We start from the raw sequence: 57250 nt of genomic DNA on the forward strand, positions 1-57250 counted from the left end.
GAGGGCGTGTCCACCCGCAAGGTCGACGACCTGGTCGCCGCCCTGGGCGTGGAATCGGGCATCAGCAAGAGCGAGGTCTCCCGCATCTGCGGCCAGCTCGACGCCGAGGTGACCGCCTGGCGGGACCGATCCCTGGGCGAGCAGGCGTTCCCCTACGTCTTCCTCGACGCCACCTACTGCAAGGCCCGGGTCAACCGGCGGGTGGTCTCCCGGGCGGTGGTGATCGCCACCGGTGTCTCCGCCGATGGCCGCCGCGAGGTGCTCGGGGTTGATGTCGGCGACAGCGAGAGCGAGGTGTTCTGGACCGGCTTCCTGCGCGGCCTGCGCGACCGCGGCTTGGGCGGGGTGCAGCTGGTCATCTCCGACTCCCACCGCGGCCTGACCGCCGCGATCGACACCGTGCTGACCGGCGCGGCCTGGCAGAGGTGTCGGGTGCACTTCATGCGCAACGTGCTCGCCCGGGTCAGCAAGGGGCAGGCGGAGATGATCGCCGCCGCGATCCGCACCATCTTCGCCCAGCCCACCGCCGACACCGTCCGCGAGGCGGTGGACAACGTGGCGACCACCCTGCAGCGGCAGTTCCCCGCCGTGGCTCTCCTGCTGCGCGACGCCCGCGAGGAGATCACCGCCTTCGCCGACTTTCCCCAGGCCCACTGGCGCAAGATCTGGAGCACGAACCCGCTGGAACGACTGAACAAGGAGGTCAAGCGGCGCACCGACGTGGTCGGCATCTTCCCCGACGACGCCTCCCTGCTCCGGCTCGCCGGCTGCGTGCTGATCGAGGCCCACGACGAGTGGCAGGTCGCCGACCGCCGCTACCTCTCCGAGGCCTCCATGGCCCTGCTCACCCCGCCCGAGCCGACCGCCCTGGAGCCCCGACGCACCGAGCAGAACGAGGTGATCGACCAGCCCGCCTGCACACGGCATAGTCAGCCCCCCGCAGGGCAGCACGCGGACGAGCTACACCACCCCTCGGGACGTGACCCTCCCAGGCCGCCTGGCCGACGATCTGACCGTTGTGGCTGCGCAGGCCCGCGATGCGCGGGTTGGCCAGCACCTGGCGCAGGCTGTGGGTCTGCCAGGGCACGTCCTTCACGCTGCGGATGCCGCGATCATCCAGGTCGGTGCACAGCGAGCGCAGCGACTCTCCGGCGACGAAGCGCTCCGCGAGGTCTCGGATGATCGCCGCCTCAGCGGGGCGGTGAGTCGTCGCGTCGTCCTCGAAGCCGAACGGGCGGCGGGAGCGACCGTGCGGCAGCCCGAGTTCGGCGTTCTGCAGCATCTTGCGCTTCACGCGGCGGCTCTTCGCGGCACTTTCTTGGGCGGCCACCGCACCCATGATGCGCGCGACGAGCAGCCCGTCACCGCTGCCCAGGTCGGCGTCCCCGGCGACGAACTTGACGTGCCGGACCCTGGCTGCGTCCAGGACCTCGAGGAAGTCCTCGAGTTCGCGGGGGCGGCGGGTCAGTCGGTCCAGGTGGTAGACCAGCACGCCGTCTCGGGTGCCGGAGGTGAGGTCGGCCAGCATGCGCAGGTACTCCGGGCGGGGCTTGCCGGAGTAGGCGGACAGGTCGTTGTCGACGTACTCCTCGCGGACCTCCCACCGCAGGTCGGCCGCGAGCCTGCGGCAGTCCTCCACCTGGCGGCGGACGCCGAGTCCTTCTCCGGCCTGGTCGCTGCTGATGCGGGCGTAGATCGCGGCGGACCGGGGTGTCGACATAGGGAGTCATACTAAGGACACGACAGCAACCTGTGCTGCCTGTGCCGCAGCCACCACCGGCTCAAGACCCACGCGCGCGGCTGGCGGTTCGTCCTGGACGACGACGGCACCCTGCACGTGACCACCCCCTCGGGCATCACCCGCACCACCCGCCCACCCGGCCTGAGATCCCCCGCACCACCCCGCCCACCCGGAACACCACCCGCGACCGGGACACACCCGCCGACCGGGACACCGCACCAGGACGACGGTCCGCCGCCCTTCTGACCACCAGGGATTCCGCACGCCCGCTCCCCCGGGATGAGGGACAGCGGCGTCACGCTGTCGTGAGCCGCTGTCGCACGCTGCGAAGACCACCGGCGTCCGGTCGCGGGCGGCCCGGCACGTGCCCGGCGATCGGCCCGCGGGTCAGGTCGGGCAGCACCGACGAGGTGTCGCGCGCCTCCCCCCGATCGCGTCGACCGACTCGTCGGGGTCGGCATGCTCGATCGCGACGCCGCTCGTCCCGGCCCGGCAGCGGGTGCCCAGCCGGCACCCAGGGAACGGCAAGCTGCGGGTGGGACAACGGGGGCGTGCCCGCCGGAGCAAGCCTCGTGTCCCACACCGCCTGGAGCCCAGGCGTCCACCGGGACGACCCGACCGTGCTCGGCGACCGTGCGGCGAACGCGGCGCGGCGGCTCGCGCAGTGGGCCGGCGGGAACGGCGGCGTCGCGCAGTTGGCCCGCTTCCTCACCGCCGGCGGCGTGGCCAACCTGGCCTACGCCCTCCTCTTCCTCGCCCTGGCCCCGCTGGGCACGCAGCCGGCCAACCTCGCCGGAGCCCTCGCCTCGTCGGCGCTGGCCAACGAGCTGCACCGCCGGCTGACGTTCCGCGCCGCGGACCGCGTCGACTGGTGGAGCGCGCAGTGGGCCGGCGGTGGCCTCGCGCTCACCGGTTGGGCCGCCTCGAGCCTCGGGCTGGCTGCCCTCGCGGCGTCCGGGGCGACGACCGGCGCGACGACCGAGGTCGTGCTCGTCCTCGCGGTGACCGCATCGATCGGCCTCGCGCGGTTCGTCGCGCTGCGCTGGGTGTTCCGGCCGCGCGCCGTCCGCACCGCCTGACTGGGTCACCGCCGGACCCGGGCGGGCGCCGGTCGGGGACCGGCGCGGTACGCCGAGCCGGCCGAGCGTGTGCGCCGACGCCCCGTTCCGGGCCGTGGAACAGGGCGCGAGCGCACGCACCCGGCCCGGCGAGCGGGTCACCCGGGCACCGCGCCCCGGCCCGACCCGCGGGTCTCCCGGGCACCGCGACCCGGCCCGCCCGGCGAGCGGGTCACCCGGGCACCGCGACCCGGCCCGACCGGTCGCCGGTCGTGCCGGACGGTGCGCCGTCGGGCCCGCGCGTCAGCAGCGGGCGGCCGTCGACCCACACCGCGGCGACGTCGGCGGTCGAGCCGAGGGCGAAGACCTTGGCCAGCGCCTGCTCGTCGTCGGCCGCGTGCCGCAGGGCGACGTCCAGGGTCGAGCCGGTGGCCGGGCGCACCAGGACCGCGTCGAAGCGCCGTCCGGTGCCCAGGTCGCCCACCTCGTCGCCGAGCCCGAGGACCTCGGCGCCGGCGGACGTCGCCAGGTGCAGCAGGTGCGCCGCGGACAGCGGCACCCCCTCGTCACCGAGCAGCTGCTGCACGAAGTAGGCCTGCAGCCCCTCCTTGAACAGCGAGAAGCCGGTGCCCGCGCCGACGTCGGAGCCGAGGGCGACCCGCACCCCGCAGGCCAGGTGGCGCCGCAGCGGGAACAGGCCGCTGCCCAGCGCCGCGTTGCTCGTCGGGCAGTGCGCCACGCCGGCACCCCGCTCGGCCAGGCAGCGCAGCTCGGCGTCGGTCGGGTGCACGTTGTGCGCCAGCACGCTGCGCCGGCCGACGAGGCCGTGCCGGTCGTAGGTGTCGACGTAGCCGCAGCCGTCGAACAGCCGGGCGACGGTGGCGATCTCCTGGGCGTTCTCGTTGACGTGCGAGGTGAACCACGCCCCGTCGACGTCGGCCTGCAGCGACCGGCAGGCGTCGAGCAGGCCGTCACCGCAGGACAGCGAGAACCGGGGGGTCACCGCGTACCGGGTCCGCCCGACCCGGTGCCACCGCCGGGCCAGCGCGAGCCCCTCGTCGTAGGCCCGCTGCGGGGTGGTGAGCAGCTCCTCGCGCAGCAGCCGGTCGCTGACGACCAGGCCGGCGGTGATCCGCAGCCCGGCGCCGGCGGCCTCGGCGAACAGCACGTCCACGGCGGGCGCGAAGTGCGACCCGAAGACCAGCGCCGAGGTCGTGCCGGCCTGGACCAGGCCGCTGACGAACTCCTCCGCGACGGCCTCGGCGTAGGTCCGGTCGGCCAGCCGGGCCTCCTCGGGCAGCGCGCACCGCTCGAGCCACTGCAGCAGCGGCATGCCGAGCCCGCCGATCGCCCGGACCTGCGGGAAGTGCACGTGCGTGTCGACGAAACCGGGCAGCAGGACGCCGTCCCGGAGGTCGACGACCTCGTCGGCGGGGTACCGCGCGGCCATCGCCGCGAAGCCGCCGCGGTCGACGACCAGCCCGTCGCGGACCAGCAGTCCGGCGTCGGCGTCCGCCCGGAGCGAACCCCCCGCGAACGGGTCGTCGGGGGTGTCGAGCACGGTCGCGCGGAACAGCGTCATGGCCGCGCCCCCGTGCCCTCCGACGCGCCCGCCGGCACGGACCGGGCGGCCGGGTCACCGGCGGACGGGGCACCGGCGTCCGGATCAGCGGCGGACGCGTCACCGGCGGCCGGATCGGCGCCGGACGCGCCACCGGCGGCCGGCCCGGCCGCTCGCGCGGCCGCCTCCCGCTCCAGCATCGCCACCAGGGCGGCGGCCACGCCGATCGCGATGGTCGACGGGTCCTTGCCGGTGAGCCCGGGCAGGCCGATCGGCGTGGTGATCCGGTCGATCACCTCGTCCGGGTGCCCCTCGTCGGCGAGCTTGCGCCGGAAGCGGGCCCACTTCGCCGCCGAGCCGATCAGCCCGATCGACCCCAGGCCCGGGGTGCGCAGCGCCGCGTCGCAGAGGGCGGCGTCCTCGGCGTGGTCGTGCGTCATGATCAGCACGTGCGCCCCGGGCGGCAGCTCGGCCAGCACCAGCTCCGGCAGCACCGGCACGTGGTGCACGTGCACGGCGGCCACCGCGTCGGCCAGCACGGCCAGCCGCTCGTCGGTGAGCTGCTCGGGCCGCGAGTCGACCAGGTGCAGGTCGAGGTCGCGCCGGGCGAGGATCCGCGCCAGCTCCAGCCCGACGTGCCCGACCCCGAAGACGGCCACCGCGGGCGCCACCGGCAGCGGCTCGAGCAGCAGCGTCACCTCGCCTCCGCAGCACTGGACGCCGTGCTGGTACGGGGCCTTGTCCGACAGCGCGACGGTCACCAGCTCCGGGCGCGACCCCCCGGTGTCCAGCAGCTGCCGCGCCCGGGTCACCGCCACGGCCTCGAGGTTGCCGCCGCCGACCGTGCACCAGGTGCGGTCCGCGGCGACCACCATCTTCGCGCCGGCCTCGCGGGGGGCGTGCCCGCGGACCGCCGCCACCGTGACCAGCACCCCGCGCCCTCGCGCGGCGCGCAGCTCCTCGATCGCCCTTGTCCACTCCACGACCGCTCCCTCAGGTGCGCGTCATCATCCGCTGGACCCGCTCCGAGAACGGCACCATCGGTGGTGCGTCCGCGGCCGGCTGGTCCGGCAGCACGCCGGGGGCGCCCTCGTCGACGTGCCCGTGCTCGGTGCTGCGCCGGGCCTGCTCGATGGCCCAGTACACGGCCTCCGGTGTCGCGGGCGAGGCGAGGTCGACGCTGAGGCCGGGCGGCCCGAACGCGGCCGCGGCCTGGCGGATCGCCTCGCGGACCGAGAAGGCGAGCATCAGCGGCGGCTCACCCACGGCCTTGGAGCCGTACACCGCGCCCTCCTCGGTCGCGTTCGGCAGCAGCGTCACGTTGAAGACCTCGGGCATCTCCGAGAAGCTCGGCAGCTTGTAGGTGCTGGCCGCCTGCGTGGCCAGCCGCCCGTGGTGCGGGCCCTCGCGCTCCTCCCAGCGCAGGTCCTCCAGCGTGAGCCAGCCGGCGCCCTGCACGAAGCCGCCCTCGATCTGGCCGAGGTCGACCAGCGGTGAGAGCGAGTCGCCGACGTCGTGCACGATGTCGACCCGGCGGGTGCGGTACGCGCCGGTGAACCCGTCGACCTCGACCTCCGCGGCCGCGGCACCGTACGCGAAGTACTTGAACGGCTCGCCGCGCATCCGCGACGAGTCCCAGTGCAGGCCCTCCGTCCGGTAGAAGCCGGCGGCCCACAACTGGACGCGCTGGAAGTAGGCCGCCTTGACGACCTCCTCCCACGCCAGCCGGTCGCTGGCGAACGCGATGCCGTGCACCGCGCCGTCGGCGAAGCGCACGTCGGCCGGGCTGATCCCGAGCCGCTCCGCGGCGACCTGCGCCAGGCGCCCGCGGATCTGCTCGCAGGCGTTCTTGACCGCCGCCCCGTTGAGGTCGGCGCCGGAGCTGGCCGCCGTGGCTGACGTGTTGGGGACCTTGTCGGTGCGCGTCGGCGCCAGCCGCACCCGGTGCAGCGGGACGCCGAGCGTCGTCGCCGCCACCTGCAGCATCTTGGTGTGCAGGCCCTGGCCCATCTCGGTGCCGCCGTGGTTGATCAGCACCGACCCGTCCTTGTAGACGTGCACCAGGGCGCCGCCCTGGTTGAACGCCGTCAGGTTGAAGGAGATGCCGAACTTGACCGGCGTGACGGCCAGGCCGCGCTTGGTGTGCGGATGCGTGGCGTTGTACGCCTCGATCTCGCTCGTGCGGGCGGCGAAGTCGCTGGCGTCCAGCACCTTCTGCCAGATCGTCGCCAGCCGCTCGGGGTGGCGCACCGGCTGCCCGTAGGGCGTGGTCCCCCCGGCCGTGTAGAAGTTGCGGCGGCGCAGCTCGGCGGCGTCGACGCCGAGCAGCGGCGCGCAGCGGCCCAGGATGTCCTCGATCACCAGCATCCCCTGCGGGCCGCCGAATCCCCGGAACGCCGTCTGCGAGGTCTTGTTGGTCTTCGCGATCCGGCCGTTCACCCGCACGTTCGGGATCCAGTAGGCGTTGTCGACGTGGCACAGCGCCCGGGCCAGCACCGGCTCGGACAGGTCGAGGCTCCAGCCGCCGTCCGAGGTGAGGGTGGCGTCCAGCGCCTGCAGGCAGCCGGACTCGTCGAAGCCCACCCGCCACCGGGCGTGGAACCCGTGCCGCTTGCCCGACATGGTCATGTCCTGCGACCGGTTGAGCCGCAGCCGGACCGGCCGGCCGGTGAGCGTGGCGCCCAGCGCCGCGATCGCGGCGAAGCCGTGCGGCTGCATCTCCTTGCCGCCGAAGCCGCCGCCCATCCGCAGGCACTGCACCGTGACCTCGGAGTTGGTCAGCCCGAGCACGTGGGCCACGATCTCCTGGGTCTCCGACGGGTGCTGCGTGCTGCTCTGCACGAACACCTGCCCGTTCTCGTCGACGTGCGCCAGCGAGCAGTGCGTCTCCAGGTAGAAGTGCTCCTGACCGGCGAACTCCAGCTCGCCGCTGAACACGTGGGCCGCGCCGGCGAGGCCGGCCTCCACGTCGCCGCGCTCCAGGTGCGGCTGCCCGCCCTGGAAGCTGCCGGCGGCGATCGCCTCCCGCACGGTCACCAGCGCCGGCAGCGGCTCGACCTCGACCTCGATCGCCTCCGCGCCGAGCCGGGCGGCCTCGAGCGTCTCGCCGAGCACCCAGCAGACGGCGTGGCCGTAGAACATCACCTCGTCGGGGAACAGCGGCTCGTCGTGCTTGACGCCGGCGTCGTTGACCCCGGGGACGTCGGCGGCGGTGAGCACCCGGACGACGCCGGGCACGGCGTAGGCGGGCTCCGTGCGCAGCGCGGTCACGCGGGCGTGCGCGTGCATGACCTGCCGGGGCCAGGCGTGCAGCACGTCCTTGGTGCGGCCGACCAGGTCGTCGGTGTACAGGGCCTGGCCCGTGACGTGCAGCGCGGCGCTCTCGTGCGGGACGGCCCGCCCCACGACCGGCTCGGCCGGCCGCTCGGACAGCGCGCTCATGCTCCCACCTCCTGGGGGGTCGGGTTCTCGGCGAACAGCCGGTGCAGGGCCTGGCCCAACATCGCCGACCGGTAGGCGGCGCTGGACCGGTGGTCGTCGAGCGGGGTGCCCTCGGTGGCCAGCACCGCCGCCGCCCGGTCCACCGTGTCGGCGTCCCACCGCTGGTCGGTGAGCGCGTCCTCGGTGGCCCGGGCCCGCACCGGCGTGGCGGCGACCCCGCCGAGGCCGATGCGCGCCCGGCGCACGACGCCGTCGCGCACGTCGAGGGCGAAGGCCACGGCGACGCTGGAGATGTCGTCGAAGCGCCGCTTGGCCACCTTGTGGAAGGCGGCCAGCCCGGCCGCGGGCAGCGGGATCCGGACGGCGCGGATGAGTTCGTCGGCCCGCCGCACGCTGCGGCGGTATCCGGTGAAGTAGTCGGCCAGCGGCACCTCGCGCTCGCCGTCGACCGAGGCGAGGACGACGGTGGCCTCGAGCGCCAGCAGCGCCGGCGTGGTGTCGCCGATGGGCGAGCCGGTGCCGAGGTTGCCGCCGATCGTCGCGCCGTTGCGGATCAGCCGGGACGCGAACTGGGGGAACACCTGGTCGAGCAGCGGGAGCCGGCCGGCGAGCCGCTCCTCGATCTCCGACAGGCTCAGCGACGCACCGATCTCGACTGCGGACGCCGTGACGTCGAACCCGCGCAGCTCGGGCAGCTGGTCGATGGCCACCACCAGCGGCGCGCGCTGGCCCCGCAGGTTGACCTCGACGCCCCAGTCGGTGCACCCGGCGGCGAGCAGCGCCTCCGGGCGGTCGGCCAGCAGGGTCAGCGCGTCGGCCAGCCCGGCGGGCCGGACGAACTCCGCGCCGTCGGCGGCCACCCGGGTCGCGGGCGCCGGCGGTGGCGGTTGGCTGCGCCGGGCGGCCAGCCGGTCGTCGTCGTCCGGAGCGCCGAGGGCGAACGCGGCGTCGCGGATGGGCCGGTAGCCGGTGCAGCGGCACAGGTTGCCGCTGAGGGCGTGCAGGTCGAACCCGTTGGGGCCGTGCAGGTGGTCGGGCCCGCCCCCGGGGTGGCCGTCGGAGGCCGCCGCCGGGGCGCGGTCGGCGCGGTAGTACTCCGCCGCCATGCTGCAGACGAAGCCGGGCGTGCAGTAGCCGCACTGCGACCCGCCCCGCTCGGCCATCTCGCGCTGCACGGGGTGCAGCGCGTCCGGGGTGCCCAGGCCCTCCGCGGTGACCAGCTCCTGCCCGGCGAAGGCCGCGATGGGGACCAGGCAGGCGTTCAGCGCGGTCCACTGCGTGGGCGTCGTCCTGCCGGGCCGCGCGACGAGGACCGAGCACGCTCCGCACTCCCCCTCCGCGCAGCCCTCCTTGCACCCCACCAGGCCCTGCGCCCGCAGCCAGTCGAGCGCGGTGGTGGAGGGGGCGGTGCCGTCGAGCGGCAGCGACCGCCCGTTCACGGTGACGGCTGGCGACTGCATCTCCTGCTGCTCCTGTCTGTCTCGGACCGGCCGGGCGGCGGTCGGCCGCCCGGCCGGTCGGCGGAGGCCCGCCTGCAGCCTCCCGCCCGGGTGTTACAGCGCGGTCGCGCCGTAGCGCTGGGTCCGCGCCGTGTGGATCGGGTTGGCGTCGGCGACCAGGTCGTCGAACCGGTGCCCGGCGATCTTCGCGATCTCGATCAGCGCGGCCGCGTGCTCCTGCGTGGGCGAGTTCTGCAGGCGCATCCGGCCCTGCTCAAGGATCCGCTCCCGGCTGGGGTTGTCACGCACGCAGACGATCAGCGGGAAGCCGAACTTCTCCCGGTACGCGGTGGTCACCTCGCGGAAGGCGGCGTGGTCCTCGTCGGTCAGCCGGGTGAGGCCCGCGGTCGCCTGGTCGAGGGTGGACTGCTCGCCCGCCGCGCCCTCGGCGACGGTGTCGCTGCCCAGCGCCGGGTAGGCGTCCATGAGCTGCTGCTGCTGCTCCGGGGTGGCCGCGAACAGGGCCTCCTGGAAGGCCAGCCGCAGCGAGGACGTGTCCCTGAACGGCCGCTGGGTGTAGGCGTTCTCGACCACCCAGGTCGGGCCCTGGAACAGCCGGCCGAAGGTGGCCACGAACTCGTCGCGGCTCATCGCGTTGACGTCCTGGAGCCGGACCTGCCCGTGCCCCGGGATGCCCGCCACGGCGGCGCCGTGCGGACGCCCGATGTGGTGGAACACCGCGTTGAGGCCGATCGCGGTGATGCTGCCCAGCGTGATGCCGCTGCCCAGGATGATCTGGGCCCAGGACGGCACCGCCTGGGCGATGCCCGGCTGGACGGTGACCAGCAGCGCCAGGCCCAGGCTGGTGGCGACGATGACGACGTTGCGGTGGTCGTTGAAGTCGACCTTCGCCAGCGTCTGGATGCCGACGACGGCCACGGTGGCGAACATGGCCAGCGCCGCGCCGCCGAGCACCGGGTGCGGGATGCCGGCGACGACCGCCCCGGCCTTGGGCACCAGGCCGACCAGGATCATGAACCCGCCGGCCGCGGCGACCACCCAGCGGCTCTTCACCTGCGTGAGGCGGACCAGGCCCACGTTCTCGGCGAAGCAGGTGTAGGGGAAGGAGTTGAAGACGCCGCCGATCGTGGTGGCCAGCCCGTCGGCGCGCAGCGCCGCGGCGATGTCCTTGCGGCCGACCCGCTTGTCGACGATCTCGCCGGTCGCGAAGACGTCGCCGGTGGTCTCCACCGCGGTGATCAGCATGACCACGATCATCGACACGATCGCGGCCAGGCTGAACTTCGGCCAGCCGAAGTGGAACGGCGTGGTCACGCCGACCCACGAGGAGTCGGCGACCGCGCCGAAGGTGGCGTCGCCGAGCGCCCACGCGGTCACCGTGCCGACGACCAGCCCGACCAGGACGGCGACGGTGGCCAGGAAGCCGCGGAAGAAGCGCTGCATCAGCACGATCAGGGCCAGGGTGCCCAGCGCGTACGCCAGGTTCCGAGCGTTGCCCGGGTCGGGGTCGGCGCCGCCGCCGACGGCGTCGAGCGCGGCGACCGGCAGCAGCGCGATGCCGATGATCGTGATGACCGAGCCGGTGACCACCGGGGGGAAGAAGCGGATCAGCCGGCTGAAGTACGGGGCGATGAGGAAGGTGAACAGGCCGGCGACGATGACCGCGCCGTAGATGACCAGCAGGCCGTCCGTTCCTCCGCCCGCGGCCAGCCCGATGGCGATCATGGGCGACACGGCGGTGAAGGTGACGCCCTGCAGCAGGGGCAGCCGGACGCCGACCTTCCAGAAGCCGACGGACTGGATGATCGAGGCGATGCCGCAGGTGAACAGGTCGGCGTTGATCAGGTGGATCAGCTCGCGGTCGGAGAGACCGATGGCGCCGGCGAGCAGGATCGGGACGATCACCGCGCCCGCGTAGAAGGCGAGCAGGTGCTGCAGGCCGTAGACGGCCAGCTTGCCGGGAGGCGGGACCTCGTCGACGGGGTGCTTGCGGCGCTTGCGCGGCGGTGACGGTGGGGCGGTGGTGGACATGGCGTTCCTCGCTGGAGCGGGTGCGGGACGACGGGACGAGCGGGACGACGGGACGAGCGGGACGTGCGGGACGTGCGGGACGTGCTCGGGGGTGGAGATCAGCGCGCGCCGCGGCGGCCGGGGAGCGGCCAGCCGAGGAGCTCCTTGGGCCGCGGGGCGGCGTAGCCGCCGGCCTTGCTGGTGCGCAGGCCCTGCCGGACGAGGCCCTCGGCGAGCGGGACGGCTGCGGCGACGCCGTCCACGACCGGGACGCCGGTGGCCGCCTCGACCGCGTCGCCGAGGCCGGCCATGCCCGCGCACCCGAGGCACACGACGTCGGCGCCGTCCTCCTCGACCAGCCGCTTGGCCTGGGCGGCCATCGCCTCGACCGCGGCGCCGGCGTCCTCCTCGAGCTCGAGGACGGCGAGCCCGCTGGCCCGCACACCGGCGCAGCGGTCGTCGAGCCCGGCCAGGCGCAGGCGGTCCTCGATGAGCGGGACGGCGCGCTGGAGCGTGGTGACCACGCCGAAGCGGCGGCCGAGCAGGCAGGCGGTGAGGGCGGCGGCCTCGGTGATGTCGACGACCGGCACCTCGACCAGCTCCTGCAGGCCCTCGCGGCCGTGCTCGCCGAACCCCGCCTGGACGACGGCGTCGTAGGGACCGTCGTACGAGGCGACGGCGTCCATCACGGCGACGGCGGCGAGGTAGCTCTCGAAGTGGCCCTCGACCGAGGCGGCGCCGAAGCGCGGGGTGAGGCCGATGACCTCCGTCGTCGGGGCGGCGACCCGGCGGGCCGCGGCCACGACGGTGTCGGTCATGGCCGCCGTCGTGTTGACGTTGACGACGAGGATGCGCATCGGTGCGCCCTGATCCATCCCAGCCATGGCGCCTCCTCGAGCCGCGGTCGGGTCGTTCGCCCGGCCGCTCCCCGCATCGCGGGTGTGAGCCGGACCACACGGAGACCATAGGGCCGGCCGAGTCCTGGGTCAAGAGTCTGGTATACCAACTCTTCCGTCATCCCCGCCGTACACCGGTCCGCTCCGCACCGGGTCGACGCCAGGGATCAGCTCGGTATACCGAAAGCGGGGTCCGTCGGAGGTGGCCGGCTCAGTCGGGCATGCCGTCGAGCACCATGTGCCGGCTCGCGCGCACGTGCGCCAGCGCCACGGCGGCGGCCAGCTCCGCGTCACGCGACGCGAGCGCCGCGTAGAGCTGCTCGTGCTCGGTCTGCACCCGTTCGTGGTCGGTCGTCTGGCGGAACAACCAGCGCAGCCGGCCGGTCACCGGCTCGAGCACGGAGCGCAGCGAGTCGTTGCCGGTCAGCTGGAGCAGGGTCTCGTGGAAGGCGGTGTTGGCCGTCCCGCACCGCGTGTGGTCGCCGGCCTCGACCGCGCGCCGCCCGTCCTCGACGACGGTGCGCAGCCGGGCCAGCCCCTCCTCGTCGACGCGCTCGGCGACGAGCCGGGCCACGAGCGCCTCGAGCACCTGGCGGATGTCGAACAGGTCGGCGACGACCGACCGCGTCAGGTCGCGCACCACGGCGCCGCGTCGCGGCAGCAGCTCGACGAACCCCTCGCTCTCCAGCGCGCGCAGCGCCTCGCGGACGGGCACCCGGGAGACGCCGAACTCCTCGGCCAGGTCGCGCTCGACGAGCCGGGTGCCCGGGACCCACGCGCCCTCGGCGATGCGCGTCCGCATCTTCTCCCGGACGACGTCGCGCAGCGGGAGCCCGCCGACGGTCGCCAGCGCCTCCACCGGCTCCGTCGCCTCCACCGCCTCCGCCGGCTCCATCGCCTCCACCGCCTCCACCGCCTCCCTGGCCCCCGGCTCCGTCGCGTCCACCGGCTCCGTCGCGTCCACCGCCGCCGCAGTCGTGCTCACAGCGACATCGTCCTCCGTCGCCACGCCGGGCGTCCCGTGCGGCACGCAGAGCACCGCCCGGAGGGGGCAGGGCACCGCCCGGAGGGGGCAGGGCACCGCCCGGAGGGGGCAGAGCACCGCCCGGAGGGGGCAGGGCACCGCCTCCAGGAGGGGGTCCCGGCCGCGCGCGTCGCCGGTACCGTCCCGGTTGCCCGCGCCGGACCGGGTACGGACGGGACCGGGCCGACCTGCCGGGTCGGCAGGACGGAGGAGGACGTCGTGGTCCACGAACCCGCGCGGAGAGGACCGGAGGTCGTCGGGGACCGCCGGGCGGTGGTCCCGGCCGACCAGGGCGGTGAGCAGCCCTGTGCCGCTCCGCTGGTCTGCCCGGAGTGCGGCGCCATCCCCGACCGGTCGACGGTCATCCGGTGCCCGACGTGCGCGGCGCGGGGCCGCCTCGGACCGGACCACCCCGGACCGGACCACCCCGGACCGGACCGCCCCGGACCGGGCCGGCCCGCACCGGGCCGGCCCGCACCAGGCCGGCCCGGATGACGATCCGGGCGGTGCACGTCCGCGACGTCCGGCCCGGTGACCGGGGACGCCGGTACCTCGTCGACCGGCTCTGGCCACGCGGTGTGGCCAAGGACAGCCTGCCGCTCAGCGGTTGGCTCCGGGACGTGGCCCCCAGCGGCGAGCTGCGACGGTGGTTCGGGCACGACGTCGCCCGCTGGGAGGAGTTCCGGCGCCGATACGCGGCCGAGCTGGACGAGCACCCCGAGGCCTGGCTGCCGCTGCGCGATGCCGCCCGCAGCGGCGCGGTCCTGCTGCTCTTCGCCGCCGCCGACCGGGAGCACAACAACGCCGTCGTCCTGGCGGAGTACCTCCTCCGCCGGTCGGCGGACGAGAGCGGCGGCTGATGCCCGCCGCGGTGCGCGGAACGCGGTGGCGGGGGCCCCGACGGGGTGCCGACGGTCCATCGGGAGTCCGCGGCCTCACCGTCAGACGAGCTGCCGGCTCAGCGGCATGTGCCGGTTGACGTCCTTGTAGAGCAGGTAGCGGAAGCGACCGGGTCCACCGGCGTAGCAGGCCTGCGGGCAGAAGGCCCGCAGCCACATGAAGTCACCGGCCTCGACCTCGACCCAATCCTGGTTGAGCAGGTACACCGCCTTGCCCTCGAGCACGTACAGGCCGTGCTCCATCACGTGCGTCTCCGGGAACGGGATCACGCCGCCGGGCTCGAAGTTGACGATGTTGACGTGCATGTCGTGCCGGACGTCGGTCTGGTCGACGAAGCGGGTCGTCGTCCAGGCGCCGCGGGTGTCGGGCATCGGGATCGGTTCGACGTCGCCCTCGTTCGTCACGAACGCCTCGGGCACGTCGACGCCGTCGACCCGCTGGTAGGCCTTGCGGATCCAGTGGAACCGGGCCGGCTCGGCGCTCTCGTTGCGCAGCGTCCAGGTCGCCGCGGGCGGGAGGAAGGCGTATCCCCCCGGCTCGAGGGTGTGCGCGGCGTCGCCGATGGTCAGGCGCAGCGTGCCCTCGACGACGAACAGCACCGCCTCCGCGGCCGGATCGGTCTCCGGGCGGTCGCTGCCACCGCCCGGCGACACCTCCACGATGTACTGGGAGAAGGTCTCGGCGAAGCCCGACAGCGGCCGGGCGATCACCCACAGCCGCGTCCCCTGCCAGAACGGCAGGTTGCTGGTGACGATGTCGGTCATCGTCCCCTTGGGCAGGACGGCGTAGGCCTCGGTGAACCGGGCCCGGTCGGTGGTGAGCTCGGTCTGCCCCGGCAAGCCGCCGCGGGGGGCGTAGTACGGGCTCCTGGTCGCGGTCACGCTGGTCGTCCTTCCGGCGGGAGCCGTTCGAGCGGCTCGGAGCGGGTGCGGGCCCGGTTGCTCACGCGGCACCCCGCACGAGGAACCGGCCGTGCGGATCGGCGGCGTCGACGGGGCGGCCGCGCAGCCAGGTGCTGCGGACGACGCCGTCGAGCCGGCGCCCGGCGTAGGGCGTCACGGGGTTGCGGTGGTGCAGCCGCGCGGGGTCGACGACGAAGGCCTCGTCCGGCGCGAAGACGCAGAAGTCGGCGTCGCAGCCGACCGCGAGCCGGCCCTTGGTCCGCAGGCCGGCCAGCCGGGCGGGGCCCTCGGCCATCCACCGGACGACGTCGGCCAGGGTCCGGCCGCGGGCCCGCGCGCCGGACCACATCGCCGGAAGGCCGATCTGCAGCGAGCTGACCCCGCCCCACGCGCGCTCGAAGTCGCCGACGTCCAGCAGCTTGAGCTCAGCGGTCGACGGCGAGTGGTCCGACACCACGCAGTCGATGTCGCCGGCCACGAGCGCGTCCCATAGGAGCTCGCGGTTGGCCGCCTCGCGGATCGGCGGGCAGCACTTGAACTGGGTGGCGCCCTCGCCGATCGTCTCGGCGTCGAAGGACAGGTAGTGCGGGCAGGTCTCGACGGTGACCGGCAGGCCCTCGGCCCGCGCCGCGCGCAGCGCCGGCAGCGCGTCGGCGCTGGACAGGTGGAGCACGTGGGTGCGCGCCCCGGTCCGGCGGGCGGCCTGCAGCACGGTCTCGACGGCGCGGGACTCGGCGCTGGGCGGCCGCGACCGCAAGAAGTCGCCGTAGCGACCGCCGCCGCGGTGCGGCGCCCGCTCGATCTCGCCGGCGTCCTCGGCGTGCACGATCATCAGGCCGCCGAAGGAGGCCACCTCGGCGAGGTAGTGCTCGAGCTCGGCCGGCGACAGCGGGGGGAACTCCTCGACGCCGGAGTCGAGCAGGAAGCACTTGAACCCGAAGACGCCGGCCTCGTGCAGCCCGCGCAGCTCCCCGATGTTGCCCGGCACCGCGCCGCCCCAGAAGCCGACGTCCACGGCGCACTTGCCGTCGGCGGCCTTCCGCTTGGTCTCGAGGGCGGCGACGTCCACGGTCGGCGGGATGCTGTTGAGCGGCATGTCGACGATCGTCGTGACGCCGCCGGCGGCGGCCGCCCGGGTCGCCGTCTCGAAGCCCTCCCACTCGGTGCGGCCGGGCTCGTTGACGTGCACGTGGGTGTCGACGAGCCCGGGCAGCAGCACCTCGTCGGGGGCGAGGTCGACCACCCGCGCGCCCGTCAGCTCCGCGTCGCGCGGCGCGACCGCCGCGATGCGCCCGTCGCGCACGCCGACGCAGAGGCCCTCCTCGCCGTCGCCCGTGACCGCTCGCGCGGCGCGGACGACGAGGTCGAACTCGGTCACGGCACCCTCCTCGACGACAGCTTCCCAGTCCCCCGTCCCGGGCGCGGCGCCCGGACGGCGGTCACGCCGGGCCTCCTCGCGCCGCCGCTCCCGAGAGGGTCGGTCGGTCCGGCGCGCCGAGTCCCCGGTCGCGGGCGATGCGCGCCCCGAGCCGCTCGAGCAGCGGGCCGGCGTGCTGCATGCACCGGCCGACGTCGCTCTCCAGGTCGGTCAGCGCGTAGGCGGCGTCGATGCCCGCCGCGCGCAGCGCGGCCGCGTCGAGCAGGCACCGCCCGGCGACGGCGACGACCGGCACACCGGCCGCCCGGGCCGCCGCGGCCACACCGGCCGGCGCCTTGCCGTGCAGCGTCTGCGCGTCGAGCGATCCCTCCCCCGTGACGACCAGCACCGCGCCGGGCAACAGGTCGGCGAAGGTGGTCAGGTCGAGGACGACCTCGATGCCCGGACGGCGCACCGCCCCGAGCACGGCCAGGCAGGCGTGCCCGAGCCCGCCCGCCGCGCCGGCGCCCGGCCGCTCGGCCGCCTCCGCCGCCACCGGACCGAGGACGGCGCCCAGGGCGTCGACCCAGCGGCGCAGCCCGGCCTCCAGGACGGCGACGTCCGCGGCCGTGGCCCCCTTCTGCGGCCCGTAGACGGCGGCCGCACCGCGCTCGCCGAGCAGCGGGTTGTCCACGTCGGTGGCCAGGACGACGCGCGTGCCGCGCAGGCGGGCGTCCAGTCCGTCGAGCTCGACCCGCGCGAGCCGGGCGAGCGCGCCGCCGCCGGGGGGCAACGGGACACCGTCGGCGTCGAGCAGCCGCGCGCCGAGGCCGACCAGCAGGCCGGCGCCGCCGTCGGTGCACGCGCTGCCGCCGATGCCGAGCACGACCTCGGTGCAGCCGCGGTCGAGCGCGGCCCGCACGAGCTCGCCGGTGCCGAGGCTGGAGGCCTCGAGCGGCGCCCGTCGTCCGCCGGGGAGCACGGCCAGGCCGGAGGCGGCCGCCATCTCGACGACCGCCGTCCGGTCCCGGACCGCCAGGGCGCTGTCCAGCGGCCGGCCGGTGGGCCCGGTCACCCGGACCGGCACCCGGCGGAAGCCGGCGGCCTCGGCGGCGGCCAGCGTGCCCTCGCCGCCGTCGGCCACGGGGATCTGCCGGACGTCGGTGCCCGGGGCGACCGAGCGCAGGCCGGCGGCCACCCGGGCGGCCACGTCGGCCGCCCCGAGGCTGCCCTTGAACTTGTCCGGCGCGACGACGACCCGCATGTGTGCTCCTCGTCTGGTCGAGGCTGGTGAGCCGCTGGAGCGACCCTCTCGCAGGGTCCCGTCGCGAGCCTGCGAGCTATGGGGGGCGAGGGCGGCCCCGTCCCGGGTCCCGCCCCGAGCCTGCGAGGGGTGGGGAGGACGGGGCCCCCTCGCAGGGTCCCGCCCCGAGCCTGCGAGGGGTGGGGGGCGAGGGGGTCCTTCTAGTCCAGGTACTGCATGTGGTCGAGGTCGAGCACGCTGACCGCGGTCGGCGCCAGCTCGCGGCGGTCGGCGAGCTCCTCGAACTCCACGATGCCGTCGAGCTCGGTGCCCATCGAGATGTTGGTGACCCGCTCGAGGATGATCTCCACGACCACAGGCACCCGGTGCTGGGCCATCAGCTTCTTGGCCTCGTCGAAGGCCGGCTGGATCTCCTCCGGCTCGGTGACCCGGAGCGCCTTGCAGCCCAGGCCCTCGGCCACCTTGACGTGGTCGACCCCGTACCCCTGCAGCTCCGGCGAGTTCTGGTTCTCGAAGCCCAGCTGCACGCAGTAGTCCATGTCGAAGGCCCGCTGCGCCTGCCGGATCAGCCCCAGGTAGCTGTTGTTCACCAGCACGTGCACGTAGGGCAGCTGGAACTGGGCGCCGACGGCCAGCTCCTCGATCATGAACTGGAAGTCGTAGTCGCCCGACAACGCCACGACGTTGGCCTCGGGGTCGGCGACGCAGACGCCCAGCGCGGCGGGGATGGTCCAGCCGAGCGGGCCGGCCTGGCCGCAGTTGATCCAGTGCCGGGGACGGTAGACGTGCAGGAACTGCCCGCCGGCGATCTGGGACAGGCCGATCGTGCTGACGTAGCGGGTGTCCTTGCCGAAGGCCCGGTTCATCTCCTCGTACACCCGCTGCGGCTTGATCGGCGTCTCCTCGAAGTGCGTCCGGCGCAGCATGTCGTGCTTGCGCTGCTGGCACGACCGCACCCAGGCGGCACGGTCGGGCAGCTGCCCGGCCGCCCGGCGCTCGCGGGCCACCGCCACGAACTGCTCGAGGGCCGCCCTCGCGTCGGACACGATGCCGAGGTCGGGGGCGAAGACCCGCCCGATCTGCGTCGGCTCGACGTCGACGTGCACGAAGGTGCGGCCGCGCCGGTAGGTGTCCAGGCCGCCGGTGTGCCGGTTGGCCCACCGGTTGCCGATGCCGAGCACGAAGTCCGACTCCAGCAGGGTGGCGTTGCCGTACCGGTGCGCGGTCTGCAGGCCGACCATGCCGGCCATCAGCGGGTGGTCGTCGGGGATCGCGCCCCAGCCCATCAGCGTCGGGATCACCGGGACGCCGGTGAGCTCGGCGAACTCCACGAGGAGGTCGGCGGCGTCGGCGTTGATGATGCCGCCGCCGGCGACGATCAGCGGCCGCTCGGCCGCGGCGAGCAGGTCGAGGGCCTTCTCCGCCTGGGCGCGGGTCGCGCGCGGCTTGTAGACCGGCAGCGGCTCGTAGGCGTCGACGTCGAACTCGATCTCGGCCATCTGGACGTCGAAGGGCAGGTCGAGGAGCACCGGCCCCGGTCGGCCCGACCGCATCAGGTGGAAGGCCTGCTGGAACGCGCCGGGCACCTGCGCCGGCTCGAGCACCGTCATCGCCATCTTGGTGACCGGCCGGGCGATCGCGGCGATGTCGACGGCCTGGAAGTCCTCCTTGTGCAGCCGGGCCACGGGCGCCTGGCCGGTGATGCACAGGATCGGGATGGAGTCGGCCGACGCCGAGTACAGCCCGGTGATCATGTCGGTGCCCGCCGGCCCGGAGGTGCCGACGCAGACGCCGATGTTGCCGGCCTTCGCCCGGGTGTAGCCCTCGGCCATGTGCGAGGCGCCCTCGACGTGCCGGGCCAGGACGTGCTGGATGGCGCCGTTCGTGCGCAGCGCGCCGTAGAAGGGGTTGATGGCCGCGCCCGGCAGGCCGAAGGCGTGCGTGACGCCCTCGCGGACCAGGATCTGGACGGCGGCTTCGATCGCCCGCATCCGGGGCATGGGGTTCTCCGTTCGGGTGCCGCCCGGCTCGGGCGGGTGCTGGGTGGGAGGTCCGGGGAGGACGCCGGCGGTCGGCGTCCCGTGGATCAGCCGCCGCGGCGGCCGGACAGCTGCTCGACGAGCAGCAGCAGCGCGGAGTGGTCGAGCGACCCGTGGCCCTGGGCCCGCAGCGACCCCATGAGCTGGGCGACGAGGGCGCCGACCGGGATGGCCACGCCGGCCTCGCGCGCGGCGCTGGTCACGATCCCGAGGTCCTTGTGGTGCAGGTCGACGCGGAACCCCGGGGTGAACTCGCGGGCGGTCATGCCGGCCGCCTTGCGGTCGAGGATGCGGTTGCCCGCCAGCCCGCCCGCGAGGACCTTGATGGCGGCCTCGGTGTCGACGCCGTGCGCCTCGAGGAAGACCAGGGCCTCGGCGACGAGCTCGATGGTGCCGGCGACGATGAGCTGGTTGGCGGCCTTGACGGTCTGCCCGGACCCGGCCGGGCCGACGTGGACGACGGTGGAGCCGACGGCCTCGAGCACCGGGCGGGCGGCCTCGACGTCGGCCGGCTCGCCGCCGACCATGATCGACAGGGTGCCCTCGACGGCGCCCGCCTCCCCGCCCGACACCGGTGCGTCGACGGCGCGCATCCCGCGGGCGCGCGCGGCCTCGGCCAGCCGCACCGACACGTCGGGCCGGATGGTGCTCGCGTCGACCAGCAGCGTGCCGGCCTTGGCCGAGTCCAGGACGCCGCCCTCGCCGAGCACCACGCCCTCGACGTCCGGCGAGTCGGGCAGCATTGTGAGCACGATGTCGGCGTCGCGCACGGCGTCGGCGACGTCGTCGGCTCCGCGGCCGCCGCGCTCGACGAGCTGGTCGACCTTCTCGCGGGTGCGGTTGTAGCCGACGACGTCGAGGCCCGCGGTGAGCAGGTTGGCGGCCATCGGCCCGCCCATGATCCCCAGCCCGATGACGGCGACGGTGGTCATGGCAGCTCCTCCAGTGGTGGTGTGGTCGTGCGGTCAGGGCCGGTCAGGGAGTGGCCGAGCGCCGGTCGCGGGGCAGCCAGCCCAGCCCCTCGACGGTGCCGGCCTGCGGCTTGTACTCCAGGGCCACCCAGCCGTCGTAGCCGGCGGCCCGCAGCTTGCCGAGGTAGCCGTCGAGGTCCAGCTCGCCGGTGCCCGGCTCGTGGCGCCCGGGCGCGTCCGCGATCTGCACGTGCGCGACCCGGTCGGCGTGCCGGGCGATCACCGCGTCGAGGTCGTCGCCGTTGACGGCCAGGTGGTACAGGTCGCAGAGGAACCCGAGGCTCTGGACGCCGGTCTCCAGGCGGACGCGGTCGATGACGCCGACCACGTCCGCGGCGGTCAGCAGCGGGTAGCGCGGGGCCCCGCTGACCGGCTCGACCAGCACGGTGCCGCCGATACGAGCGGCCGCGCGCCCGGCGATCGCCAGGTTCTCGACGGCGAGCTCGTCCTGCGCCTCGGGCGTCGCCCCGTCGACCCGGTTGCCGTACAGCGCGTTGAACGCGCGGCAGCCGAGCCGCTCGCCGATGCCGACGGTGACGTCGACGTTGTCCCGGAACTCCGCAGACCGCGCCGGCCAGGAGACCAGCCCCCGGTCCCCGCCGGGCATGTCACCGGCGGCGAAGTTCAGCCCGATCAGCGCGACGCCGGCGTCCTCGACCGACCGGACGAACGCGTCGACGTCGCCGTCCGACGGGACGGCCTCGCCGAACGGCCACCAGAACTCGACGGCCTCGAAGCCCGCCTCGCGGGCGGCGGCGGGCCGCTCGGGCAGCGGGAGCTCGGTGAAGAGGATCGACAGGTTGACGGCGTAGCGAGGGGACGACATCAGCGGCGGCTCTCCTGCGGCGGTTGGATTTGGTATACGAAGCCTAGCGGTTTGGTATACCAAAATGCAAGCCCTCCCGGGGCGGAACACGGCCCCCCGGGGGGACCGGTCAGGCCGGCGGGCGCCGGCGGGCCAGCACCTCGAGGCGGTGCCGCTCCACGCCGGTCGCGGCGGCCGCCTCCGCCTCGCCGACCGCGCCGCAGTCGATCCCGCGCAGCACCGCGCCGGCGAGGGCCTGGGCGGTGGCCGGCTCGTCCATCACCTCGCCCTCGGCGCGCTCCAGGTAGGCGCGGATGCGGGCACCGGCCGCCGGGAGCGCGCCGCGGAAGAAGGCGTAGGTGGCCAGGTACCGGGTCGGCAGGTGCCCGGGGTGCATGTCCCACCCCTGGTAGAAGCCGCGCTCCAGCGACCGCGTGACCAACCGGGCGTGCAGCCGCCAGGCGCCGTGCACCGCGGCTCGCCCGCCCACCGGCACGACGTTGGTCGAGCCGTCGGAGACGCGCACACCCGTGCCGGCGGCGGCCACCTGCAGGACGGCCTTGGCGTGGTCGGCCGCGGGGTGCTCCAGGCTCTGGTGCGCCGCCGCGATGCCCAGCGCCGCGCTGTAGTCGAAGGTGCCGTAGTGCAGGCCGGTGCACCGGCCCGCCGACGCGGCGATCATGCGGGCCACCGTGGCGGTGCCGTCCGCGGCCAGCACCGCCTGCGGCGTCTCCACCTGCACCTCGAAGCGCAGCCGGCCGACCGGCAGGCCGTACGCCTGCTCCATCCGGGCGCACACCTCGACCATGGCCGCCACCTGGTCCACCGACGTGACCTTGGGCAGGGTCAGCAGGAAGCCCTCCGGGAGGCCGCCCGCAGCGACCAGCCCGCCGACGACGAGGTCCAGCGTGCGCAGGCCGCGCCGGCGGGTCGGCGCCTCGAAGCTCTTGAACCGGATGCCCAGGTACGGCGGTCGACCCTCGACCCGCGCCATCCCCGCCAGGGCGACCGCGACGTCGGCGGCCGCAGCGTCCTCCTCCTCGTCCGGGCGGTGCCCGTAGCCGTCCTCGAAGTCCACGCGCAGGTCCTCGACCGGCTCCCGGCGCAGCTTCTCCCGCACGCGGTCGTGCACGTCCCGCACCGCGTCCGCCGGAAGGCCGACGGCGCCGGCCAGCGCGGCCGCGTCGGGCGCGTGCTCGTCCAGCAGGTCCAGGGCCGCACGGCCCCAGTCCCGCGTGACGGCGGCCGAGCACCGGTCGGCGGGCACGTAGACCGTGTGCACCGGCTGGCGGCTGCCGTCGTCCCCCGGGTAGTGCCGGCGGAGCTGCTCGTCGGCGGCGGCCAGCCGCTCGTCGAGCAGGTCGGCGAGGCTGCCGGCAGGGCTGTCGGCAGGGCTGCCGGTCGGGCTGCCGGCAGGGCTGCCGGCAGGGCTGCCGGCGAGGTGCTCGGTCACACGGGTCATGGTCGCGCTGCTCTCTTCCGTGCGGAGGGGACGGGGGACGTCGTGCCCGGTGTCGAGGCCGGTGCCGCTCATCCCGGCTGCTGCCGGGCCACCGCGCTGACCGCGGTGGCGACCGCGGGTGCCACCGCGGCGTCGAAGACGCTGGGGACGACGTAGTCGACGTTGAGCTGGTCGGGACCGACCGCGTCGGCGATCGCGATCGCCGCGGCGATGAGCATGGCGTCGTCGATGTGCCGGGTCCCGGCGTCGAGCAGGCCGCGGAAGAAGCCGGGGAAGGCGAGCACGTTGTTGATCTGGTTGGGGAAGTCGCTGCGCCCCGTCGCCACCACGGCGGCGTGCTCGGCGGCCGCCTCGTAGGGCACCTCGGGCACCGGGTTGGCAAGGGCGAACACCACCGCGCGGGGCGCCATCGTGGCGACGTCCGCGCCGGTCAGCAGGTCGGGCGCGGAGACGCCGATGAAGACGTCGGCGCCGCGGAGGACCTCGACCAGCGGTCCCCGGACCCCCTCGGGGTTGGTGTGCTCGAGGATCCACTGCCGCATCGTGTCGCCCTCGGGCGCCCGCTCCAGCGCGCCGCGGCGGTCGCAGGCGACGATGTGCCGCGCGCCCTGCGCGAGCAGCAGCCGGACGATGGCGCTGCCGGCGGCGCCCACCCCGGACACCACGATCCGGACGTCGGCGATGTCCTTGCCCACGACCTTGAGCGCGTTGGTCAGCGCGGCGAGGACGACGATCGCCGTCCCGTGCTGGTCGTCGTGGAACACCGGGATGTCGAGCACCTCGCGCAGCCGCCGCTCGATCTCGAAGCAGCGGGGCGCGGCGATGTCCTCGAGGTTCACCCCGCCGTAGACCGGCGCCAGGCAGCGGACGATCTCGACGATCTGGTCGGTGTCCTGCGTGTCGAGGCACACCGGCCAGGCGTCGACGTCGGCGAAGCGCTTGAACAGCGCGGCCTTGCCCTCCATCACCGGCAGCGCCGCCGCCGGCCCGATGTCGCCGAGCCCGAGCACCGCGGACCCGTCGGTCACGATCGCGACGGTGTTCCGCTTGATGGTCAGCCGGCGGGCGTCCTCGGGGTTCTCCGCGATCGCCTCGCAGATCCGGGCCACCCCGGGCGTGTACGCGCGGGAGAGGTCGTCCCGGTGCCGCAGCGGGACCTTGGACGTCACCTCGATCTTGCCGCCGAGGTGCATGAGGAACGTCCGGTCCGACACCTTCCGCACCACAAAGCCCGGCAGACGGCGGATGGCCTCCGTGATCGCCTCGGCGTGGGCCACGTCGCTCGCGTCGCAGGAGAGGTCGACGACCAGCCGGTCGTGCGAGGACTCGGCGACGTCGAGGGCGGTCAGCGACCCACCGGCGTCGGCGACCACCCGGGAGAGATGGGCGGTCGCGTCGCTGGCCGGCTTCGTCTCGACGCGCAGGGTGATCGAGTACCCGGGACCCGGGACGGCCATGGCTCCTCCTCGCGGCATCCGTTCACCGCACGGGCGCCGTCCGCACTCGCGTGCGGCCGACGCTGGCGTGCGTAGTGACAGGTCTGGTATACCAAACCGCGTCAAGGTCTTGACGTGTGGCCGACCGCACATCTAGCTTTCACTCTACGAAAAGCACCTCCCGCGATGCGGAACTGAGGATCTGCCCATGCGCTCACTCGAGACCGAGGACGCGGCGCTCGACCGCTTCCACACCTGGGACGACGACACCGCCGGCGCCGCCCTGCACGCCTGCTGCGCCAGCCCTGCCTGGGTCACCCGCGTGCAGTCCGGCCGGCCGTACCGGACCCGCGCCGAACTGCTCGACGCCGCGGAGGACGCGTGCCGCGCGTTGGACGACCGCGAGCTGGACGCGGCTCTGGACGGCCACCCTCGGATCGGGGACCGCGCGGGCGGGGAGAGCACCGAGGCCCGCTGGTCCCGCCAGGAGCAGGCGTCGGTGTCCGACGCCGACGCGGCCACCCGGGACGCGCTCGTCGAGGGCAACCTCGCCTACGAGCAGCGCTTCGGGCACGTCTTCCTGATCCGCGCGGCCGGCCGGTCCCCCGCCGAGATGCTGGCCGAGCTCCGCCGCCGCCTCGGCAACGACCCGGCGGACGAACGACGCGAGGTCGTCGACCAGCTCGCCCAGATCACGCGGCTGCGCGTGGAGAGGCTGCTGGAGTCGTGAGCACCCTGTCCACGCACGTCCTCGACGCCGTGACCGGCACCCCCGCCGAGGGCATGCCCGTGCTGCTCGAGCAGCGCACCGGCGCCGACGGCTGGACGTCTCTCGCGGGGGGCACGACCGACGGCGACGGCCGCATCCGCGACCTGGCCCCCGCGGCGCTGGAGCCGGCGGTGTACCGGCTCACCTTCGACACCGACGCCTGGGCGGCGGGCGCACCCGGCTTCTACCCCGAGGTGTCGATCGTCTTCCGGGTCACCGAGGACCGCCACTACCACGTCCCCCTCCTGCTCAGCCCGTTCGCCTACTCCACCTACCGAGGGAGCTGAATCCGATGGCCCACGTCTTGGGGCACAACCAGTACGGCAAGGCCGAGACCCGCGTCGTCCGCATCTACCGGGACACCGACCCGCACGAGATCGTCGACTACAACGTCAGCGCCGCGCTGTCCGGCGACCTCACGGACACCCACCTGACCGGCGACAACGCCAAGGTGCTCACCACCGACGCGGTCAAGAACACCGTCAACGCGTTCGCCAAGGAGCACGGCGAGGCCGCGCGCCAGCCGGAGTCGTACGGCCTGGCGCTGGCCCGCCACTTCGTCGAGGACGTCCCCCAGGTCTCCCGGGCCCGGGTCAAGCTCGAGGCCTACCCGTGGCAGCGGCTGGACGCGGGCGGCGCTCCGCACCCGCACGCCTTCGTCCGCGCCGGTCAGTACACCCGCACCGCGACGGTCACCTACGCCGACGGGCGGGCCTGGATCGTCTCCGGGCTGCGCGACCTCACCGTGCTCAAGAGCACCGACTCGGAGTTCTGGGGCTTCTACCAGGACAAGTACACGACGCTCAAGCCGACGACCGACCGGGTGATGGCCACGTCGGTGTCCGCCCAGTGGTGGCACACCGCGGACGACGTCGACTGGTCGAAGTCGTTCGACAGCGCCCGGGCGGCGATGTGCGAGGCCTTCGCCCAGTCGCACAGCCTCGCGCTGCAGCAGACCCTGTTCGAGATGGGCGGCGCGGTGCTCGACGCCGTGCCCAGCGTGGCCGAGGTCCGCTTCTCCCTGCCGAACAAGCACCACTTCGTGATCGACCTCGGCCCGTTCGGGCTGGACAACCCCAACGAGGTCTTCCACGCCGACGACCGTCCCTACGGGCTCATCGAGGGCACCGTCCGGCGGGAGGACGCCGCGGACCCCGGCCCCGCCTTCGACCCCGGCCAGGGCTGGTGAGCCGCCCGGACCCCGACTGATACCCGAGAGAGGTCTCCCCGTGTTCCGTCGCAAATCCGCCGGGTCCGACGCGGCCCACCCGGTCGACGAGGTCCTGCCGCTCCCCCGCATGACCCTGTTCGGCCTGCAGCACGTGCTGAGCATGTACGCCGGCGTCATCGCCGTCCCGCTCATCCTCGGCACGGCGCTGGAACTGCCCGTCGCCGACGTCACCTTCCTGATCTCCGCGGGCCTGCTGATCTCCGGCGTGGCCACGCTGCTGCAGTCGATCGGCGTCTGGAAGATCGGCGCCCGGCTGCCGATCGTGCAGGGCACCAGTTTCGCCGCCGTCGCGACCATGCTCGCCATCGGCACGACCGAGGGCGGTGAGACGGGGCTGCGCACGGTCTTCGGCGCGGTCATCGTCGCCGGGGCGGCGGCCTTCCTGCTCGCGCCGGTGTTCACCAAGCTGCTGCGCTTCTTCCCGCCGGTCGTGACCGGGACCGTCATCACCGTCATCGGGGTGTCGCTGCTGCCCGTCGCCGTCCGCTGGGCCAGCGGCGGGGCCGGGGCCGAGGACTTCGGGGAGCCGGGCAACATCGGCCTGGCCGGCCTGACGCTGCTGATCATCGTGCTGATCTACCGCTTCCTGCCGGGCTTCTTCAGCCGGGTCGCGATCCTGCTCGGCCTGGTGCTCGGCACGCTGGTCGCGATCCCGCTGGGCAAGACCGACCTGGGCCGCATCACCGAGGCGCAGGGCTTCCAGCTCACCGAGCCCTTCCACTTCGGCCTGCCGATCTTCGCGGTCGGCGCGATCGTCTCGATGTTCGTCGTGATGCTGGTGATCATGACCGAGACGACGGCCGACATCCTGGCGATCGGCGAGATCGTGGGCCGGCCGGCCGACCGGGCCACCGTGACCGGCGGTCTGCGCGCGGACATGCTGTCGACGTCCGTGGCCGGCGTCTTCAACGGCCTGCCGGTGAGCGCCTTCGCCCAGAACGTCGGGCTGGTCGCCATCACCGGCATCCGCAGCCGCTTCGTCGTCGCCGTCGGCGGCGTCATCCTGATCGTGCTGGGTCTGTTCCCGGTGCTCGGCGCCTTCGCGGCCGTCGTCCCCCTGCCGGTCCTCGGCGGTGCCGGGCTGGCGCTGTTCGGCACCGTGGCGGCCAGCGGCGTCCGCACGCTCGGCAAGGTGGACTACGACGGCAACGCCAACATCGTCATCGTCGCCATCGCGCTGGGCCTGGGTGTGGTGCCGATCGCGGTGCCGGAGTTCTACGAGGGGTTCCCGACCTGGTTCCAGGTCGTCTTCGAGTCCGGGATCAGCGCCGCCGCGATCGCCGCGGTCCTGCTCAACGCCCTGTTCAACATCGTCGGGCGCAAGGAGACCACCGAGGGCCCCGTGTTCGCCGAGGCGCCGGCACCCGGCACGACCTACGACACCAGGGACAACGAGCCGCCCGCCGTCGGCCGGTCGCGGACCTCCACCGAGGGCTCCCCCGCCGCGGAGGCGCCGTCCGGCCCGCCCACCCCGGATCGCGCGGCGCCACCGCGCCGCCCGACGACGCACTGACACACCGGCTGCACTGACCGCACCGCCCTCCGCTGCGGGGGTCCCGCCGGCCGGCGGGACCCCCGCAGCCGCTCCGAACACCGAGAGGACCCCGGCTCATGACCCGCCTCGCCCCGGGCGACCCCGCTCCCCCGTTCGTCCTGCCCACCGCCGACGGGACGTCGGTCTCCAGCGCGGAGCTGCGGCACCGCAGGGCGGTGGTCTACTTCTACCCGGCGGCCGGGACGCCCGGCTGCACGGCCCAGGCCTGCGACTTCCGCGACAACCTGGGCTCGCTGTCGGCCGCGGGCTATGCGGTGGTCGGCATCTCCCCCGACGCTCCGGAGGACCTGGCACGCTTCCGCGACGAGCAGTCGCTGCCCTTCCCCCTGCTGGCCGACCGCGACCACGCGGTGCACGAGGCCTACGGCACCTGGGGCGAGAAGACCGTCGACGACCGGCGCGTCATCGGGACCATCCGGTCGACGTTCGTCCTCGACGAGGACGGGCGGGTCGCACACGCCCTGTACGACGTGCCCGCCCGCGGGCACGTCGCCGAGCTGCGCCGGCTGCTCGGCGCGGAGGAGCCGGCGCAGCGCTGACCGCCGGCCGTACGAGGCGGGCGCCGGCGCACACGCTCCGGCCGGGCGGCGCGCCGGCGCTCGCTCAGGTGAGGGCGACCTCGGCGAGCAGGTCGACCTGCTCGGGGTCGGAGACGGTCGCATCCAGCACGAGCTCGTCGACGCCGATGTCGGCGAAGGCGGCGATCGCTCCCCGGATCGCCTCCGGCGTGCGCAGCGCGCTGCCGGCGATCGTCCCGGCCATGTCGCCCATGGGCTGGTAGTAGTCGAGCAGGTACTCGCGCGAGCGCTGCTCGGTGTCGCCCAGGGAGAAGTACGCCAGCGCCGCGAACCGCGGCGTCCCCTCCCGGCCGGCGTCCCGCCAGGCCGCCCGCACCCGCTCGAGCATGGGGGCGGTGACCTCCGGCGGCGTGCCGCCCGCGGTGTAGCCGGCGCCGTGCTCGACGACGCGGCGGACCGCCGCGTCGCCCGACCCACCGATCAACAGCGGCACGCCGGCCGTGGGCGGGGCGGCCGGGCGGGCGCCCTCGACCAGCGCCTCCCCTGCCCATGCCCGGCGCAGCCCGGCCAGTTGCTCGTCGAACAGCCGACCGCGCGCGGTGAAGTCCCGGCCGGTGAGCGCGTAGTCGCTCTCCCGCCAGCCGACGCCCAGGCCCATCGTGAGCCGCCCGCCGCTGATCTCCTGCACCGTGGCCGCCTGCTTGGCCAGCTCGGCCGTGCTCCGCGCCGGTGCGATCAGCACGTTGGGGAAGAAGCGGACCCGCTCGGTCACCGCGGCCGCCGCGGCGAAGACGGTCAGCTCCTCGTACGACGGGTAGGACACCGCGCCGATCGTGGCCAGGCTGGAGAAGCCGGCGGCGTCGGCGCGCCGAGCCCACTCCAGCAGCTGGGCGCCGGTGGTCCCCCGGACGCTGTTCGGGATGCCGATGCCGATCTGCACGTGGAGCCTCCGAGGGGTGGGAAGGGCGGGGTGGTCAGGGCGGGGTGGTCAGGGTGTCGCGGTCCAGCCGCTCCACCGCTCGACGCGCACCGCGATGAGCGGTCCGTGCGGCGGGTCGGTGCGGTACGGGGGGTGCCGGTCGGCCAGGGCGCTCAGGCCCGGGTGCGACGCGGGTGGCTCGTCGACGACGTCGGCCCGGCCGTCGGCCCGCACCCACCACAGCCGGGTCCAGTCGTCCTCGTAGTGGTCGACCAGCAGCGAGCACCGGGGCTCGTGCCGGAGGTTCTCCAGCCGCTGCAACCGGGTCGTGCGCTTGGGCTTGCGGTCCACGGCGGTGAACACCGTCTCGCCGACGACGGCGAACACGACGACGACGACGTGCGGCCACCCGTCGGGGCGGACGGTCGCCAGGCGGGCGACGTCGCCGCCGGCGAAGCGTTGCCGCAGCTCCGCCGTCCGCACGGGCGCAGTCCTACCAGAGCGGCCGCTCTCCGGCCTCGTCAGAAGTCGTGGGCCTCGTCGTAGCCGTAGTCGCCCCCGGTGTCGGCCGGGGAGCCGGACGGCGACGCCGCCTCGGGCCGCCCGCGGCCGGGCGCCGGCGGCGGCGCGCTCCCGCCGACCTCCTCGTGGACCAGGTCGTAGCCGTAGTCGTCCGACGCGTCCCGCCGCTGCTCGGTCACGGACCCCCCTCGCGGTCGACCCGCGGGCGGACGTCGTCCCGCGGTCGGCCCATGCTCGACCGCGCGCTCGTCCGACCGCAAGACCGGGGCGGCCGCGCCGTCGTCGGGGGTGCCCCGGTCACGCGCCGACCTCCACGAGGTCGAGGACGAAGGTGAGCGTCGCGCCGCCGGGGATCGGACCCACGCCCTCCTCGCCGTAGGCGAGGTCGCTCGGGATGGTGACCTGCCGGCGGCCGCCGACCCGCATGCCGGTGATGGCCTGCTCGAAACCGGGGATGACCTGCCCCGCGCCGAGGGTGACCGGCAAGGTCTCCTCGGGTCCGCGGCTCCAGGAGGAGTCGAACTCCTCCCCGGTCTCGTAGAACCCACCCACGTACTTGACGGCCACGGTCGACCCGGCCACCGCCTCGGCGCCGTCCCCGACCACGACGTCGCTGACCACGAGGTCGCACGGCGGCGGGGCGTCGGAGGGCGGCACGTCGGGCGCCACGGCCAGGTCGGTGGAGACCTCCCCGCCCGGCGCCGCCGTCGGCTCGCGGGTCTCGCACGCCGCGCCCCCACCGCCGCCGGGGGACGCGGTGTCCGGGGTGCCGGCGGTGGTGGGCGCCCCGGCGGTGCCCGAGGCGGAGCCGCCGGGGTCGTCGCCGCCGCAGGCGGTCAGCAGGGCGCAGAGGGTGAGTGCCAGCAGCGCACGCGGCACGGGACGACGGGGCATGGGCGCTCTCCTGGCGGCACGGGTGACGGGGCGGTGGTATCCCGGGTGGTGGGGTCCCGGGTGGTGGGGTCGCGGGGTGGTGGGGTCGGCGATCCGGACCGGATCACCGTGCGCGGCCCGGGGCGCCGCCCCAGTCTCGCAACCCGGTCCCCGCGGCATCGGGGCGGCACCGGAGCGGGCTCGATCAGGGCACCAGGACCGTCGTCGTCACCCGGACGACGCCGGGCCGCGGCGGCACCGAGCCGAAACCGAAGGTCACCGGCGGCCGGACCGGGGCGAGCGCGCCGAGGGACGCGCCGTCCCAGGTCGCCCGGAGGCCGGTGACGGCGTGCAGGTCCTGCACGCCGTACCACTCGGTCCGCCCGCTCCCGGCCGAGCCGGTGGTGCGCAGGCCGGTGAGGGCGCGGGCCGGCCGGTCGAGCAGGCCGATCCACGGCGGCCACCGGGCCAGGCGGGCCGGCACGGCGCGCAGCAGCCGGCCCAGCGGCGGCCGCCGGCCCGTGCGGAACGCCAGCCGCAGCGGTCCGGCGGTGACGGCCCACGTGGCGCCGTCGGGCCGGTCGACCGCGACGTCGACCAGCCGGACCTCGTCGAAGACGTAGGTCGACGCGATGAAGTCGGCCACCTCCGGCCGCGGCGCGAGCAGCAGCCGGTGCCCGTCGGGTCGCTGCAGCATCACGTCGGACACGGGCCCGAACGGCGAGCGCGGCCAGTGCCCGACGACGACCCGGGTGCCCGAGGTCGTCCCGAGGCCGGCGATCCACCCGTCGAAGCGCAGCCGGCCGGTCAGCTCGGTCCCCGCCACCGCCGGGACCTAGCCCGGACGGCGTCCGGTCAACCGCCGGCCCGACCGCCCGGCGCCGGACCGGACGCGCGGTGGATGGCGGCCCGGGCGTGCGCGACCGCCGCCGCGACGGGCATCCCGGCGCCCGCGGCGAGGCCGGCGTCGGTCGCCGCCGGCCCGAGGCCGCGCCGGAGGGCGGCGCAGGCCTCGTCCAGCGCCGCCATCTCCCGCCCGAGTTCGGGGAGCCGCTCGAGGTTGGCCAGGACGGCGCCGGCGAGCAGCGCCGCGTCCCGCTCGGCCCCGAGCCGGGCGAGGAGGACCGCGAGGTGCAGCAGCACCCACCACTGGGAGAACTCGTTGCCGAGGTCCTCCCACGCGTCGAGCACCTGCGCGAACTGCCGAACGGCCGCGGCGTCCGTCCCCTCCCGGGCCGTCAGGGCGACGGCGGAGGTGCGCGCGAGCATGACGAACAGCCGGTTGTCGGCCGGGGTGCCGTGCCGGACGGCCGACTCGTAGGCAGCGAGCGCCCGGCCGGGGTCGCGCTGCGCCTCGGCCTCGCCGAGCACGAAGCAGGCCCAGCTCGACGCCGTGGGGTTGCCGGTCGCCCGGGCCCGCTCCACCAGCGCCGGCAGGGCCGCAGCCGCGTCCGCCGCGCCTCCGACGTAGGTGAGCGCCTGGTACGCCGAGATGTCCTCGAGCAGCCCGTCGACCTCCTCGCCGGCCGCCCGGTGCAGCGTCGCGCTGCGCCGGAACAGGTCGACGGCCTCGGCCCGGTGCCGGAACATCGCCTCGCAGGCGACCTGGTTGACCGCTCGCGCCGCGGCGGGCGCGTCGAACCCCCCGGCCGCCGCCACGCCCCGGCGGGCCAGCTCGCCGGCCCGGGTGACGTCGCCGACCGCCCAGGACGCCGCCGCGGCGGCGGCGAGCGCGTCGGGCAGCCGCGGGTGCTCGACTTCCCACCCCGCCACCGCGAGGCCCCAGTCGAGCAGGTCGAGGCGCTGCCGGAGGTAGGCGTAGGGCATCACGTCGGCGGCCAGGCGGACGGCCAGCGGCTGGTCGTGCTCGGCGGCGAAAGACCAGGCGGCGTGCAGGTCGGGGCCGAGGGCGGCGATCGCGGCCACCGCCGCCGGCTCGTCCGGGCCGGTCAGCAGCGGCGTCAGCCCGGCCAGCCGGCGGGCGACGTCGCAGGCGTGGCGGGCCCGCAGGGCGTGCCTCTCGGCCGGGTCGAGCCGCTCCCGCGTGTAGGTCCGCAATGTCTCCAGCAGCCAGAACCGGCCCTCCCCCGCCTGGACCAGCGACTGCTCGACCAGGCGCGCGAGCAGCGGACCGACCGACGGGAGCGGGAGCCCGTCGTCGGCGCACACGGCCTCGACCCGGTCGAGCGGGAAGGAGCCCGGGAAGACGCCGAGGCGCACGAGCAGCCGCGCCTCGGCGTCGCCCAGCAGGCCGAACGACCAGTCGACCACGGCCCGGACCGACCGGTGCCGCGCGGCCGCCGTCCGCCGTCCGCCGGTGAGCAGGTCGAGGCCCGAACCGAGCCGGTCGGCGAACTCCCGCAGGCCGAGCGCGGGGGCGCGGGCCGCGCCGATCTCGATCGCCAGCGGCAGGCCGTCGAGGCGGCGGCAGGTGGCCACCACCAGGTCGAGGTCCTCGTCGGAGAGCCGGTCGACCTCCAGGCCGGGCGCGCGCGCCACGAACAACCGGACGGCCGGGTTGTCCCGGTCGGGTCCCGCGGGCAGCGGCAGCGGCGCGAGCACGTGCACGTGCTCGCCCGCCGCGGCCAGGCGCTCGCGGCTGGTGGCCACCAGCGTGAGCTCCGGCGCGGCGGCGAGCAGCCGCTCCACGAGCGGGGCCAGCGGCTCGAGCACGGTCTCCGCGTTGTCCAGGACGAGGACGCCGCGGTGCCCGGCCAGCGCGGCGGCCAGGCCCGCGGCCGGATCGGGGCCGTGCGGACGCTCGGTCCCGGCCGCCTCCGCCACGGCGTCGGCCAGCCGCTGGCCGGTCACCGCCGACAGGTCGACCCACCAGACCCGCCGGCCGTCGGCGGCCAGCTCGTGCGCCACCTCGAGCACCAGCCGGGTCTTGCCCACGCCGCCCGGGCCGACCACCGTGACCAGCCGCTGCTCGGCCAGGCACGACCGCAGCAGGGCGCGGTCCTCCGCCCGGCCCAGGAGCTCCCCCGGCCGCCAGGGCAGCGCCCGCGCGGCGGTCGGCGGCGTCGGCGCCGGCGTCGTCCCCGGCCGGGGCGGCGGCCGCGACGACGCGGACCCGCCGTCCCCGCGCAGGATGCGCGTCTGGAGCTCGCGGAGCGAGGCCGACGGGTCCATGCCCAGCTCGTCGGCCAGCGCCGCCCGGTGGCGGCGGAAGGCCTCGAGCGCCTCGGCCGGCCGCCGGTCGGCCTCCAGTGCCCGCATCAGGACCTCGACCGGCCGGGACCGCAGCGGCTCGCGGGCCACCAGCTCGCGGGCGGCCCCGATCGCCTCGCCCACCGCACCGGACTCCAGCAGCAGCGCGGCGCGGTCCTCCTGCGCCGCGGTCCGCAGCTCCTCCATCCGCACGGCCCGGCCACGCGCGAACGCCTCGGCGAACTCGCCGAAGGCCGGGCCCCGCCACAGCGCGAGCGCCTCGTCGAGCCGGGCGACCGCCCCCGCCGGGTCCGCGGGCACCAGTCGCCGGGCCTCCCGGCAGCCCGCCTCGAACCGCTCCGCGTCGACCGCGCTCGGCTCGACGGCCAGCTCGTACCCCGGTGACCGGGTGCGCACGAGGTGCCCGAGCGGGCCGAGCCGGGCCCGCAGCCGGCGCACCACCTGGTGCAGCGCGTTGACCGGGTCGTCCGGCGGCTGGTCCGGCCACAGCGCGTCGACCAGCCGGGACACCGGGACGGCGGTGCCGGGCTGGAGGAGCAGGGCCACGAGCAGCGCGCGCGACCGGCTGCCCGGGAGCGGGATCCGCTCGGCCGCCACCTCGACCTCGAGCGGACCCAGGACGCGGAAGAGCATCGCCGGCCACCTCGACGGTTGGACCGGCGCAGTCTGCCACGCCGGCGACAGCGCGGACGCCCTCCGCGGCGCCGGGCCGACAGCGCGGTGACAGGCCCCGCCCCGAGGCTCGGCGCACCGGCCGCTCCACCTGCGGCCCTGGCCCGGAGGGACGACCGCCATGTCCACGTCCACCGCCCCGTTCGACGCGATCGTGGTCGGCGCCCGCTGTGCCGGTGCCTCGACCGCGATGCTGCTCGCCCGCCGCGGTCACCGGGTGCTGCTGGTCGACCGCAGCCGCTTCCCCAGCGATCTGCGGCTGTCCACCCACCTGGTCTGGCAGCCCGGTGTCGCGCGGCTCGAGCGGTGGGGGCTGCGCGAGCAGGTCGCGCGGTCGGGCTGCCCGCCCATCGTCGAGGGCACCGTCGACTTCGGGGACTTCGTCCTCACCGGCCGGGTTCCTCCGGCCGGGGACGTCGAGGAGGCCTACGCGCCCCGGCGCCGGGTGCTCGACACCATCCTCGTCGAGGCCGCCGTCCGTGCCGGCGTGGAGCTGTGGGACGGCTGCACCGTCGACGGGCTGCTCACCGACGGCGACGAGCGCGGCGAGCCCCGGGTCACCGGCATCACGGGCCGGACCGGCGGCCGGACCCGGGTGACCGCGAGCGCGCCGGTGGTCATCGGCGCCGACGGGATGCGCTCGGTGGTGGCCCGGCTCGTCGACGCCCCGGCGTACCTCGAGCGGCCGGCGCTGAACGGCACCTGGTTCAGCTACTGGAGCGGGCTCGGGCTGCCGCACTCGACCCTGTACGTGCGGCCCTACCGCACCGTCGCCGCGAACCCCACCAACGACGGGCTCACCGTCGTGGGCCTCAACTGCCCGGTCGACGAGTTCCGCCGGCACCGCTCCGACGTCGGTGGCTTCGTCACCCGCACCGTCGAGGAGTGCGCGCCCGAGCTCGCCGACCGGCTCCGGTCCGGCACCCGCGAGGAGCGCTGGAGCGGCGCCGCCGTCCCGAGCTTCTTCCGGCGTCCGTCCGGGCCCGGCTGGGCCCTCGTCGGGGACGCCGGCTACGTCAAGGACCCGTGCACCGCCCAGGGCATCACCGACGCGTTCTCCTCCGCGGAACTGCTCGCCGAGGCCGTCGACGACGCGCTGCGCGGCCGCCGCGGCTGGGGCGAGGCGCTGTCCGGCTACCAGCGGCGGCGCGACGAGGCCGCGATGCCGATGTACGAGTTCACCTACGCCCAGTCGTCGCTGGAGCCGCCCCCGCCGGAGATGCGGGAGCTGCTCGCCTCGCTGGCCGGCGACCCGGACGCCGCATCCGGCTTCTTCGGCGTGTTCGCCGGCACGGTGCCGGTGCAGGCCCTCTTCGGCGCGCCCGAGCCCGCCTCGTCCGCCGCCTGACCGACCTGGGGCGCGCCGCAGCGCCGCCGTCCCCGCCGCCGGGACGGCGCCCCCGCGGGCGTGCGAGCATCGGACCTCGTGCAGCGACCGGGGCTGGGTGAGCTGCCCCGGGAGGTCGGGGTGCTCGCCGTCATCGCATTCGTGGTCGCCCTCGGCTTCGGCATCGTCGCCCCCGCCATCCCGGTCTACGCCCGCTCCTTCGGCGTCGGCACGACCGCGGTCGGCCTGGCGGTGAGCGCCTTCGCCTTCTTCCGGTTCGTCTCCGCCTTCGGCAGCGGCTCGTTCGTCGAGCGGTTCGGCGAGCGGGTCGTGCTGGCCGCCGGCCTGCTGGTCGTCGCGGTGACCACCGGGCTGGCCGGCCTGGCGCCGTCGTTCCCGCTGTTCCTCGGCCTGCGCGCGGCCGGCGGGGTGGGCAGCGCGATGTTCACCGTCTCGGCGCTGTCGCTGCTGCTGCGGGTGACCCCGCCGTCGCACCGCGGCCGGGCGGCGGCGACCTGGCAGGGCGGTTTCATCCTCGGCGGCATCGCCGGGCCGGCCGCCGGCGGGCTGCTGGCCGAGCTGTCCCCGCGGCTGCCGTTCCTCATCTACGCGGGCTTCCTGCTGGTCGCGGGCAGCGTCACCCTGCTGATGCTGCGGACGGAGGCGGTCCCGGCGCCGCCCGGCCGGCTGCCGGCCGCGGCCGGGCCCGACCTGGAGCCCGCGCCGCTGCCCCTGCTCGCCGCGCTGCGGACCCGCGCGTACCTGGCCGCGCTGGTCGCCAACCTCGGCGTCGGGTGGGTGCTGTTCGGCGTCCGCAACTCGCTGGTGCCGCTCTACGTCACCGAGGAGCTGGGCCGCACGGTCGCCTGGGCCGGGGCCGGCCTGCTGGCCGGCTCGGCGGCGCAGGCGCTCGGCCTGCTGCGCGCCGGGCGGCTCGCCGACACGTGGGGACGGCGTCCCGCGCTGGTGCTCGGCGCGGCGCTGGCCACCGGGTCGACGGCGATCCTCGTGCTGCCGCCGGTGCTGTGGGCCTTCCTGGTGTCGATGGCGGTGTTCGGCCTGGCGGCGTCGTTCCTGGGCAGCGCACCGGCCGCGCTGGTGGGCGACATCAGCCCCGCGCGCGGCGGCCGGGTCGTCGCGGTGTTCCAGATGGCCGCCGACCTCGGGGCGATCGTCGGGCCGCTGGCCGCCGGCTGGCTCACCGACGCGGTGTCGTACCAGGCCGCCTTCGCCGCGACCACCGTCGTGCTGGCCGCGGGCCTGGTCGCCGCGCTCGCCCTGCCCCGGCGGAAGACCGCCCGCCCGTAGCGCCCGCACCCGCGGACGACCTGGGGCCCGGCGACGGCGAGCTCCTCCGGCCGCCGGCCGCCCGGCCGGGTCCCGGCCGCGCCCGTGCCCTGGTGCCCCTCGCACCCAGAGCACGGGGACACGCGGAGACGTCCTCGGGCCGGCGCGCCCCCCCGAGGCCACCGGATCCCTCCCCTGGCACCCGCAGCCGCCGGCCGTCGGCGGCCCGTCAGGCCGTCCGGGCAGCGAGGACGGCGGCCGGGACGCCGAGGCAGTTGGTCGCCAGGTGCAGCAGCACCGGCGCGAGCAGGCTGCCGCTGCGCAGCCGCAGCCAGGTGAACAGCACCCCCGCGGTGGCGGTGACCGCGCAACCGGCCAGCACGAGCGCCGCCCGCGCGACCGGCGACTCCGCCAGGTCGTTGGCCGCCACGGCGCTCAGCGCGGGCCGCACGTGCCAGGCGCCGAACAGCGCGGCCGAGCCGAGCACCGCCGTCCGCGGCCGCACCACCCGGACCAGGGCGGCGAGCAGCACGCCGCGGAAGGCGACCTCCTCCCACAGCACGGTGCCCAACGGGATCCGCACGAGCACCTGGTGGGCGACCTGACCGCCGGAGAGGCCGGCCACCCGCGCGTCGGCCAGCAGCGGCCGCAGCGCGGGCACGGCCAGGGCGAGCCCGTAGCCGGCGGCGACGACGGCGGCGCAGGCGCCGCCCAGCCGCGCGCCGGCGGCCAGCCGCCCGGGCGACAGGCCGAGGGCCGTCCACGACAGGCCGCCGGCCCGGGCGGCGGCGAGCAGCGCAGCGGTGGCCGCCAGGTTGGCGGCGGCGTACGACCCGGGGTAGCCCGGCAACCGGACGACGACCGCGTTGTTCCACGCGGCCAGCACGACGACCAGCGAGCCGGTGAACACGGCATCGCGGCGGCGACACGGGTGAGCATGCACGGGTGGTGACTTCCCGGAGGACCCACCGGCTCACGCTCGCGGCGGTCGGCGTGCCCTGCGTCGCCGCCGTCGTCGCCTTCGGCCCGCTGACGGCGGGCGCGCTGGTCGCGGTGGTCGCGGCGGGCGCGGTCGTCGCGGCGCTCGCGCTGGCCGGGTCGGCCGGCTCCGGTGCCGCTCCGGTCGGGCGCCGCGGGCTCCCCTGGCTGGTCTGGGGAGCCGCCGCGCTCGCGTGGGAGCTGACCGCGCTGGCCACCGACGGGCTGCCGACGCTCAGCGACCTGCTCGACCCGGTGCTCGCCCGTCCCGCCGTCCGTGGTGCGGCGACCGCGGGTTGGCTCGCGGCGGGGGGCTGGCTGCTCGCCCGCCCGCGCCGTCCGGAGGCGGCCCGGTGAGCGCCGCGGTGGGCACCGCGGTCAGCGTCGCCGTCTTCGCCGTCCTGCTGGTCGCCGCGGTGGCGCTCGAGGCCGGCGCCCGCCGGGCCGGCCGCTGGCCGACCGCGACCGAGGCCGTCGCCGCCGCCATGCGCACCGGCACCGGCCGGTTCGCGGTGCTGCTCGTCTGGCTGTGGCTGGGCGTGCACTTCCTCGCCCGGTGAGCGGGAGGGGACCCGCTCACCGCAGGACGACGAGCAGGTCACCGCCCTCCACCTGCTGCACGCCCCCGATGGCCAGCCGGGCGACCGTGCCGGGCCGCGGCGCGGTGATCGCCGCCTCCATCTTCATCGCCTCGATGGTGGCCACCGGCTCGCCGGCCTCGACCGTGTCGCCCTCGCCGACCGTGAGGGTGACGACGCCGGCGAACGGCGCGGCGACGTGGCCGGGATCGGTGCGGTCGGCCTTCTCCGCGGCCTTGACGGCGGCCTCGACGGAGCGGTCGCGCACCGACACCGGCCGCAGCTGCCCGTTGAGCGTGCACATCACGGTGCGCATACCGCGCTCGTCGGCGTCGGAGAACGCCTCGATGCCGAAGAGCAGCCGCACGCCGGGCTCCAGGTCGACGGAGTGCTCGGCGCCGGGCCGCAGTCCGTAGAGGAACTCCTTGGTCGGCAGCACCGAGGTGTCGCCGTACTGCTCGCAGTGCGCCTCGTACTCGCGCGTGGGTCCCGGGAAGAGCAGCCGGTTGAGGGTGGGCCGCGGGCGCTCGGCCAGCCCGCGACGGTCGTCGTCGGTCAGCTGGGCCGGCGGCTCGGCCGGCCGGCGGCCGTCCAGCGCGCGGCCGCGGAACGGCTCGGGCCAGCCGCCGGGCGGGTCGCCGAGCTCGCCGCGGAGGAAACCGATCACCGAGTCGGGCAGGTCGTACTTGCCGGGGTCGCTGGCGAAGTCGTCGACGGCCACGCCGGAGCCGACCAGCTGCAGCGCCAGGTCGCCGACCACCTTGGACGACGGGGTGACCTTGACCAGCCGGCCCAGCAGCCGGTCGGCGGCGGCGTAGGCGTCCTCGACCTCCTCGAACCGCTGCCCGAGGCCCAGCGCGATCGCCTGCTGGCGCAGGTTCGACAGCTGCCCGCCGGGGATCTCGTGGGTGTACACCCGGCCGGTCGGGGCGGGCAGGCCCGACTCGAACGGGGCGTACACCCGGCGGACCGCCTCCCAGTACGGCTCCAGGTCGTTGACCGCCCGCAGGTCCAGCCCGGTGGCCCGCTCGGTGGCGTCGGTGGCGGCCACGATCGCCGACAGCGGCGGCTGGCTGGTGGTCCCGGCCAGCGCCGCCGACGCCCCGTCGACGGCGTCCACGCCGGCCTGCCAGGCGGCGAGCAGGGTGGCCAGCTGCCCGCCGGCGGTGTCGTGCGTGTGCAGGTGCAGCGGCAGGTCGAACCGCTCGCGCAGCGCGGTCACCAGCCGCGCGGCGGCCGGCGGGCGGAGCAGCCCGGCCATGTCCTTGATCGCCAGCACGTGCGCGCCGGCCTCGACGATCCGCTCGGCCAGGCGCAGGTAGTAGTCGAGGGTGTACAGCCGCTCGGCGGGGTCGGCGAGGTCGCCGGTGTAGCACAGCGCCACCTCGGCCAGCGTCGTCCCGGTCTCCCGGACGGCGTCGATCGCCGGGCGCATCTGGTCGACGTCGTTGAGGGCGTCGAAGATGCGGAACACGTCGATGCCGGTCGCCGCCGCCTCGCGGACGAAGGCGTCGGTGACCTCCTCCGGGTAGGGCGTGTAGCCGACGGTGTTGCGGCCCCGCAGCAGCATCTGCAGGCAGACGTTGGGCACCGCGTCGCGCAGCGCGGCCAGCCGGTCCCAGGGGTCCTCGTGCAGGAAGCGCAGCGCGACGTCGTAGGTCGCCCCGCCCCAGGCCTCGACCGACAGCAGCTGCGGTGTCGTCCGGGCCAGGTGCCCGGCCACGGCCAGCAGGTCCTTCGTGCGCACCCGGGTGGCCAGCAGCGACTGGTGCGCGTCGCGGAAGGTCGTGTCGGTCACCGCCAGCGGCACCTGCGCGCGCAGATCGGCGGCGAACCGCTCCGGACCCGCGGCGAGCAGCCGCTGCCGCGAGCCGTCCGGCGGCGGGGTGCGCAGGTCCACCGGCGGCAGCTTCTCGGCCGGGTCGACCAGCTGCGGCCGCTCGCCGTGCGGCTTGTTGACCGTCACGTCGGCCAGGTAGCTCAGCAGCCGGGTGCCGCGGTCGGCCGACGAGCGGGCGGTGAGCAGCTCCGGCCGCTCGTCGATGAACGAGGTGGTGACCCGCCCGGCGCGGAAGTCGGGGTCGTCGAGCAGCGCCTGCAGGAACGGGATGTTGGTCGCCACGCCGCGGATGCGGAACTCGGCGACGGCCCGCCGGGCCCGGGCGGCCGCGATGTCGAAGGTGCGCCCGCGGCAGGTGAGCTTCACCAGCAGCGAGTCGAAGTGCGCGCCGACCTCCGCGCCCAGCGCGGAGCCGCCGTCGAGCCGGATGCCCGCGCCGCCGGGCGAGCGGTAGGCGGTGATCCGGCCGGTGTCCGGGCGGAACCCGTTGGCCGGGTCCTCGGTGGTGATCCGGCACTGCAGGGCCGCGCCGCGCAGCTGGATCGACTCCTGCGCCAGGCCGAGGTCGGCCAGCCGGCCCCCGGAGGCGATGCGCAGCTGGCTCTGCACCAGGTCGACGTCGGTGACCTCCTCGGTCACCGTGTGCTCGACCTGGATCCGCGGGTTCATCTCGATGAACACGTGCCGGCCGGCGGCGTCGAGCAGGAACTCCACCGTGCCGGCGTTGACGTAGCCGATCGCCGTGGCGAAGGCCACCGCGTCGGCGCAGATCCGCTCCCGCAGCTGCGGGTCGAGGTTCGGCGCCGGCGCCAGCTCGACCACCTTCTGGTGCCGCCGCTGCACCGAGCAGTCCCGCTCGTACAGGTGCACCACGCCGCCCGCGCCGTCGGCGAGCACCTGCACCTCGATGTGCCGGGGGTCGACCACCGCCTGCTCGAGGAAGACCGTGGGGTCGCCGAAGGCCGACTCGGCCTCGCGCATGGCGGCCGCGACCGCGGCCGGCAGCTCGGCCGCGTCCTCGACCCGGCGCATCCCCCGGCCGCCGCCGCCGGCCACGGCCTTGACGAAGAGGGGGAACGGCAGGTCGGCGGCCGCGGCGAGCAGCTGGTCGACGTCGGCGCTGGGCGCGCTGGAGGCGAGCACCGGCAGCCCGGCCTCGCGGGCCGCGGCGATGGCCCGGGCCTTGTTGCCGGTCAGCCGGAGCACCTCCGCCGGCGGGCCGACGAAGGTGATGCCCGCCCGGTCGCAGGCCTCGGCCAGCTCCGGGTTCTCCGACAGGAACCCGTACCCCGGGTAGACGGCGTCGGCGCCGGCGCGGACGGCGGCGCCGACCACCTCGTCGACCGACAGGTAGGCGCGCACCGGGTGCCCCGGCTCGCCGATCTGGTAGCTCTCGTCGGCCTTCAGCCGGTGGACGGAGTTGCGGTCCTCCCACGGGAAGACCGCGACGGTGCCGGCCCCCAGCTCGTAGGCGGCGCGGAACGCCCGGACGGCGATCTCCCCGCGGTTGGCGACCAGTACCTTCCGGAACATCTCGGCCTCGCTGTCGTCGGTCGTGCGCCTGGGCGACGACCGGGCGAGCGCTCCCCGGCCGGACCGGCGGGCGGGCGTCGGGAGGCGGTCGCGAGTCGTCACCCCGCAGCATCGCGGACGGCGCGGCGCGGGGGAACACCGGTGCCGTCCAGCGGCAGGACCGGTGCCGTCCAGGAGCAGGACCGGTGGCGCTCAGCGGGAGCGCGCCGCCGACGTCTCCGGTCCGGGCGCGGTCGCCGTGGGCGCGCCGAGCCCGCGGGAGACCGCCCGTGCCGCGGCCCGCACCGCGGGCTCGAGCGCTGCGGCGCTCGCCCTCCCCGCCGGGACGACGATGGACAGCGCCGCCACCACCTCCTCGCGGGGGCCGCGGACCGGCGCGGCCACCGAGACCACGGGGGCCGGCCGTCGCCGGTCGATGACGCCGACGCCGGTGCGCCGGATCTCGGCCAGCGCCCGGCGCAGCGCCGCCGGCTGCGGCGGTGGGTCGTCGGAGCGGCCGGCGACCTCCCCGGCCAGCACCCGCTCCTGCAGGTCGGCGGGGGCGAAGGCCAGCAGCAGCCGTCCGACGGCCGTCATGTGCAGGGGCAGCCGATCGCCGACGCGGTACTGGACCGGGACGGCGGTCCGCGCCGACCGGCGTTCCACGAGCAGGGCCGCGTCGCCGTCCAGGACGGCGAGCAGCACGTGCTGGCGGGTCGCCTCGTACAGGTCGTCCAGGTAGGGCATCGCGACCTCGCGCAGGCCGAGCGTCCGCGGCGCCAGCGACGCGACCTCCCACAGCCGGAGCCCGACCACGTACCGCCCGTCCGCGCCCCGTTCCAGCGCACCCCAGGCGACCAGCCGCTCGGCGAGCCGGCGCGCCGTGCTCAGCGGCAGCGCGGCGCGGCGGCCCAGGTCGGACAGCGTGAGTTCCCGGTGGCCGTCGGCGAAGGCGGCGAGCACGGCCAGGGCGCGGTCGACGACCGGCTCGCCGTGGGAGGGACGCCGGCCCCGGCGGGCGGTCGCCGGTGCGGGAGCGGGCTGCACCGGGGTCATGCTGCCAGCCTGCGAGCAAGTCTGCCGTTCAATGGCAACCCTCTCGGAGGACGTGAGGCCGGTCACCAATCGTGGGTGCCGGCGGTCGCACCCCGGCCGCCGGGAGCCCCGCCGAGGCCTCCCGCCGACCACCCCGACCGGAGCTCCGCATGACCCTCCCCGACGCGCCGCGCCCACCGACGCGTGCCGCCCACCTCGTCCCGCTGCTCTGCTGGCTGGCGCTGGTCGCCGACGGCTACGAGCTGTTCGCCTACGGGGCCACGGTCCCGGGCCTGCTCGCCGACCCCGGCTGGGCGGTGACCCCCGCCGGGGCCGGCGCCGTCGGCAGCCTCGCCCTGGGAGGCGTGCTGGCCGGCTCGCTGGTGGCCGGCACCCTCACCGACCTGCTGGGTCGCCGGCGCCTGTTCGTCCTGTCGATCAGCGTCTTCTCGCTGGCGATGTTCGCCTGCGCACTGGCGCCCTCGTTCGGCGTGTTCGCCACCTGCCGCCTCGTCGCCGGCCTCGGCATCGGCGGCCTGCTGCCCACCGCGGTGGCCCTCACCAGCGAGTTCGCCGCTCCCGGGCGCCGGTCGCGGATCATCGGCGCGGTGCTCACCGGGCCCCCGCTGGGCGGGTTGCTCGCCTCGGGGGCCGCGGTGGCGGTCGTGGCCGACGGCGGCTTCCGCTGGGTCTACGGGCTCGGCGTCCTGCCGCTGCTGCTGGTCCCGGTGGCGCTGCGGCTGCTCCCCGAATCCCCCGCGTTCCTGCGCGCCCGCGGCCGCACCGCGGAGGCCGACCGGATCGCCGCCCGCTTCGGCCTGCCGACCCCGTCCGCGGCGCCCGCGACCGCGGCCGGCCGCCGGTTCCCGGTCGCGGCGCTGTTCGCCGACGGCCGGGGGCCGGTCACCCTCGGGCTCTGGCTGGTCAACGTCTGCAGCCTGCTGGTCGTCTTCGGCGTCAGCACCTGGCTGCCGCAGATCATGCGCGGGGCCGGGTACGGGGTGAGCTCCGCGATCGGCTTCCTCCTGCTGTACAGCGCGGGCGCCATCGTCGGCACGCTGCTGGCCGCCGCGCTCGCCGAGCGGGTGGGCGCCAAGGCGATGGTGCTGGCCGGCTTCCTGTCGGCCGCCGCGGCGCTGGCGCTCATCGCCACCACGCCGCCGACGGGCCTGGTCGTGCTGCTGGTCGCCCTCGCCGGCTTCGGCGGGCTGGGCACCCAGAACATGGTCAACGACCACGTCGCCGGCTACTACCCGGCCGCGGCCCGGGCCACGGGCCTGGGCTGGGCGCTCGGCGTCGGCCGGATCGGCGCGATCGTCGGCCCGACCTACGGCGCGCTCTTCGTCGGCGCCGGCAGTGCCGTCGCGGCGGCCTCCCTCGCCTTCGCCGGGCCCGCCCTGGTCGGCGCGCTGGTGATGTCCCGGCTGCCGCGGCGCGACCGGACGGCGTCCGGCGACGTCCCGCAGGCCGAGCCCGCGCGGACGGGGCTCGCGGCGTGACCGCGGCACGGACGGCCGCCGGGCGGCCGGGCAGCGCGGACGTGCCCGTCCTGGTGGTCGGCGGCGGGCCGGCAGGGCTCGCCGCGGCCCTGGAACTGGACCGGAACGGCGTGGCCAGCCTCGTCGTCGAGCCCCGCACCACCGTCGACCCGCTGCGGCCCCGGGCCAAGACGACCAACGCCCGCACCATGACGCACCTGCGCCGGTGGGGCCTGGCCGACCGGCTGCGCGCCGCCGCCCCGCTGCCGGTGGACTGGGCCCAGGACGTCGTCTTCTGCTCGACCCTGCTCGGCCGCGAGGTCCGCCGCTTCGCGCACGCCTTCCAGCTGCACGACGCCCCGCAGGAGTGGGCGCCCGAGGTCGGCCAGCAGGTGCCGCAGCCGGTCATCGAGGAGGTGCTGCGGGACGGCGTCCGCGCCTCCGCGCACGCCCGGCTGTGGACCGGTGCCCGCGTCACCCGCCTGCGGGAGGACGCCGACGGCGTCGACGTCACCGTCGTCGACGACGCGGGGACCGAGCGCGCCGTCCGCGCCGACCTGGTGCTCGGCGCCGACGGCGGCTGGAGCGTGACCCGACCGGCGATCGGGGCGAGCTACCAGGGCTCGTGCGGCGAAAAGCCGAACCTCAGCATCCTGTTCCGGGCGCCGGGCCTGGCCGACCGGGTGCCGTTCGCCGGCGCCGTCCACCACTGGGTGATGGCCCCCGGTGCGGCCGGCATCGTCGGGCGGCTGGACCTCGGCGACACCTGGTGGGCCATCGTCCAGGGCGTCGACGTGCGGACCGCCGACGACGTCGACCCGGGGGCGCTCGTGCGCGCCCTCGTGGGCGGCCCGGTCGAGGTGGAGGTCATCGCCACCGATCCGTGGGTGGCCCGCATGCTGCTGGCCGACTCCTACGGCTCGGACCGGGTGCTGCTCGTCGGCGACGCCGCGCACCTGAACCCGCCGTGGGGCGGGCACGGCTTCAACACGTGCGTCGGCGACGCGGTCAACGTCGGCTGGAAGGCCGCCGCCGTGCTGCAGGGCTGGGGCGGGCCGGAGCTGCTGGCCAGCTACGAGGCCGAGCGCCGTCCGGTCGCCGCCCGGACCATCGCCGACGCCGCGGCCAACGACCGGGCCCTGGCCTCCCGGTTCGCCGACCCGCGGCTCGGCGAGGACGGCCCCGAGGCCGAACTCGTGCGCACGGGGACGGCCGCGGCGCTGCAGGTCAAGGAGAGCGAGTTCCACTCGCTGGGACTGGTGCTGGGCTACCAGTACGCCGGCTCCCCGGTGGTGGTCGACGACGGGAGCGCGGTGCCCGTGGACGACCCGGTCGCCTACCGCCCCTCCGCCCGCCCCGGTTGCCTGCTCCCCCACCGCTGGCTCACCGGCGGCCGGTCCGTCTACGACCTGCTCGGCCCGGGCATCACCCTGCTGGGCCTCGACGGGGCGGACGTGTCAGCGGTGGAGGACGCCGCGGCCCGGCGGGGCGTGCCCCTGACCGTCGTGCGCCTCGGCGCCGGCGACACCGGGCCGGGCGGCCTTCCGCTGGAGGCGAGCTGGGGTGCCTCGCTGCTGCTGGTCCGCCCCGACCAGCACGTCGCCTGGCGGGGCACGGACGCCGCGGCCGCCGCCGCGGCCCTGGACCGGGTGTGCGGGTGGGTCCCGGTGCCGGCGGGCGCGACCGTCCACCGGCCCACCACGCCGGCGGACACTGCGGCCGACACCGCTGCAGACACCGCGGCGGACACGGCGGCCGACACGCAGGCCGCCACGGCGGCCGACACGGCGGCCGACACGGCGGCCGACACGGCGGCCGACACGGAAGGAGCGTTCGCATGAGGATCGTGGGCATCCGCCGGCCGGGCGGCCGGGGCGTGGAGGTGGCCGACCTGCGGGCCGACGGCGAGGTGGCCGTGCTCGGCGGCCTGGACGAGTTCTGGGCCGATCCCGCCGGCGCCCTGTCGCGGCCGGCCGCCGGTCCGGTGCTGCCGGTCGCGTCGGTGGAGCTCGTCCCGCCGGTGCTCCCCGACGCCCGGGTGGTCTGCATCGGGCTCAACTACCTGAAGCACGTCGCCGAGGGGTCGTTCCGGGAGCAGGAGCTGCCCGAGCACCCGACCCTGTTCGCGCGGTGGACGCGGTCGCTGACCGTCGGCGGCGCGGAGGTGCCGGTGCCGTCCGGGGAGGACGGCCTGGACTGGGAGGGCGAGGTCGTCGCGTGGGTGGGCGCACCGCTCGTGGACGCCGACCCCGACGCGGCGCTCGCCGCGGTCGTCGGCTACTCGACGTTCAACGACCTCACCTCCCGGCGGGCGCAGAAGCTCACCTCGCAGTGGATCCTCGGCAAGAACGGCGACAACTCCGGTCCCCTCGGGCCGATGGTCCCGGCCGGCGCGGTGGGCGACCTGCGCGACGGGCTGCGGGTGCGGACGCGGGTCAACGGAGAGACCGTCCAGGACGGTCGCACCGACGAGATGGTCTACACCGTCGGCGACACCCTCTCGCTGGTCTCGCACACCTTCACCCTGCGCCCGGGCGACCTGCTGGCCACCGGCACCCCGTCGGGCGTCGGCTACGCCCGGACGCCGCCGTGGCTGCTGCAGCCCGGCGACGTCGTCGAGGTGGAGGTCGAGCGGCTGGGCGTCCTCCGCAACCCGATCGTCGGCAACGACGCCCGCCGGAAGGGGGCCTGACCGTGCCCGGCGAGTTCCGGCGGTACCTGTTCCCGCACGACCACCCGCGGCTGGCCGGCGTCCGGGGGCTGGACCCGTACGCCTACCGCGAGCACGCCCGGACGCCGGGCACGTTCACCGGCGGCCTGGTGGAGGGTTGGACGCCGCTCTACCGCGACGAGTTCCGCGGCGTCACCGAGGACGGCACGCTGCGCGCGGGCCTGCACCCCCTGGAGCCGGCGCGGCCGGGCGAGGAGGCGCCGGTGCCCGCGATGGTGGCCGCCGCGCGGGACCTCCTCTCGGCGCTGTCCGAGGAGGACCGGGCGCGGGTGGCCTTTCCCGTCGACGCCGTCGAGTGGCAGACCTGGGCGAACCCGGAGTTCATGCAGTTCGACACCGGCCTGCGGCTGGAGTTCCAGCCGTCCGAGGTGCGGGAGCGGGCGCTGGCGCTGGTGCACGCCTCGCTGTCGCCCGAGGGGTACGACCTGGCGCACGCGATGATGCTGGTCAACGGCTTCCTCGGCGAGGTCGTCGGCCTGGAGACGGTCCTCAACGAGTGGAGCTACAACCTCGCCCTCTACGGCGAGCCGCACGAGCGCGCGCCGTGGGGGTGGCAGCTCTACGGCCACCACTGCGCGCTGAACTGCCTGGTGGTCGACGGCCGGATGGTGCTCTCCCCCGTCTTCCTGGGTGCCGAGCCCGACGAGATCGACGACGGGCCGCACGCCGGCCTGGCCGGGTTGTTCGCCGACCGGATCGAGCTGGGCACCGCGCTGATGGCGGCGCTGCCGGAGGAGCAGCGGCGGGCCGCCACCGTCTACGAGCGGATGGTCGACCCGGCCATGCCGCCCGGCCGGCTGCACCCGGGCGACGAGCGGCACCTCGCCGGGGCGTTCCAGGACAACCGGGTCATCCCGGTCGAGGGCGTCCCGGTCGCCGGGATGCCGGCCGAGGCCCAGCGCCTCTGCCTGGCCCTCGTCGAGGCGTTCGTGCGGCTGCTGCCCGAGGGACCGCGGCGGGCGCGGCTGCGGGAGGTGCAGGAGCACTGGGACGACACGTGGTTCTCGTGGATCGGCGGCTCGGAGCCCGGGGACGTCTTCTACCTCCGGATCCAGTCGCCGGTGGTCGTCGCCGAGCTCGACCACCACTGCGGCGTCTTCCTCGACTACGACACCCCGCAGCCGTTCCACGTGCACACCGTGCTGCGCACGCCGCACGGCAACGACTACGGCCGCGCCTGGGTGCGCCAGTGGCAGGCCGGACGGGCGACCTGAGCGACCGCCTGCGGGCCGCCTCGTCCCCGCCCGGCGGACGCGCCGCGGCCCCGCCCCGCCGGATGCCCGGCGGGGCGGGGCCGCGGTGGGGGGACGCGGTGAGGGGACGCGGTGAGGGGACGCGGTGAGGATCAGGCCGCCGGCTCGGTGACCGGCTCGGCGCGGTCGGCGCCGCCCTGCGCCGCGGAGGCCACCGTCGAGGCGGAGCCCACCAGGTGCTTGGCCAGGTCGCGCTGCGCGTCGAGCACCTCGCCGGTCAGGTCGAACCAGCCGTCGACGGCGGCCTCGACGGCGGCCTCGGCGTCGGCCTGCCCGGGCAGGCCGGGCAGCCGGCCGGCCGCGGCGGTGAGGGACCGGGTCCAGGTGTCGACCGTGCTGCGGACGACGTCCTGACCCTGCCGGAGGATCTCGGTGTACTGCTGGCCGACGCTCATGCGGGGCTCCTCGAAGTCGGTGCGATCGGGTGTGCTTGGGATAGTACGCACTCTGCTTGGTGTGTCAAGCGCCCGACGACCGCCGGTCCACGAAGCTCCGGTATATCCGCAGCAGCGCCTCCCGCTCCTCCGGGCTGAGCGCCGGGTCGTCGCGGATGGCCTCCTCCGTCGTGCTCGCCCGGTCCGCCGCCCGGCCGGCCGCCGTCCCGCCCAGGCCCGCCTCGGCCAGCAGGTCCTCGGCGGGGATGCCGAGCGCCTCGGCGATCGCGTGCAGGACCCGCAGCGAGGGCTGGTGCAGCCCCCGCTCGACCTGGCTCAGGTAGGCGTTGGACACCTTGGTCAGCTCGGCCATGCCGCGCAGCGACAGGTCGGCCATCTGCCGCTGCACGCGGATGTACTCGCCGAGCCGGCGCGCGTGCGCGTCCTCGTCAGCAGTGGGCATCGGCGTCCTCTCCGTCTCCAGCGCCACCGCCGAGGCCGTCCGCCCCCGCCGAGGCCGTCAGCCCAGGACCCGTCAGCCCAGCACCCGTCCCAGGACCCGTCAGCCCAGCACGTAGTCGCCCGGCCCGTCGCCGAGCACCGGGTACCGGTCGCTGCCGATCCGGGGCGGGTCCTGCTCGGGGCCGGAGTGCTCGTCGGACCAGCGCGACCAGTCCTCCCACCACGAACCGGTCCGGCGCTCGGCGCCCGCGCGCCAGGCGGCGGCGTCCGCGGGCGGCGTCGCGTCGCCGGGCGCCGCCTCGTACCAGGCCTTGGGGCCGGGCGGGTTCACGATCCCGGCGATGTGCCCGCCGCTGCTGAGCACGAACCGCACCGGCCCGCTGACCAGGCCGGTCGTCCGGTACGACGACTGCCACGGGACGATGTGGTCGTTGATGGCGGCGACCACGTAGGTCGGGGCCTTGATCGCGCCCAGGTCGACGACCTTCCCCGCGATCTCCAGCGTGCCGGCCGCCAGCTTGTTCTCGACGTAGAGGTTGCGCAGGTAGAACGAGTGCATCGCGGCCGGCATGCGGGTGCTGTCGGCGTTCCAGGCGAGGATGTCGAAGGCCGGCGGGTCCTGGCCCATCAGCCAGTTCGAGACGACGTAGTTGAAGATCAGGTCGTTGGCCCGCAGGACGTCGAAGGTGCCCGCCATGGAGGCGCCCTCCAGGACCCCTTCCCGCCGCATCTTGCGCTCGATCCGGTCGACCGTCCGGCGGTCGGTGAAGGTGCCCAGCGGCCCCGGCTCGGCGTAGTCGAGCAGCGTGTTGAGCAGCGTCAGCGTGCCGATGCGATCGTCACCGGCCTGCCGCAGCCAGGCATCGGTGATCGCCGTCAGGGCTCCGCCCAGGCAGAGCCCGACGATGTCGATCGTGTCCGCCCCGGTGATGTCCTGGATCACGTCGAGGGCGGTGGCCGGCCCGTTGACGACGTAGTCGTCCATCGTCGTCCCGGACATCGCGGCCGTCGGGTTGCGGTAGCTGATGGCGAACACCGTGCGACCGTGCTTGACCGCCCACTCGACGAAGCTGCGGCCCGGGGCCAGGTCCATGACGTAGTACTTGTTGATCCACGGGGGGCTGCAGAGCATCGGGTTGGCACGCACCCGCTCGGTCTGCGGCTCGTACTGCAGCAGCTCCATCAGCTCGTTGCGGTACACCACCTTGGCCGGCGTGGCGGCCAGGTCCCGGCCGACCTGGAAGGGGCGGGTGTCGACCTGCCGCGGCCGCCCTCCGTTGTGCACGAGGTCGTCGAGGAAGTTCCGGGCGCCGCGGGCCAGGCTCGCCCCGCCGGTGTCGAAGGCGCGCTTGAGGACGGCGGGGTTGGTGAGCGCGAGGTTGGTCGGGGCGAGGGCGTCGATCAGCAGCTCGGTGACCATGGACGCCTTGAGCGCGGTGCCCGGGTCGACGTCGGCCGCGGCGACGACCTCCCGCGCGAACCGGGCGGCGGCCAGGTAGCCCTGTCGCAGCCCGTACAGCACCGGGTTGCCGTCCCACGCCGGATCGGCGAACCGCCGGTCCTTGGGATCGGGCGGCACGAGGGGCCGGACGTCGGCGCCCAGCCAGTGCCCGGCCGCCACGAGCGGCACGCGGGCGAGGTCGGCGGCGAGCCGCAGCGCGGCCCGGGCCGGCGCCGCCGGCCGGGTGGCGCCGGCCCGCAGCACCTGCGCCACGGCGTCGCCGAACCCGACCACGTCGAGGTCTTCGAACAGCACGCTCTCCGGGGCGAGCACGCCCGCCGCGCGCTCCCCGGTGTCTGGACTGGATCCGGATCGTTCGGCCACGCGCCCATGCTGCACCCTCCGGGCCCCGGGTGGGACCCCGTACCACCGTGCCGGGCGATGCCGGTCAGCTGCGCAGGTGGTCGCGCACCGCGCCGAGGAACATCTCGGAGGTCTGCCGGACCAGGGAGGCGTGGGTGCTCGCGAGCGCCGACGCCCAGTCCTGCCCGCTCCCCTCCGCGGCGCGCCGCTCGAGGTCCAGCAGCGTGTCGAGCAGCCGCTCGTACCCCTCCAGGTAGGCCCGGCCGTTCCGCCGCGCCTGGTCCAGGACCTGGTCGCTGAGCTCGCGCACCCGCCGCGTCAGGGCGTCGATGTCGCCCGCGGCGTTCCCGGTCTCGCTCATGCGGCTCCTCCTCGGGTCGGGTGGCGCCCCCCGCCGGCGCCACGGGAGCCGACGCCCGGGAGGGCGGCGGCCGCGCCCATCCTGCTCCGCGGGCGCCGGTCGCACCCGGCGTCCGGACCTCCCACGTTGACGGCACCCCGCCGGGGCAGCATGCTGCGGCCGTCGCACCCCGGCGGCACGGCGCGCCGGCGACGTCCGGCTCGGCGCAGCGGACGCGCCCGGCCCCGGGGCAGCGGGAACCAGGACCGCCACCGAGGAGGCACGCCATGACCGCGACGCAGGAACGAGTGGCCCGGGTCGGCGACAAGCTGACCGGCCGGGTCGCCTTCGTGACCGGGGGGACCCGTGGCATCGGGGCGGCGATCTGCCGCAGCCTGGCCGGCCAGGGCGCCGACGTGGCGGCCGGGTACAGCGGCAACCAGGAGGCGGCCGAGCGCTTCCGCGAGGAGTTCCGCGCCACCTGGCCGGACAGCCGGCTGACCGTCCACCGCGGCGACATCAGCTCCGCGGACGACTGCCGGCGCACCATCGAGGAGGTCATCGACCAGCACGGCCGGCTCGACATCCTGGTCAACAACGCCGGGATCACCGCCGACCGGTCGGTGCTCAAGATGAGCGACGACGAGTGGCGCCGGGTTCTGGACGTGAACCTGTCCGGCGCCTTCTACCTCTCCCAGGCGGCGCTGCGGCACATGCTGGAGCGGGGCAGCGGGCGGATCGTGATGATCTCCTCGGTCATCGGCGAGATGGGCAACATCGGCCAGGTCAACTACGCGTCGGCGAAGTCCGGGCTGTTCGGCCTGACCAAGACGCTCGCCCGCGAGGCGGCGATGAACCTCCAGCGGTCGGGGAAGCTCGACGGCATCGGCGTGACGGTCAACACCGTGACCCCGGGGTTCATCGCCACGGAGATGCTCGGCACCGTCCCCGAGAAGGTCCTCGACGGCATCCGCGCCAAGATCCCGCTCGGCCGGCTCGGGGAGCCCGAGGAGGTGGCCCGCGTGGTGCACTTCCTGGCCGCGGACGGCTCGTCCTACATCACCGGCCAGATCTGGGGGGTTAACGGCGGACTCGACATGTAGCCGCCCGCGACCGGCGCCGCGGTCCGGAACCGGACCGGCCGGTCGTGGGTAGACGTGATCCGGGCGACCCGACCCGGCGGCATACCGTCCACCGGGTCGGGTAGAGCCCGGCGGACCACGGGCGGGACGCGTGCAGGGAGCCGGCCCCCGACTCAGAACGGGATCCTGCCCATGGGCGGCAACGCGACGCACCGGTACACGAACACGGCGGTTCTGACCGTGAGCACGGCCGACGCCTCGCAGGTGGTCACGTCGGCGGCCATCGACGAGCAGCTGGCCGACACCTACCGGCGGACGCGGCTGCGGCCGGGCCTGCTGGAGAAGCTGGCCGGCATCCGCGAGCGGCGCTGGTGGACCGACGGCGTCACCTTCGTCGACGGCGCGGCGACGGCCGGGGCCAAGGCGATCAGCGAGAGCGGCGTCGACCCGGCCGACGTCGGGCTGATGGTGAACACCTCCGTCAGCCGCCGGTGGCTGGAGCCGTCCACGGCGGTCGCCGTGCACCACGCCCTCGGCCTGCCCAGCTCCTGCCAGAACTTCGACATCACCAACGCCTGCCTCGGCTTCGTCAACGGCATGGAGCTGGCCGGGGCGATGATCGACTCCGGCCGGCTCGACTACGCCCTCGTGGTCAACGGCGAGGACGCCCGGCCGGTGCAGGAGGCCACGATCGCCCGGCTGAACGCCGAGGGCACCGGCGCGCGCGACGTGATCGCGCAGTTCGCCACGCTGACCCTCGGCTCCGGGGCGGTCGCCATGGTGCTCGGCCGCGCCGACCGGCACCCCGAGGGCCACCGGCTGGTCGCCTCGGTCAGCCGCGCGGGCACCGAGCACCACGAGCTCTGCGTCGGCGACAACGACATGATGCGCACCGATCTCAAGGGCCTGCTGGAGGCCGGTGTGGCGCTGTCCGAGGAGCTGTGGGCCGAGGCGGCCGAGGAGTTCGACTGGCGGGGCATGAGCCGCTACGTCGTCCACCAGGTGTCGCAGGTGCACACCGACACCATCTGCGCGCGGCTGGGCATCGACCCCGGCCGGGTACCGCGGACCTTCCCGACCCGCGGCAACCTGGGTCCGGCGTCGGTGCCGTTCACGCTGGCCGGCGAGGTCGACGCGCTGGTCGACGGCGACCGGGTGCTGCTGATGGGCATCGGCTCGGGGCTGAACGCCTGCTGCCTCGAGATCGCCTGGTGACGGCGGCCGCTCCCGAGCTCCCCGGGCCTCCCCCGCCGCTGCCCGGGCTCGACCCGGGCTGGTCGCGGCTGGTCTCCGTGCCCGACCCGGACGGCGGCAAGCGCACCTGGCACGTGCTCGACAACGGCGTCCGCGACGCCGACGTCACGCTGCTGTGCGTGCACGGCAACCCCACCTGGTCCTACCTGTGGCGCCGGCTGCTGGCCGCCGCCCCGCCGGGCTGGCGGGTCGTCGCCCCCGACCAGCTGGGCATGGGCTTCTCCGAGCGGCCGGCCGGGCCGCGGACGCTGCCGCAGCGGGTGGCCGACCTGGGGGCGCTGACCGCCGCCCTCGGCGTGACCGGACCCGTGGTCACCGTGGGGCACGACTGGGGCGGCGCGATCTCGCTGGGCTGGGCACTGGCGCACCGCCCCCACCTGGCCGGTGTCGTGCTGGCCAACACCGCGGTCGCCCAGCCCGCGGGCGACCGCGGCCCCGCCCTCATCCGGCTCGCGCACGCCCGCGCCGTCCGCGCCGGGGTCACCGTCGGCACGCCGGTGTTCGTCCGGGGCGCCACGGCGCTGTCGTGGCCGCCGCTGCCGCGCGAGGTCCGCCGCGCCTTCGCCGCCCCGTACCGCACGGCGGCGCGACGCCGCGCGGTCGGCGACTTCGTCGCCGACATCCCGTTCGCCCCCGGCCACCGGTCCCGGCCGGCGCTGGAGGCGATCGCCGCGGGTGTGCGCGGACTCGACGTCCCCGCGCTGCTGCTGTGGGGTCCGCGCGACCCGGTCTTCGGCGAGCGGTACCTGGTCGACCTGCTGGACCGGCTGCCGGAGGCGGCCGTGCACCGCTACGAGGGCGCCTCGCACCTGCTGCCCGAGGACGCACCGCAGTACGCCGACGCGGTGGTCCGGTGGGTGGGCGACCTCGGCACACCGCGGCCGACCGCGCCGGTTCCCCGCGGGGGGCCCGCCCGCCGGCCGTGGACCGCGCTGGTCGAGCGGGCCGGCGACGACGCGCCCGCCGTGGTCGAGGTCGGCGGCGGCACGGTGAGCTGGGCCGCCCTCGCCGACCGGGTGGGGGCGTTGGCCGCGGGGCTGGCGGCGGCCGGCGTCCGCCCGGGGCAGCGGATCGCCCTGCTCGTCGAGCCCTCGGCCGACCTCACCGCCACCGTCTACGCCGCCTGGCGCGCCGGGGCGGTGGTCGTCGTGGCCGACAAGGGGCTCGGCCTCGCCGGCATGCGCCGCGCGCTGCGCGGCGCGCACGTCGACTGGGTGGTCGGCGGGGCGCCGGGCCTGACCGCCGCGCGGTTGCTGGGGCTGCCGGGACGGCGGATCGCCGCCGGCCGGCTCGGGGCCGGCGCCCGCAGGGCGCTCGGCGCGGCGCAGGACCTCACCGGCCTGGAGGCGCTCGGCCGGGCCGCGCCCGCGCCGCCCGAGCCGCCGGCCGACGCCGAGTGCGCCGTCGTCTTCACCTCCGGCGCCACCGGCCCGGCGAAGGGCGTGGTCTACACCCATCGCGCGGTCGCCGCGCAGCTGGAGCTGGTCCGGACGACGTACGGCCTCGGGCCCGGCGACCGGCTGGTCGCCGCCTTCGCGCCGTTCGCGATCCTCGGCCCCGGCCTGGGCATCGGCTCGGCCGTGCCCGACGTCGACGTCACCGCCCCCGGCACGCTGACCGCGCCGCTGCTGGCCGATGCCGTCGCGGCCGTCGGCGGCACGGTGGTCTTCGCCTCCCCCGCGGCGCTGCGCCGGGTGCTGGCCACGGCCGGTGAGCTGTCGGCCGCCCAGCGGGCCGCCCTCGGGAGGGTGCGGCTGCTGATGTCGGCCGGCGCGCCGGTGCCGGCGCCGCTGCTGCGCGCGCTGCGGGCGGTGCTGCCGGCGGCCGACCTGCGCACGCCGTACGGCATGACCGAGGCGCTGCCGGTCACCGACGTCTCGCTCGACGAGGTCGAGGCGGCCGGCGCGGGCGAGGGCGTGTGCGTGGGCCGCCCGCTGCCCGGCGTCGAGGTCGCGGTCAGCCCGCTGACCGGCTCGGGCGCGGCCGCCGGGCCGCTCACCGACCGGCCGGGGGGGACCGGGGAGGTCTGCGTGCGCGCGGCCCACGTCAAGGAGCGCTACGACGCGCTGTGGGCCACCGAGCGGGCGGCCTCGCGCGACCCCGGCTGGCACCGCACGGGCGACGTGGGGCACCTCGACGGCGCCGGTCGGCTGTGGATCGAGGGCCGCCTGCAGCACGTGGTCACCACCGCGGCCGGCCCGCTCACCCCGGTCGGCGCCGAGCAGCGGGTGGAGGCGCTCGCCGCCGTGGCCGCCGCGGCCTGCGTCGGCGTGGGGCCGCCCGGCGGGCAGGCGGTCGTGGTCGTCGTCGTCCCGGCGGCCGGCGCCCCGCGCGGAGAGCGGCTGCGGCTGGCCCCGACCGCGCTCGCCGACGCCGTCCGGGCGGCGGCGCGCGTCGACGTGGCCGCCGTGCTCGTCGCCGGCCGGCTGCCGGTCGACGTGCGGCACCAGTCGAAGGTCGACCGGGCGGAGGTGGCCCGCCGGGCGGCGCGCCTGCTGGCCGGCAGCCGGACGTCGGGACGCGCCCGCCGGCGATGAGGGTGCTGGTGACGGGGGCCAGCGGGATGCTCGGCCGGGCCACGGCGCGGGCCCTGCTCGAGCGCGGCGACGAGGTGACCGTGCTGCAGCGCCGTCCGGCGGGGCTGCCGTGCGCGGAGGTGCTCGGCGACGTCGCCGACCCCGCCGCGGTGGGCCGGGCGGTCGCCGGGCGGGACGCCGTGGTCCACCTGGCCGCGAAGGTCGACGTCACCGGCCGCTGGGCCGAGTACGCCCGCCCCAACGTCGAGGGGACCCGGGTCGTCGTCGAAGCGTGCCGCGCGGCCGGCGTCGGCCGGCTGGTGCACGTGTCGTCGCCGTCGGTGGCGCACGCCGGCGCGGCCCTGGTCGGGGCCGGCGCCGGCCCGGCCGATCCGGACCGGGCCCGCGGGCACTACGCCCGCTCCAAGGCGCTCGCCGAGCGGGCGGCGCTGGCCGCCGACTCGGCCGGGCTGGCGGTGCTCGCCGTGCGCCCGCACCTGGTCTGGGGACCGGGCGACAGGCAGCTGGTCGAGCGGATCGTGACCCGGGCCCGGGCCGGCCGGCTGCCGCGGATCGGCTCGGGCGCGGCGCTGGTCGACACGACGTGGGTGGACAACGCGGCCGACGCGCTGGTGGCCGCCGTCGACGCCTGCGGCCCGGTGCACGGCGAGGCGCTGGTCGTGTCCAACGGCGAACCGCGCCCGATCGCCGAGATCCTCACCCGGCTCTGCGGCGCGGCCGGCGTCCGCGGGCCCCGGGGCCGGGTGCCGTTCCGGGCCGCGTGGCTGGCCGGCGCCGCCGTCGAGGTCGTCTGGGCGGTCACCGGGCGGCGGGACACCCCG

Annotated in this window: 48 protein-coding genes and 2 pseudogenes (1 of these 50 cut by a window edge); 21 read left to right on the forward strand and 29 right to left on the reverse strand. The window is 75.9% G+C overall.

Annotated features, from left to right (window positions below; translation table 11 throughout):
- Window positions 1-837 (forward strand): annotated as a pseudogene (locus tag OF117_RS00005) (IS256 family transposase); the annotation flags it as partial.
- 7 nt (window positions 838-844) lie between these two features.
- Here the strand turns inward: OF117_RS00005 and OF117_RS22190 are convergent.
- Window positions 845-1720: a recombinase family protein gene (locus OF117_RS22190; protein WP_411969391.1), complete on the reverse strand. Its 876-nt coding sequence runs from the start codon at window positions 1718-1720 to the stop codon at window positions 845-847.
- Window positions 1721-1744: 24 nt separating this feature from the next.
- Here OF117_RS22190 and OF117_RS00015 point away from each other — a divergent pair.
- Window positions 1745-1987: pseudogene (locus OF117_RS00015) on the forward strand (HNH endonuclease); the annotation flags it as partial.
- A 326-nt stretch (window positions 1988-2313) separates the two neighbouring features.
- Entirely contained in the window at window positions 2314-2820 is a 507-nt protein-coding gene (locus OF117_RS00020) for a GtrA family protein (protein ID WP_263550729.1), read from the forward strand.
- 211 nt (window positions 2821-3031) lie between these two features.
- On the opposite strand, the gene OF117_RS00025 is transcribed toward OF117_RS00020, so the two are convergent.
- From OF117_RS00025 to OF117_RS00055, 7 genes are all read right to left on the reverse strand, one after another.
- The gene (locus OF117_RS00025) at window positions 3032-4381 is read right to left on the reverse strand and encodes a guanine deaminase (RefSeq protein WP_263550730.1); all 1350 of its coding nucleotides are present in this window, start codon (window positions 4379-4381) and stop codon (window positions 3032-3034) included.
- On the reverse strand, window positions 4378-5343 hold the full coding sequence (gene xdhC, locus OF117_RS00030; protein ID WP_263550731.1) for a xanthine dehydrogenase accessory protein XdhC: 966 nt from the start codon (window positions 5341-5343) through the stop codon (window positions 4378-4380). The genes OF117_RS00025 and xdhC overlap by 4 nt, the downstream gene beginning before the upstream one ends.
- A 10-nt stretch (window positions 5344-5353) precedes the next feature.
- Window positions 5354-7801 carry a xanthine dehydrogenase molybdopterin binding subunit gene (gene xdhB, locus OF117_RS00035; protein ID WP_263550732.1) on the reverse strand — a complete coding sequence of 816 codons (2448 nt, stop codon included), beginning with the start codon at window positions 7799-7801 and terminating at the stop codon, window positions 5354-5356.
- Window positions 7798-9261 (reverse strand): xanthine dehydrogenase small subunit, encoded by a 1464-nt coding sequence (locus tag OF117_RS00040; RefSeq protein ID WP_263550733.1) that lies wholly within the window; start codon window positions 9259-9261, stop codon window positions 7798-7800. Before OF117_RS00040 ends, xdhB begins: the two co-directional genes overlap by 4 nt.
- Window positions 9262-9354: 93 nt before the next feature.
- The gene (uraD, locus tag OF117_RS00045; protein WP_263550734.1) at window positions 9355-11292 is read right to left on the reverse strand and encodes a 2-oxo-4-hydroxy-4-carboxy-5-ureidoimidazoline decarboxylase; all 1938 of its coding nucleotides are present in this window, start codon (window positions 11290-11292) and stop codon (window positions 9355-9357) included.
- A gap of 98 nt (window positions 11293-11390) precedes the next feature.
- Entirely contained in the window at window positions 11391-12155 is a 765-nt protein-coding gene (locus tag OF117_RS00050; protein ID WP_263550735.1) for an aspartate/glutamate racemase family protein, read from the reverse strand.
- Between the two features lie 223 nt (window positions 12156-12378).
- The gene (locus OF117_RS00055) at window positions 12379-13152 is read right to left on the reverse strand and encodes a GntR family transcriptional regulator (RefSeq protein ID WP_263550736.1); all 774 of its coding nucleotides are present in this window, start codon (window positions 13150-13152) and stop codon (window positions 12379-12381) included.
- Window positions 13153-13682: 530 nt separating this feature from the next.
- On the opposite strand from OF117_RS00055, the gene OF117_RS00060 reads away from it, so the two are divergent.
- Complete coding sequence (locus OF117_RS00060; protein ID WP_263550737.1) at window positions 13683-14051, forward strand: DUF488 domain-containing protein; 369 nt, start codon at window positions 13683-13685, stop codon at window positions 14049-14051.
- 81 nt (window positions 14052-14132) lie between these two features.
- Here OF117_RS00060 and OF117_RS00065 read toward each other — a convergent pair whose 3' ends face one another.
- The 8 genes from OF117_RS00065 to OF117_RS00100 all read right to left on the reverse strand — a co-directional run bounded on the left by OF117_RS00065 (window position 14133) and on the right by OF117_RS00100 (window position 24348).
- The gene (locus OF117_RS00065; RefSeq protein WP_263550738.1) at window positions 14133-14972 is read right to left on the reverse strand and encodes a bifunctional allantoicase/(S)-ureidoglycine aminohydrolase; all 840 of its coding nucleotides are present in this window, start codon (window positions 14970-14972) and stop codon (window positions 14133-14135) included.
- A 61-nt stretch (window positions 14973-15033) separates the two neighbouring features.
- The gene (gene allB, locus OF117_RS00070; RefSeq protein WP_263550739.1) at window positions 15034-16371 is read right to left on the reverse strand and encodes an allantoinase AllB; all 1338 of its coding nucleotides are present in this window, start codon (window positions 16369-16371) and stop codon (window positions 15034-15036) included.
- A 61-nt stretch (window positions 16372-16432) separates the two neighbouring features.
- Window positions 16433-17614 (reverse strand): glycerate kinase, encoded by a 1182-nt coding sequence (locus OF117_RS00075; RefSeq protein WP_263550740.1) that lies wholly within the window; start codon window positions 17612-17614, stop codon window positions 16433-16435.
- A gap of 200 nt (window positions 17615-17814) precedes the next feature.
- On the reverse strand, window positions 17815-19614 hold the full coding sequence (gcl, locus tag OF117_RS00080; RefSeq protein ID WP_263550741.1) for a glyoxylate carboligase: 1800 nt from the start codon (window positions 19612-19614) through the stop codon (window positions 17815-17817).
- A gap of 86 nt (window positions 19615-19700) precedes the next feature.
- Complete coding sequence (locus OF117_RS00085; protein WP_263550742.1) at window positions 19701-20585, reverse strand: 2-hydroxy-3-oxopropionate reductase; 885 nt, start codon at window positions 20583-20585, stop codon at window positions 19701-19703.
- Window positions 20586-20628: 43 nt separating this feature from the next.
- The gene (locus OF117_RS00090; protein WP_263550743.1) at window positions 20629-21450 is read right to left on the reverse strand and encodes a hydroxypyruvate isomerase family protein; all 822 of its coding nucleotides are present in this window, start codon (window positions 21448-21450) and stop codon (window positions 20629-20631) included.
- A gap of 109 nt (window positions 21451-21559) precedes the next feature.
- Window positions 21560-22891 carry an HpcH/HpaI aldolase/citrate lyase family protein gene (locus OF117_RS00095; protein ID WP_263550744.1) on the reverse strand — a complete coding sequence of 444 codons (1332 nt, stop codon included), beginning with the start codon at window positions 22889-22891 and terminating at the stop codon, window positions 21560-21562.
- A gap of 68 nt (window positions 22892-22959) precedes the next feature.
- A complete protein-coding gene (locus OF117_RS00100) occupies window positions 22960-24348 on the reverse strand; it encodes an NAD-dependent malic enzyme (RefSeq protein ID WP_263550745.1) in 1389 nt (462 codons plus the stop codon).
- A 187-nt stretch (window positions 24349-24535) separates the two neighbouring features.
- Between OF117_RS00100 and uraD (OF117_RS00105) the strand changes: the two genes are divergently transcribed.
- From uraD (OF117_RS00105) to OF117_RS00125, 5 genes are all read left to right on the forward strand, one after another.
- The gene (gene uraD / locus OF117_RS00105) at window positions 24536-25057 is read left to right on the forward strand and encodes a 2-oxo-4-hydroxy-4-carboxy-5-ureidoimidazoline decarboxylase (RefSeq protein ID WP_263550746.1); all 522 of its coding nucleotides are present in this window, start codon (window positions 24536-24538) and stop codon (window positions 25055-25057) included.
- Window positions 25054-25383, forward strand: coding sequence for a hydroxyisourate hydrolase (gene uraH, locus OF117_RS00110; RefSeq protein WP_263550747.1), 330 nt, complete (start codon window positions 25054-25056; stop codon window positions 25381-25383). The genes uraD (OF117_RS00105) and uraH overlap by 4 nt, the downstream gene beginning before the upstream one ends.
- A 5-nt stretch (window positions 25384-25388) precedes the next feature.
- Complete coding sequence (gene pucL / locus OF117_RS00115) at window positions 25389-26285, forward strand: factor-independent urate hydroxylase (protein WP_263550748.1); 897 nt, start codon at window positions 25389-25391, stop codon at window positions 26283-26285.
- Window positions 26286-26325: 40 nt separating this feature from the next.
- A complete protein-coding gene (locus OF117_RS00120) occupies window positions 26326-27840 on the forward strand; it encodes a nucleobase:cation symporter-2 family protein (RefSeq protein WP_263550749.1) in 1515 nt (504 codons plus the stop codon).
- 98 nt (window positions 27841-27938) lie between these two features.
- Window positions 27939-28421: a peroxiredoxin gene (locus OF117_RS00125; RefSeq protein ID WP_263550750.1), complete on the forward strand. Its 483-nt coding sequence runs from the start codon at window positions 27939-27941 to the stop codon at window positions 28419-28421.
- Between the two features lie 64 nt (window positions 28422-28485).
- Here OF117_RS00125 and OF117_RS00130 read toward each other — a convergent pair whose 3' ends face one another.
- From OF117_RS00130 to OF117_RS00155, 6 genes are all read right to left on the reverse strand, one after another.
- On the reverse strand, window positions 28486-29340 hold the full coding sequence (locus OF117_RS00130) for an LLM class flavin-dependent oxidoreductase (RefSeq protein ID WP_263550751.1): 855 nt from the start codon (window positions 29338-29340) through the stop codon (window positions 28486-28488).
- 48 nt (window positions 29341-29388) lie between these two features.
- Entirely contained in the window at window positions 29389-29802 is a 414-nt protein-coding gene (locus tag OF117_RS00135; RefSeq protein ID WP_263550752.1) for a TIGR03668 family PPOX class F420-dependent oxidoreductase, read from the reverse strand.
- Window positions 29803-29840: 38 nt separating this feature from the next.
- Window positions 29841-30020: a hypothetical protein gene (locus tag OF117_RS00140; RefSeq protein WP_263550753.1), complete on the reverse strand. Its 180-nt coding sequence runs from the start codon at window positions 30018-30020 to the stop codon at window positions 29841-29843.
- A gap of 118 nt (window positions 30021-30138) precedes the next feature.
- Window positions 30139-30735 carry an FKBP-type peptidyl-prolyl cis-trans isomerase gene (locus tag OF117_RS00145; protein ID WP_263550754.1) on the reverse strand — a complete coding sequence of 199 codons (597 nt, stop codon included), beginning with the start codon at window positions 30733-30735 and terminating at the stop codon, window positions 30139-30141.
- Window positions 30736-30919: 184 nt separating this feature from the next.
- Complete coding sequence (locus OF117_RS00150; RefSeq protein WP_263550755.1) at window positions 30920-31540, reverse strand: hypothetical protein; 621 nt, start codon at window positions 31538-31540, stop codon at window positions 30920-30922.
- A gap of 29 nt (window positions 31541-31569) precedes the next feature.
- Window positions 31570-34518, reverse strand: a complete 2949-nt coding sequence (locus tag OF117_RS00155) for a BTAD domain-containing putative transcriptional regulator (RefSeq protein WP_263550756.1) — start codon at window positions 34516-34518, stop codon at window positions 31570-31572.
- Window positions 34519-34678: 160 nt separating this feature from the next.
- Between OF117_RS00155 and OF117_RS00160 the strand changes: the two genes are divergently transcribed.
- Entirely contained in the window at window positions 34679-35905 is a 1227-nt protein-coding gene (locus OF117_RS00160) for an NAD(P)/FAD-dependent oxidoreductase (RefSeq protein WP_263550757.1), read from the forward strand.
- 78 nt (window positions 35906-35983) lie between these two features.
- Window positions 35984-37192 (forward strand): MFS transporter, encoded by a 1209-nt coding sequence (locus OF117_RS00165; RefSeq protein ID WP_263550758.1) that lies wholly within the window; start codon window positions 35984-35986, stop codon window positions 37190-37192.
- A 208-nt stretch (window positions 37193-37400) separates the two neighbouring features.
- Here OF117_RS00165 and OF117_RS00170 read toward each other — a convergent pair whose 3' ends face one another.
- A complete protein-coding gene (locus OF117_RS00170) occupies window positions 37401-38081 on the reverse strand; it encodes a CPBP family intramembrane glutamic endopeptidase (RefSeq protein ID WP_263550759.1) in 681 nt (226 codons plus the stop codon).
- A 35-nt stretch (window positions 38082-38116) separates the two neighbouring features.
- Between OF117_RS00170 and OF117_RS00175 the strand changes: the two genes are divergently transcribed.
- The gene (locus OF117_RS00175; protein ID WP_263550760.1) at window positions 38117-38506 is read left to right on the forward strand and encodes a hypothetical protein; all 390 of its coding nucleotides are present in this window, start codon (window positions 38117-38119) and stop codon (window positions 38504-38506) included.
- Window positions 38503-38709, forward strand: coding sequence for a DUF6186 family protein (locus OF117_RS00180; protein WP_263550761.1), 207 nt, complete (start codon window positions 38503-38505; stop codon window positions 38707-38709). The genes OF117_RS00175 and OF117_RS00180 overlap by 4 nt, the downstream gene beginning before the upstream one ends.
- 16 nt (window positions 38710-38725) lie before the next feature.
- Here the strand turns inward: OF117_RS00180 and OF117_RS00185 are convergent, their stop codons facing one another.
- Entirely contained in the window at window positions 38726-42100 is a 3375-nt protein-coding gene (locus OF117_RS00185) for a pyruvate carboxylase (RefSeq protein WP_263550762.1), read from the reverse strand.
- Window positions 42101-42292: 192 nt separating this feature from the next.
- Window positions 42293-43135: an IclR family transcriptional regulator gene (locus OF117_RS00190; RefSeq protein ID WP_263550763.1), complete on the reverse strand. Its 843-nt coding sequence runs from the start codon at window positions 43133-43135 to the stop codon at window positions 42293-42295.
- A 149-nt stretch (window positions 43136-43284) separates the two neighbouring features.
- On the opposite strand from OF117_RS00190, the gene OF117_RS00195 reads away from it, so the two are divergent.
- The 4 genes from OF117_RS00195 to OF117_RS00210 are packed head-to-tail and all read left to right on the forward strand — an operon-like array spanning window position 43285 to window position 48537.
- A complete protein-coding gene (locus OF117_RS00195) occupies window positions 43285-44613 on the forward strand; it encodes an MFS transporter (protein ID WP_263550764.1) in 1329 nt (442 codons plus the stop codon).
- On the forward strand, window positions 44610-46433 hold the full coding sequence (locus OF117_RS00200) for an FAD-dependent monooxygenase (protein ID WP_263550765.1): 1824 nt from the start codon (window positions 44610-44612) through the stop codon (window positions 46431-46433). The genes OF117_RS00195 and OF117_RS00200 overlap by 4 nt, the downstream gene beginning before the upstream one ends.
- Window positions 46430-47284, forward strand: coding sequence for a fumarylacetoacetate hydrolase family protein (locus OF117_RS00205; protein WP_263550766.1), 855 nt, complete (start codon window positions 46430-46432; stop codon window positions 47282-47284). The genes OF117_RS00200 and OF117_RS00205 overlap by 4 nt, the downstream gene beginning before the upstream one ends.
- Window positions 47285-47286: 2 nt before the next feature.
- The gene (locus tag OF117_RS00210) at window positions 47287-48537 is read left to right on the forward strand and encodes a DUF3500 domain-containing protein (RefSeq protein ID WP_263550767.1); all 1251 of its coding nucleotides are present in this window, start codon (window positions 47287-47289) and stop codon (window positions 48535-48537) included.
- Window positions 48538-48668: 131 nt separating this feature from the next.
- Here the strand turns inward: OF117_RS00210 and OF117_RS00215 are convergent, their stop codons facing one another.
- The 4 genes from OF117_RS00215 to OF117_RS00230 all read right to left on the reverse strand — a co-directional run bounded on the left by OF117_RS00215 (window position 48669) and on the right by OF117_RS00230 (window position 51577).
- Entirely contained in the window at window positions 48669-48971 is a 303-nt protein-coding gene (locus OF117_RS00215; protein ID WP_263550768.1) for a hypothetical protein, read from the reverse strand.
- Between the two features lie 64 nt (window positions 48972-49035).
- Window positions 49036-49413 carry a helix-turn-helix domain-containing protein gene (locus OF117_RS00220; RefSeq protein ID WP_263550769.1) on the reverse strand — a complete coding sequence of 126 codons (378 nt, stop codon included), beginning with the start codon at window positions 49411-49413 and terminating at the stop codon, window positions 49036-49038.
- Between the two features lie 99 nt (window positions 49414-49512).
- Window positions 49513-51237 (reverse strand): PHA/PHB synthase family protein, encoded by a 1725-nt coding sequence (locus OF117_RS00225; RefSeq protein WP_263550770.1) that lies wholly within the window; start codon window positions 51235-51237, stop codon window positions 49513-49515.
- 64 nt (window positions 51238-51301) lie between these two features.
- Complete coding sequence (locus OF117_RS00230) at window positions 51302-51577, reverse strand: hypothetical protein (RefSeq protein WP_263550771.1); 276 nt, start codon at window positions 51575-51577, stop codon at window positions 51302-51304.
- Window positions 51578-51843: 266 nt separating this feature from the next.
- Between OF117_RS00230 and OF117_RS00235 the strand changes: the two genes are divergently transcribed.
- From OF117_RS00235 to OF117_RS00250, 4 genes are all read left to right on the forward strand, one after another.
- A complete protein-coding gene (locus tag OF117_RS00235) occupies window positions 51844-52659 on the forward strand; it encodes a beta-ketoacyl-ACP reductase (RefSeq protein ID WP_263550772.1) in 816 nt (271 codons plus the stop codon).
- Between the two features lie 219 nt (window positions 52660-52878).
- Window positions 52879-53853 carry a 3-oxoacyl-ACP synthase III gene (locus OF117_RS00240; RefSeq protein ID WP_263550773.1) on the forward strand — a complete coding sequence of 325 codons (975 nt, stop codon included), beginning with the start codon at window positions 52879-52881 and terminating at the stop codon, window positions 53851-53853.
- Entirely contained in the window at window positions 53850-56429 is a 2580-nt protein-coding gene (locus OF117_RS00245; protein ID WP_263550774.1) for an alpha/beta fold hydrolase, read from the forward strand. Before OF117_RS00240 ends, OF117_RS00245 begins: the two co-directional genes overlap by 4 nt.
- An 8-nt stretch (window positions 56430-56437) precedes the next feature.
- Window positions 56438-57250: the 5' portion of an NAD-dependent epimerase/dehydratase family protein gene (locus tag OF117_RS00250; protein WP_263550775.1), read on the forward strand. It continues 147 nt past the right edge of the window; 813 of the gene's 960 nt are visible here — the first part of the coding sequence; its start codon is at window positions 56438-56440; the stop codon falls past the right edge of the window.

The organism is Geodermatophilus sp. YIM 151500, from assembly GCF_025716945.1.
GTDB lineage: Bacteria > Actinomycetota > Actinomycetes > Mycobacteriales > Geodermatophilaceae > YIM-151500.

What these genes read in the sequence shown, in the direction of transcription:
- gcl (WP_263550741.1), bottom strand. Translation starts at nt 19,614, where the DNA reads ATGCCCCGGATGCGGGCGATCGAAGCCGCCGTCCAGATCCTGGTCCGC.
- OF117_RS00145 (WP_263550754.1), bottom strand. Translation starts at nt 30,735, where the DNA reads ATGCCCCGTCGTCCCGTGCCGCGTGCGCTGCTGGCACTCACCCTCTGC.
- uraD (WP_263550734.1), bottom strand. Translation starts at nt 11,292, where the DNA reads ATGTCCACCACCGCCCCACCGTCACCGCCGCGCAAGCGCCGCAAGCAC.
- OF117_RS00075 (WP_263550740.1), bottom strand. Translation starts at nt 17,614, where the DNA reads ATGCGGGTCGTCGTCGCGCCGGACAAGTTCAAGGGCAGCCTCGGGGCG.
- OF117_RS22190 (WP_411969391.1), bottom strand. Translation starts at nt 1,720, where the DNA reads ATGTCGACACCCCGGTCCGCCGCGATCTACGCCCGCATCAGCAGCGAC.
- OF117_RS00155 (WP_263550756.1), bottom strand. Translation starts at nt 34,518, where the DNA reads ATGCTCTTCCGCGTCCTGGGTCCGCTCGAGGTCGAGGTGGCGGCCGAG.
- OF117_RS00220 (WP_263550769.1), bottom strand. Translation starts at nt 49,413, where the DNA reads ATGCCCACTGCTGACGAGGACGCGCACGCGCGCCGGCTCGGCGAGTAC.
- OF117_RS00190 (WP_263550763.1), bottom strand. Translation starts at nt 43,135, where the DNA reads ATGACCCCGGTGCAGCCCGCTCCCGCACCGGCGACCGCCCGCCGGGGC.
- OF117_RS00215 (WP_263550768.1), bottom strand. Translation starts at nt 48,971, where the DNA reads ATGAGCGTCGGCCAGCAGTACACCGAGATCCTCCGGCAGGGTCAGGAC.
- OF117_RS00160 (WP_263550757.1), top strand. Translation starts at nt 34,679, where the DNA reads ATGTCCACGTCCACCGCCCCGTTCGACGCGATCGTGGTCGGCGCCCGC.
- uraD (WP_263550746.1), top strand. Translation starts at nt 24,536, where the DNA reads ATGCGCTCACTCGAGACCGAGGACGCGGCGCTCGACCGCTTCCACACC.
- OF117_RS00205 (WP_263550766.1), top strand. Translation starts at nt 46,430, where the DNA reads ATGAGGATCGTGGGCATCCGCCGGCCGGGCGGCCGGGGCGTGGAGGTG.
- OF117_RS00185 (WP_263550762.1), bottom strand. Translation starts at nt 42,100, where the DNA reads ATGTTCCGGAAGGTACTGGTCGCCAACCGCGGGGAGATCGCCGTCCGG.
- OF117_RS00040 (WP_263550733.1), bottom strand. Translation starts at nt 9,261, where the DNA reads ATGCAGTCGCCAGCCGTCACCGTGAACGGGCGGTCGCTGCCGCTCGAC.
- OF117_RS00060 (WP_263550737.1), top strand. Translation starts at nt 13,683, where the DNA reads ATGACGATCCGGGCGGTGCACGTCCGCGACGTCCGGCCCGGTGACCGG.
- OF117_RS00050 (WP_263550735.1), bottom strand. Translation starts at nt 12,155, where the DNA reads ATGGCTGGGATGGATCAGGGCGCACCGATGCGCATCCTCGTCGTCAAC.
- xdhB (WP_263550732.1), bottom strand. Translation starts at nt 7,801, where the DNA reads ATGAGCGCGCTGTCCGAGCGGCCGGCCGAGCCGGTCGTGGGGCGGGCC.
- pucL (WP_263550748.1), top strand. Translation starts at nt 25,389, where the DNA reads ATGGCCCACGTCTTGGGGCACAACCAGTACGGCAAGGCCGAGACCCGC.
- OF117_RS00095 (WP_263550744.1), bottom strand. Translation starts at nt 22,891, where the DNA reads ATGACCCGTGTGACCGAGCACCTCGCCGGCAGCCCTGCCGGCAGCCCT.
- OF117_RS00085 (WP_263550742.1), bottom strand. Translation starts at nt 20,585, where the DNA reads ATGACCACCGTCGCCGTCATCGGGCTGGGGATCATGGGCGGGCCGATG.
- OF117_RS00125 (WP_263550750.1), top strand. Translation starts at nt 27,939, where the DNA reads ATGACCCGCCTCGCCCCGGGCGACCCCGCTCCCCCGTTCGTCCTGCCC.
- OF117_RS00100 (WP_263550745.1), bottom strand. Translation starts at nt 24,348, where the DNA reads ATGGCCGTCCCGGGTCCCGGGTACTCGATCACCCTGCGCGTCGAGACG.
- OF117_RS00235 (WP_263550772.1), top strand. Translation starts at nt 51,844, where the DNA reads ATGACCGCGACGCAGGAACGAGTGGCCCGGGTCGGCGACAAGCTGACC.
- OF117_RS00025 (WP_263550730.1), bottom strand. Translation starts at nt 4,381, where the DNA reads ATGACGCTGTTCCGCGCGACCGTGCTCGACACCCCCGACGACCCGTTC.
- OF117_RS00195 (WP_263550764.1), top strand. Translation starts at nt 43,285, where the DNA reads ATGACCCTCCCCGACGCGCCGCGCCCACCGACGCGTGCCGCCCACCTC.
- OF117_RS00230 (WP_263550771.1), bottom strand. Translation starts at nt 51,577, where the DNA reads ATGAGCGAGACCGGGAACGCCGCGGGCGACATCGACGCCCTGACGCGG.
- OF117_RS00090 (WP_263550743.1), bottom strand. Translation starts at nt 21,450, where the DNA reads ATGTCGTCCCCTCGCTACGCCGTCAACCTGTCGATCCTCTTCACCGAG.